The organism is Phenylobacterium sp. 58.2.17, assembly GCF_026411515.1.
Lineage (GTDB): Bacteria > Pseudomonadota > Alphaproteobacteria > Caulobacterales > Caulobacteraceae > Phenylobacterium.
The window spans coordinates 1-51,153 of the sequence record NZ_JAPMTQ010000030.1 but is presented as its reverse complement, the minus strand read 5'-3'; the positions used below and the strand labels follow the sequence as shown (position 1 = coordinate 51,153).

Below are 51,153 nucleotides of genomic sequence, written 5' to 3'. Positions count from 1 at the left end.
GACGCCGCGTCCGGGCCGGCGTTCTGCGCCGCCGCCGGCGTCCTGCAGCGCGCCGCCTTCGGCCCCCGCGAGGCGGTCTCGTCCAAGGCTCTGGCCAGCGCCAAGCTGCGCCGCGAACCGCTAGATCCCCGCGCCAATCCGGTGGCCAAGGCCGCCGCCTGGCTGCGGGAAAATCTCTAGGCGGATCGATTCAAGCTTCGCCATGAGGGTGAATCGTGCTGCGGCCATGCTCGCTCAGGCTGCAAAGTCGAGTTCGTAGAATAGTTTAGCGCACGGCGTTCGATAAACGCCCGAAGCTGAGCGCCGGGCCGCGGCGTAGTTAACGCTCAAGCCTTACGCAGCAAGAAATATTGTTGTGGATGCGCCTTCACGCGCCTCCGACTCGCCTTATGCAGTTAACCGCCAATTAACGATGGTGGGCGCTTCCTTAACGCCAGCCGTCGCGGGAACCGGGCGGGCGGGTCGCCTTCAGTTCCCTTGACCACGGTACGGAGGACACAGGGTCCCAATGGCTATCGCACTTTCCGCGCCGCGCGCGACCGAACTGAAGCCGCGGATCGTTGTGTTCGGCGTCGGGGGCGCCGGGGGCAACGCGGTCAACAACATGATCGAAGCCCATCTCGAGGGCGTCGAATTCGTCGTCGCCAACACCGATGCGCAGCAGCTGGCCTTCGCCAAGACCGACCGCCGCATCCAGCTTGGCGTGCAGGTCACGCAGGGCCTCGGCGCCGGGGCGCACCCGGAAGTCGGGATGAGCGCGGCCGAGGAGTCGATCCCGGAGATCGGCGAGCACCTCGACGGCGCCCACATGATCTTCATCACCGCCGGCATGGGCGGCGGCACCGGCACCGGCGCGGCCCCGATCATCGCCAAGTGCGCCCGTGAGCGCGGCATCCTGACCGTCGGTGTGGTGACCAAGCCCTTCCACTTCGAAGGTCGCCACCGCATGCGTCTGGCCGACGCCGGCATCGGCGAGCTGCAGCGCTATGTCGACACCCTGATCGTCATCCCGAACCAGAACCTGTTCCGCGTCGCCAACGAGCGGACCACCTTCGCCGAAGCCTTCGGCATGGCCGACCAGGTCCTGCACTCGGGCGTGCGCTCGATCACCGACCTTATGGTGCTGCCGGGCCTGATCAACCTCGACTTCGCCGACGTCCGAACGGTCATGACCGAGATGGGCAAGGCGATGATGGGCACCGGCGAGGCGACCGGCGAAGACCGCGCCCTGATGGCCGCCCAGAACGCCATCGCCAACCCGCTGCTGGACGAAGTCTCGCTGAAGGGCGCGAAGGCGGTGCTGGTCAACGTGACCGGCGGCCTGGACATGACCCTGCTGGAAGTCGACGAGGCGGCCAACGCCATCTCCGAGCAGGTCGACGCAGAAGCCAACATCATCTTCGGGGCGGCCTTCGATCCGACCCTGGAGGGCATGATCCGCGTCTCGGTGGTCGCCACTGGCATGGACGGCGCGTCGATGGCGGCCATCGAGCCGAAGGTGGAGCGCAAGCCGCTGACCGCGCCGCCGCTGCGGGCCGAGACCGTGCGTCCGGCCCCGGTGACCGAGCCGGTGATGCGCGCGACCCCAACCTATGAACGCCCCGCGCCGCCGAGCTTCGCCGACCGTCCCACGCCGCGCTATCCGGAACCGGCCGCCTATGTGCCGCCGGCCCCGACCGTGACGCCGGTCGCCGCGACGCCTGCGCCCGCGCCGATCCCGGCGCCGGAGCCGGTCAAGGCGGTGTTCGAGGAAGAGCAGGGCGACCTCTACAGCGCCCCGGTCCCGGCCCCCGCGCCGGCCCCGGTCGTCGCCGCCGCGCCCGAGCCGCAGATCGCCCGCCCGATGACCAAGATCGTCGATCCGGCGGTCGAGGAATTCGAGGAAGAGCCGCTGTTCACGGAACCGGCCTACGAGGAGCGTCGCCCGCAACGCGGCGGCTTCCTCAGCCTGTTCGGCAGCCGTCCGCGCTACGAGCAGCCGGCCCCGCAGCCGACGCGCCAGCAGGCGCCGGTGAGCCGCGGCGGCGCGCAGCCGGCCGAGCAGCCGGCCCAGGAAGCGCAGTTCGACAACCAGGAAGACCTGGAGATCCCGTCCTTCCTGCGCCGCCTGGCCAACTAGGCCGGTCTACAAGATCGATGAAACGGCCGGGCGTCCGCCCGGCCGTTTTTCGTTTCAGGCCCTCGCGACCTCCCAGGTGCGACCGATGAAGGACAGGCCGAGCTTGGCGGCCACACGCTGCGAGGCGAGGTTTGTCATCGCGGTGCTGTAGAACAAGGTCAGCTCTCGCAGCTCGGGCAGGACGCTCCAGCCGGCGACAGCCTGTCCGGCCAGACCGCGGCCGCGGAAGGCGGGGAGGGTGACGAGACCCAGCTCAGCGCCGCGTGAGCCCCGCCGGGCGGTGAAGGCAAGCGCTGCGACGTCGCCATCCTCGACCACCAGGCAATAGGGCGGCCAAAGGTCGGCGACCTGCCGGAAGTTCAGGTCAAGCAGGCCGCTCGGCATGCCGTCGCGCTCGAACCGAGCCTCAAGGTTCTCGGCCTCAGCCGACCCGGAGGCGATCGTCCGCGCGGCTCCCGGCGTCTGCGTCCCCTGCGGCAGAAGGTAGCTGAGGCCGCCGGAAGGTGTCCCTGCGCGAGGGAGCAGCGCCAGGCAGCGGTTGAGGCTGGGGGGAGGGAGAGTCTCGCTCCCAGGCGTTTCGTCGCGCGTCAGCCGGTTCAGCTGGTCGAGGAGCTGGGGCGCGACTGTTTCGTCGACCCAGATGCGTCCGCCGGCCATGTACAGCAGCGGGCCGGGCGCATTGTCGGGCGGCGCCTCGCTGGCGATGCGGCCGTCCTTGAGGGTGAAGCGGGTCTCGGTCTCGAGTTCTAGGAGGCGCCTGGCGTGCGCAGGCATGACCGCGCGCTGCGGCGCAGTCGGTTGGGGATCAGACATGATGGTCTCGTCACAGGGCGCTTGCGCCCGGAAGGCCGTCTCGGCCGGAAGCGTGACGGGAGGGCTAGCGACAGCGCCCCAGGTGCGTCACGGGTGATGGATGTGCGCTGGAATGGGTCATCGCGGGTCTCCATCGTTCGCCGACGTCTTGCGAGGAGCCTAGCGGCCCTCCAAATCGGCTGTCAACGAAGCCGCGCCGGGACATCGGGACCGCCCGCTTGCGCCTTGAATCCTAAGGCTTTCTTAACCGTCCCAAATCGAAACATTGCGAAACAGGAAGTGTTTTGCTGCGGCGCGGCATAGCCCTTACCTGACAGGTGGGGCGTTATGCGGCCATCTGGCCGTGTGCCCGAACGAGGAAGGCGGCGAGTTTTGCGCGCACAAGAGTTTCAGCACACCCTGCAGGGTCCGGCGATCTTCGCCGGCGTCGGCGTCCACACCGGCGCCTACACGCGTGTCGCCGTTCGTCCCGCGCCGACCAATTCGGGCATCGTCTTCGTCCGCACCGACGTCACCGACCGTGACAACCGCGTCCCGGCCACCGGCGAGGCGGTGACCAAGACCCAGCTGGGCACCGTGATCGAGAACGCCGCCGGCGTGTCGGTGTCGACCATCGAGCACCTGATGGCGGCCCTGGTCATGCTGGGCGTCGACAATGCGGTGGTCGAACTCGACGGCCCCGAAATGCCGATCATGGACGGCTCCTCGCTGCCGTTCGTGCAGATCCTCGACCGCGCCGGCCGCCGTCAGCAGGATGCGCTGCGCGCCTATATCGAAATCCTCGAGCCGATCGAGTTCGTCGACGGCGACAAGCGCGCCAGCCTGACCCCGTCGGACCAGTTCGAGGTCGCCTTCGAGATCCGTTTCCCGTCCGCCGCCATCGGCCGTCAGGCCGTGGACATGGCCATGGACGAGCGGGCGTTCCGCGATGAGCTGGCCGACTGCCGCACGTTCGGCTTCCTGCACGAGGTCGAGTACCTGCGCTCGATCGGCCTGGCCCGCGGCGGCTCGATGGAGAACGCGGTGGTCATCGAGGGCGACCGCATCCTCAACCCGGAAGGCCTGCGCCGTCCGGACGAGTTCGTGCGCCACAAGGCGCTGGACGCCATCGGCGACCTCTATGTGCTGGGCGCGCCGATCCTCGGCCGCTTCGAAGGCGTGTTGGCTGGTCACAGCCTCAACAACCAGCTGGTCCGCGCCCTGCTGGCCGCGCCGCAATCGTGGCGTTACCGCACCCTGGCGCCGGAACTGGCCCAGGCGGTCTGAGCGACTCTCGCAGTTTCGCTTGCGAACCGGAAGCGTTGCGAGATCGTTGTTCCTCGTTTGTTCCAAATGAGGAATGCATGAGCTACGATCGACTTGCCTTTGAGACGACGCCGAATCGAACGGCGGGGCCACCCAACGGCGCAGTAACATGATGCGCCTTCCACGTGCGCTGGTTTTGACCCCGCTCGCCGCTAGCTTCGTCGCATTGCAGAGGCAGCTATGGAGTTGGGACTTGGGCGAGCCTAGCGGCCTCGCACGGCGGCTTCGCGACGTCGTTGATTGGGGCGGTATGGGTTTTCCCCATTCCATGATCTACCCACTGGCAGCACTCCAAGTTTCTGCCGCCCTGACTTTCTTTGCTGTCCTACTCGTCGATGTGGCGGTGATCTGGGGCGCGAGGAGCGTGCTTCCAGTTCAATTGAGCGCAACGACCACCGCCACCCTATGGGGCGCGTGGCTTCTGCTTTCAGTCCTTACCGTCTCTTTGACGCCCTTCCCTTTGGCATGGATTTGGACCTGATCGTGGGGGCGGAGATGGCTTAGCGGTGTCATTGCGCTCCGCCGCATTTGCGCCCTGCATTCCATGCTGTAGAAGCGGGGACTCGCGGCGCGGGGGCGCGCGTCGGTCCTTTTGAGGTGAAGGTGTCCTTGCTTCGCAATTCCCGGACTCGCACGGCTCTTATTGTCGGTTGCGCTGCTCTCGCCCTGGCCTCTTGCGCAGGCAAGAAGGAAAAGCCTCGCCTGGCGTATGAGGAGCGGCCCGTGGAGCTGCTCTACGCCACCGGCGCGGACCGGCTGGACCGCGGCCTGTGGAATCAGGCGGTCCAGTACTTCGGTGAAGTCGAGCGTCAGCACCCCTATTCGGAGTGGTCGCGCCGCGCGATCCTGATGACCGCCTACGCCCACTATCAGGGCAACGACTACGCCGAGGCGATCGGCGACGCCGACCGCTTCATCTCGCTCTATCCGGGCAATCCGGCCGCCGCCTATGCGCATTATCTGAAAGCCATCTGCTATTTCGAGCAGATCGTCGACGTGGGCCGTGACCAGGCGGCCACCGGTCAGGCGCTGGCCAATCTGAGCGAGGTGGTCCAGCGCTACCCGCGCACCGAATACGCGGCCGACGCGCGTCTGAAGATCGACATGGTCAACGACCAGCTCGCCGGCAAGGAAATGACCATCGGCCGCTGGTACCTGCGTCAGGGCGACACCCTGGCGGCGATCGGCCGCTTCAAGACGGTCATCGAGCGCTACCAGACCACCAGCCACACGCCCGAGGCGCTCTACCGCCTGGTCGAGGCCTATCTGACCCTGGGCCTGGCTGAAGAAGCCAAGCGCAACGGCGCGGTGCTCGGCTACAACTATCCGGGCGACGTCTGGTACCGCGACGCGTACAAGCTGCTGACCGACAGGGGGTTGCGCCCGGCGGTGGAACCGGCGCAGTCGAAGAAGCCGAGCCTGGTCTCGCGCCTGCCGTTCGTGAAAGACAAGGACGCGACCATCAAGCCGCCGGCTGCCGACGCCGTGCCGGCGGAGGTCCCGGCCGCCGAGACGCCGCCTGCCCTCGAAACCCCGCCGACCGCGGCGAACGAGACCGTGTCGCCGGCAGAACCCGCCAAGCGCCGTGGGCTGCTCTCGCGCATCCCGGGCCTGGGCGGCGACAATTAGAACCTAAAGCGAACTTAAGCGTCTTCCGAACCGGCTGATTCCGAGCGATCTTGCGGCCATGCTGATCGGACTTTGGATCCGCGACGTCGTGCTCATCGAGGCCCTGGACCTGTCCATCGGCCCGGGGCTGACGGCGCTGACTGGTGAAACAGGGGCGGGCAAGTCGATCATCCTCGACAGCCTGGGCTTGGCCGTCGGCGCGCGCGCCGACGCCGGACTGGTGCGCCAGGGCGCGACCCAGGCGGCGGTGTCGGCTGTGTTCGCGCCGGCGCCCGACCACCCGGTCTGGGACGTTCTGGAAGACAAGGGCATCTCCTACGATCGCAGCGAGGATCTGGTGCTGCGCCGGACGCTCAGCGCCGACGGCCGCAGCCGCGCATTCGTCAACGATCAGGCGACCAGCGCCACGGTGCTGCGCGAACTGGGCGAAATCCTGCTGGAGGTGCACGGCCAACACGAGACCGTCGGCCTGCTCGACGCGCGCAAGCATCGCCCGCTGCTGGACGCCTATGGATCGCTGGGCGCGCTCGGCGCCGGTGTCGCCCGCGCCTGGTCCGACTGGCGCAGCGCGCGGTCGCGCGCCGAGGAGCTGCGGGAGATCGTCGCCCGCTCGGCCGAGGAATCCGAGGAACTGACCCTGCGCCTGGCCGAACTGGATCGGCTGGACCCGCGCGAGGGCGAGGAGCCGGCGCTGGCCGAAGAGCGCGCCATTCTCGGCGCCTCCGAAAAGGCGCTCAGCGACATCACCGAGGCGCGCGCCGCCTTCGAAGGGCTCGGCCCGCGGCTGGCCCAGGCCGTCCGCGCGATCGAGCACGCCCGCACCCGGGCGATCGCCGCCGGCGCGGCCGAGGATTCGGCCGCCGTCGCCCGCCTGACCGCCGCCAGCGCGGCCATCGACCGCGTGTTCAGCGAAGCCCAGGAAGCTGAGGCCGCCGTCGACGCGGCGGCCGACTCCTTCGACTTCCGCCCCGACCAGCTGGAAAAGACCGAGGAGCGGCTGTTCGAGCTGCGCGGCATGGCCCGCAAGCTGCAGGTCAGCGTCGAGGAGCTGCCGCTGCTGCGTGTGCGCTTCGCCGAGCGGCTGCAGGCCATGGAGTCGTCGGAGGACGATCTGAAGGCCGCCGAGGCGGCCGTGGCCGCGGCCCGCGCCGCCTATATGGCCGAGGCGGTCAAGCTGAGCGAGGCGCGCAGTGCGGCTGGCGAGCGGCTGGCGGTGGCGGTGATGGGCGAGCTTGGCCCGCTGAAGCTGGACAAGGCCCGCTTCCGCGTCGCCGTCGAGCCGCTGGGCGAAGATCGGGCCGGGCCGGGGGGGCTGGACCGAGTGGCCTTCGAGGTCGCGACCAATCCTGGGGCGCCGTTCGGCGACCTCGGCGCCATCGCCTCCGGCGGCGAACTGGCGCGTTTCGCCCTGGCGCTGAAGGCCTCGCTGGCCGGTCGGGCCGAGGGCCCCCAGCCGCTGATGATCTTCGACGAGGTCGACCAGGGCGTCGGCGGGGCGGTGGCCGACGCCGTCGGCCTGCGGCTGCGACGGCTCGCCGCCGATGCGCAGGTGCTGGTCGTCACCCACAGCCCGCAGGTGGCCGCGCGCGGCGACGCCCACTGGCGCATTTCCAAGAGCGGTGACGCTGATCGTATTCGCACCGCCGTCGAGACCCTGTCCCTCGCCGACCGCGAGGAGGAGATCGCCCGTATGCTGGCCGGCGCCCAGATCACCGACGCGGCCCGCGCCGCGGCCAGGGCCCTGATGGATGCCTGACGCTCCGAAATCTCCCACCGACCTGACCGAGGCCGAGGCCGTCGAGGAACTGACCGCGCTCGCGGACGAGCTCGCGCGCCACGATATCGCCTATCACCAGCAGGACGCGCCGACGATCTCGGACGCCGAGTACGACGAGCTCAAGCGCCGCAACAGCGCGCTGGAGGCGGCGTTCCCGCACCTGATCCGCGAGAATTCGCCCTCGACCCGGGTCGGAGCGGCGCGGGCCGAGCAGTTCTCGCCGGTCGAGCACGGCGTGCCGATGCTCAGCCTCGACAACGCGTTCTCGAACGAGGACGCGCTGGAGTTCGACGCCCGTATCCGCCGGTTCCTGCGCCTGTCGGGCTCTGAGGAAGTCGGCTACACCGCCGAGCCGAAGATCGACGGCCTGTCGGCCTCGCTGCGCTACGAGAAGGGCGTCTTCGTCCAGGGCGCGACGCGCGGCGACGGGCGGGTCGGCGAGGACGTCACCGAGAACCTGCGCACCATCACCGACATTCCCAAGCGCCTGGCCGGCGAGGGGTGGCCTGACGTCATCGAGATCCGCGGCGAGGTCTATCTCGGCCACGAGGAATTCGCCGCGCTCAACGCCGCCAACGAGGCCGCTGGCCTGAAGACCTACGCCAACCCGCGCAACTCGGCGGCCGGATCATTGCGTCAGATCGATCCGAAGATCACCGCGACGCGGCCGCTGAAGTTCTTCGCCTATGCCTGGGGACTGCTCAGCGAGCCGTTCGCCCAGACCCAGTGGGAGGCGCTGGCCAAGTTGAAGGCCTGGGGCTTCCAAACCACTCCGGAAAGCCGCCGCGTGGTCAGCGGCCAGGGCCTGCTCGACGCCTATGGGGCCATGGAGGCCGTGCGGCCCAAGCTCGGCTACGACATCGACGGGGTGGTCTACAAGGTCGACCGTCTGGATTGGCAGCAGCGCCTGGGTTTCATCACCCGCACGCCGCGGTGGGCGATCGCCCGCAAGTTCCCGGCCCAGCAGGCGCGCACCATCCTCGAGGCCATCGACATCCAGGTCGGTCGCACTGGGGCGATCACGCCGGTGGCGCGGTTGCACCCGGTGACGGTCGGCGGCGTGGTGGTGGTCAACGCCACCCTGCACAACGCCGACGAGATCGCCCGCAAGGACGTGCGCATCGGCGACACCGTGATCCTGCAGCGGGCCGGCGACGTGATTCCGCAGATCCTTGGCTATGTGCCCGAGGAGCGGCCGGCCGACGCTGTCCCGTACGAGTTCCCCACCGTCTGCCCGTGCGACCTGAAGACGCCGATCGTCAAGGAGACCACGGCCGCCGGGGCCGAGACCGTGGTGCGGCGCTGCTCGGGTGAGTTCGCCTGTCCGTTCCAGCGGATCGAACACCTGCGCCATTTCGTGTCGCGCCGCGCCTACGACATCGAGGGGCTGGGCGAGAAGCAGCTGACCGCCTTCTTCGAGCGCGGCTGGGTCAAGGAGCCGGCCGACATCTTCCGGCTGGCGCGCGACGAAGAGAAGCTGGCCGAACTGCGGGTCACCGAGGGCTATGGCGAGACCTCGATCAACAACCTGGTCGCGGCCATCAACGCCAAGCGGCGGATCCCTCTGGACCGTTTCATCTTCGGGCTCGGCATTCGCCATGTCGGCGAGACCACCTCGCTGGCCCTGGCCCGCCACTTCGAGACCTACGACCACTTCGTCCAGATCGCGCAGGCGGCGGCAGGGCAGGTCGGCGGCGCGAACTATGCCGCCCTGGTGGATCTCGACGGCCTCGGGCCGACCGGGGTGCGGGCGCTGCTCGACTTCGGCGGCGCGCAGCAGGCGCTGCTGCTGCCCGACGAGACCTCGCTCGACAAGCGCCTGCAACTGGCCGTGCCGAAGCTGAATTCCCGTGCCCGCGCCGCGGTGATCGAGCGGTTCGGCGACTGGGAGACGATCGTGCAGGTCGCGCGGGACGCCGCGCAGGAGGAGCCGGGCGAAGAGTTCCGCGAACTCTCGGGCGTCGATGCGGTCGGTCCGGTCGCCGCGCGGATGATCGCCCAGTTCTTCGCCGAGCCGCACAACCGCGCCAAGGTCGAGGCCCTGCGCGCTCAGCTCGACGAGGTGATGGCCGCCGAGCGGCCGAAAACCGACACCGCCGTCGCCGGCAAGACCATCGTCTTCACCGGGGCGCTGGAGAAGATGACCCGCGACGAAGCCAAGGCCCAGGCCGAAGGGCTGGGGGCGAAGGTTTCGGGTTCGGTGTCGAAGAAGACCGACCTGGTGGTGGCTGGCCCCGGCGCGGGCTCGAAGCTGAAGACGGCGAGCGAGCTCGGCATCCAGGTGATGACTGAGGACGAGTGGCTGGCCTTGGTCGCCGGGTAGGCGTCGGCCGGACTTGCCGCGGGGAGGCGCAGTCCCCAACCTTGGGTAAGGCACAAGGAGGATCGTTGTGGCGTCGCACTGGCTCGTGAAGTCCGAACCGGACACCTATTCCTATGCCGACCTCGAGCGGGACGGGCGCACGACCTGGGACGGGGTGCGCAACTTCGCGGCCGCCTCGCATCTGAAATCGATGAAGGTCGGCGACCAAGTGTTCTTCTACCACTCCCAGGCGGGCAAGGACGTGGTGGCGATCGCCCAGGTCGCCAAGGAGGCTTTCCCCGACGCCAGCGATCCGACCGGCAAGTTCGTCGCCGTCGAACTGACCCCCGTGCGCAAGCTGAAGACGTCCGTCACCCTGGCGGACATGAAGGCCAATCCTGCGCTTTCGGAGATGGCCATGCTGCGCCAGGGGCGGCTGTCGGTTTCGCCGGTCAGCGACGCCGAGTGGGCGACGATCCTGAAGATGGCGGGGGAGTAGCCCCCGCTCATCTGGCCGATCCTCAGAGCGGCGCGCAGGCCGCCTCGAGCCAGGCGCGGACTTCAGGCTGCTCGATCCGCGGGCCGACCACCGCCAGCACCCGTGCGTGATAGGCGTCCATCTGGGCGCGCTCTTGCGGCGTCAGCAGCTCGACCACGATCAACCGGCGGTCCATCGGCGCCAAGGTCAGGGTCTCGAACCCCAGCATCTCGCGCTCGCCGCCGGGAATGGCCGACGGCTCGGTGACGAACTGCAGGTTCTCGATCCGGATGCCGTAGGCGCCTTCCTTGTAGTAGCCAGGCTCGTTCGACACGATCATGCCGGGCCGCAGGGCCACGAAGTTGGGCAGCTTGGATATCCGCTGCGGGCCTTCGTGCACGCCGAGGTAAGAGCCGACGCCGTGGCCGGTGCCGTGATCGTAGTCGAGGCCGACCATCCACAGCGGCGCACGGGCCAGGGCGTCCAGGGCCGAGCCTGTGGTGCCGGCCGGGAAGCGGATCGCCGCCAGGGCCAGGTGGCCCTTCAGCACCAGGGTGAAGCGTTCACGCATCTCCTGGTTGGGCTCGCCGATGGCGACCGTGCGGGTGATGTCGGTGGTGCCGTCGAGGTACTGCGCGCCGGAATCGACCAGCAGCAGCGAGCCCGGCTGGGCCTGCTTGTTGAGCCGCGTGGTCGGCCGATAGTGCACGATGGCGCCGTTCGACGCTGCGCCGGCGATGGTGTCGAACGACAGGTCCTTCAGCGCGCCGGTGTCCTGGCGGAAGCCTTCCAGCCGGGTGACCACCTCGACCTCGTCGATCGTGCGGCTCTGCCCCTCGGTGGCCACCCAGTGCAGGAAACGGGTCACGGCGACGCCGTCGCGGGCGTGGGCTTCGCGCGCGCCGGCGATCTCCACCGGGTTCTTGCAGGCCCGCGGGAGGGCGCAGGGGTCCTCGCTGCGCACGACCTCGGCGCCGGCCTGGGCGAGGGTGTCGAAGTACCAGGCCGACGATTGGCCCGGGTCGACCAGCACGCGCTTGCCCTTGAGCTCGCCGAGAGCGGCGGGCAGGTCGTCGGGCGTCTCCAGGCGCACCTCGTTACCCAGCCAGGCGCGCAGCTCGGGCGAGACCTTGACCGGATCGAGGAACAGCCGCGCCGTGCCGTCCTGGTTCAGGATCGCCTGGCCGAGCGGCAGGGGCGAGCGGATGACGTCGCCGCCGCGCACGTTGAACAGCCAGGCGATGGACGACGGCGCGGTCAGCACCGTGGCGTCGGCGTTCTTGCCTGCCAGGACCTGGCCGATGCGGTTGCGCTTGGCCGAGGATTCCTCGCCCGCATGCTCCAGCGCATGCGGGATGACCGGCGCGGTCGGCTGGGCCGGGCGCGCGGCGCCCCAGGCCTCGTCCAGCGGATTGGCGGCGACCGGCTTCAGCTCCGCACCGGCCTTGGCCGCGGCGGCCTTCAGGCGCTCCAAGGCGTCGGGCGAGTGCAGGCGCGGGTCGTAGCCAATCAGCTGGCCCTTGGCGGTCGCGGTCTCAAGATAGGCCGGCACGCCGCCTTCCACGAGATCGCGGATTTCGAAGGTCGCGGCGTCCACCTGGTCGCGGACCTGCAGGGTGTAGCGGCCGTCGACGAAGATCGCGGCCTTGTCGGCCAGGATCACCGCGGCCCCGGCCGAGCCGGTGAAGCCGGTCGCCCAGCCGAGCCGATCATTGGCCTCGGGCAGGTATTCGTTCTGGTGTTCGTCCTCGTGGGGCACCAGGAAACCATCCAGGCCTTGCGCCTTCATCGCCGCGCGGATCAGGGGGACGTGCTTCGGGCCGAAGGACGGATCGGTGGTTTCATCAAAGGTCTGACGCATGGCGCGAACTTAGTCCCGCGGCAGCCCCTGCGCCACCCTAGGCGGCGGGTTTGCGCAGGACCAAGAGACAGCCTAGCGCGCCCAGGCAGGCGATGATCAACACCCACAGCGACATCTGCGGAGAGCGTTCCATTCCGAGGGCGAAGATCAGCGGGGCGACGGCCCCGATCAGCCGGGACGGCACGCTGAGCATTCCCAACCGGCGTCCATAGTTGCGGCTGCCGAACAGCACGAGCGGCAGGGTGCCGCGCACGATCGTGAAGAGGCCGTTGCCCGCGCCGTAGAGCGCGGCGAACGGTGCGGCGGCCAGCGGTCCCAGCAGCAACAGCAGCGCCGCTCCGGCCGGGAACATCGACACGGCGACCCGGGCTGAGACCAGCGGGTGGATGCGCCGGACCAGGAAGAACTCGCCCAGCCGGGCCGCCACCTGGGCCGGGCCGACCAACATCCCGGCGGCGATGGCGGCCGTGGCGCTAGCCCCCAGTCCGATCAGCAGGGGCGGCAGGTGCGCGGCCATCACCGAGCCGACCCCGGCCATCACCGCCAGCGCCGTGGCCAGCAACGCCATCTTCAGCGCGGCCCCAGGCTCGGGCGTGTCCACGTCTCCCGGAGCGGCATGGGCGGCGCTCGCCGGCTCCATCGGGCGCGGCAGGGTCCAGTGCAGGGGCAGGGCGATCAGCAGGTTGGTCGCCGCCCAGAACAGGGCGGTGGCGCGCCAGCCGTAGGCGCCCTCCATCCAGGCCGACAGCGGCCAGGCGATGGTGCTGGCGAAGCCGGCGATCAGCGTCACTCCGGTGATCGAACGCCGGGCGTCCTGGCCGAACCAGCCGACCAGCCCGGCGAAGGCGATGTCGTAGAGGGCCAGCGCCATCCCCGCGCCGAGCACCAGCCAGGCCAACGCCAGCTGAACGCCGTCCTGCGCCGCCGCCATGCCGATGAGGGCCAGAGTCAGCACCAGACTGCCCAGGGCCAGCGGCCGCCGCGCGCCATGCCGATCTACAGCCCTACCGGCCGCTGGTCCGAGCAGGGCCGAGATCAGCAGGCCGCCGGAGTAGGCGCCGAATACAAAGGCTGTGGAGACGCCCAGCGAGCTCGCCTGGGCCTTGGCCAGGGTGGCGGGCAGATAGCTGGTGCAGCCGTAGCCAATCAGCTGCGTCACGCCCAAGGTCCAGACCGCGCGGCGGGGAGTGATGGCTGGCGCCTGCATGTCCGGCCTCCTTGATCCTGACGCCTAAGGGGAGTCGGCCGGTGCGGCGGTTCAAATAATTTACCCGGATATAATTGACTCGAACCGCTTGGTCGGGCCATTGGGTCTGTATGGACAAGAGCAGCCGCCGTGACGCCGTACGCCAGTACAAGGAACGCAAGGTCCCGGTGGGGATCTTTGCGCTGCGCAGCCTGTCGACCGGCGAGACCTTCGTCGGCGCCTCGCGCAATCTCGACGGCCAGCGCAACTCCTCGCTGTTCTCGTTGCGCCTGGGCAGCCATCGCAACAAGGCCATGCAGGGCGCCTACAACGCCGCCGGCGGCGAGGCCGGATTCGAGTTCGTCATCCTCGAACAGTTGCAGGACGAGGACCTCGGCCCGATCGGCCGCGACACCTGGCTGAAGGAACGCGAACGCCACTGGCGCGCCGAGCTTTCCGCCCAGTCGGCGATCTAGACGCGGGACAGGCCGTGGCGCATAACGCCGCTATGCATCGCGCCTGCGCCCTCTCGAATTCGAACGGTCCCCCCGGGGCCGTGCGTCTTCGCGTGGGTTAGACTTCCCAGCGAACGAACGCCGACCCCGCCGCAGACGGCCGGGGTCGATGGCGATGCAAGCGATCTCCTGCCGAGCGGACCAACCCTCGAAAGGAACGCCTCATGGATCCGACACCCCCCTATAGCCTCCGCACCGAACGCCTGCTGCTGCGCGAATTCACCCCGGACGATCTCGACGACGTCCATGCCTACGCCTGCGACGACGCGACCGTCCGCTACATGGACTGGGGTCCCAACACTCTGGAGCAGACCAGGGTCTTCCTGGGTGAGGAGATCGAACGCGCGCAGGCGAGCCCGCGCACCCACATCGGCCTGGCGGTGCAGCACCTCGACAGCGGAACCGTGATCGGTTCGATCCGGCTTGGGCTCTGGCCGCACCACAACGCCGATATCGGCTACAGCTTCGGCAGCCCCTGGTGGCGGCGGGGCTACGGCTACGAGGCCGCGCATGCCCTGGCCGCGCACGCGTTCGAGGCGCTCGGCGTGCACCGACTGTGGGCGACCTGCGACACCCGCAACGCCGGCTCCTACGCCATCATGGACAAGCTCGGCATGCGCCGTGAGGGCACGATCCGCCAGAACCAGCCGTCACGCGACGGCGGTTGGCGCGACACCTATCTCTACGCCGTCCTGGCGTCGGAATGGCGCGCGCGCGCCGCCTAGCCCGGCCGTCAGGCCCGGCGCAGGACCAGCGTCGCCCAGGCGTCGCGGTGAATGCGCCGGTGCAGACGGAAGCCCTTGGACAGGTAGGCTGCCAACACTCGGCGTTCCTGGGTGCGCAGCAGGCCCGAGAGGATCGCAAAGCCGCCCGGCTTCAGCGCTGTCTTGATGTCCTGCGAGAGGGCCACCAGCGGCGGCGCCAGAATGTTGGCGAACACCAGGTCGTACGGCGCGGCCTGCGCCACTAGCCGGTGGCCGAGACCCGAGGCGTGGACGAAGCGGGCGGTCGACTTGTTGAGCTTGGCGTTCTCGTTGGAAATCCGCACCGACGGCCCGTCGATGTCGGTGCCGACCGCAAGTTTGCTGCCGGTCAGGGCTGCCGCGATGGCCAGCACGCCGGTGCCGGCGCCGACGTCCAGCACCTTGTCGAAGCGGCGCGACTTGATCAGGTCGTTGTAGGCGATCAGGCAGCCGACGGTGGTGCCGTGGTGGCCCGTGCCGAAGGCCGCGCCGGCTTCGATGCGCAGGTTCACAGCGTTGGTCGGGGCGCGGCCCTTGTCGTGGGCGCCGAACACGAAGAACCGGCCCGCACGCACCGGCGGCAGGCCCGACAGCGCCATGGCCAGCCAGTCGGCGTCGGCGAGCTTCTCGACCACCGTCTTCATGTCGGGGAATTCGGCCAGGGCGGCGACCAGGCCGTCGGCTTCTTCGGTCGTGGTCGGGAAGGCGTCGATCCGCCAGACGTTACGGTCCTCGTCCTCTTCCAGGATCGAATAGGTCGCCCCTTCCAGCAGCGGATTGGCGTCGATCGCTTCGGCGGCGGCTTCGGCCACGGCGCGCGGGCCGCGGGAGATGATCTGAACGGCGTCTTGGCTCATGCGCGCCGTTTAGAGGCTGGGCGCGCGAAAGGCGAGGGGGCATGGGCGGGTTTCAGTTCCGCGCCGCGCCGTGCCATCATGTCGCATCCAGTGACGAGGTTTCGCCCATGAGCAAGTACAGCCCCCTCTCGGACTTTCTCGCCCAACGCGCCGAGGACGACTGGCGCGCGAGCTTCGCCGAGGTCGAGATGGTGCTGGGCGCCTCCTTGCCGAAGGCGGCCAAGCAGCCGGCCTGGTGGATCGGAACCGACAAGCCGCACCAGAAGGCCTGGCTCGACCACGGCTGGCGCGTCTCGGCGGTCGGCGAAGGCATGGTCTCGCTCAAGCGCGCCGTCGCCCACGAGGTGCAGCCGCCGGCGCTGAAAGCGGCGGCCGAGAACGCCTCGACCCAGGCGCATGTGCGCCAGACGGCCGGCATCGCCGCGATCGTCGGCGGGGCGATCGCGGTCGTGGCCGGCCTGGGCGTGCTGTCGGCGAAGCTGCTGAGGGCCCGCGCGCGGAGCTAGGCGGCTCCGACGCCGGCCTTCTGGGTCGCCCGCTCGATCAGGTCGGCGACCGACTTCCAAAGTCCCCGGGGCAGGTTGTGGCCCATCCCGGGGATGATGTGCAGTTCCGCGCCCGGAATCGTCGCGGCGGTGTCCTCGCCCCCCTGCACCTGCACCAGCGGATCGTCGGCGCCATGGATCACTACGGTCGGGGCTGTGATGGTCGCGAGCGCCTTGCGCCGGTCGCCGCTGGCGACGATGGCGGCCATCTGGCGCGAAACACCGACCGGATAGAAGGCGCGCTGATAGTCGGCGAGAAGTTGCGCGCGTTGTTCGACGTCGGCGACCGGATAGCCGGGGCTGCCGATCACCTTGGCGCTGGCCATGCCGTAGTCGAGGAAGGCCTCGAGATCGGCCTTGGGGTCTGGCGCGACGCCGGTCAGGCGCTTGGACGCCTCGGCTGTGGCCGGCGGCACGGCCGGATTGCCGGTCGTCGACATGATCGAGGTCAGGGTCAGCACCCGCTGCGGATGCTCGGCGGCGACCATCTGGGCGATCATTCCGCCCATCGAGGCGCCGACCACATGCGCCCGCTTGATCCCCAGGGCGTCCAGCAGGCCGACCGCGTCGGCCGCCATGTCCGACACCAGGTAGGGCGCGTTCGGCTTTTCGCCCTTCATCAGCGAGGCGTAGAGCCCCGGCATGTCGGCCGGGCCGAGGTCGTCGAACCTGTGCGACAGGCCGCAGTCGCGGTTATCATAGGCGACGACCCGATGACCGTTCGCGGTCAGCAGCTCGATGAAGCCGACCGGCCAGCGGGTCATCTGCGCGCCCAGACCCATGATCAGCAGGATGACGTCGCCGTCGGCCGGACCATGGTCCTCGTAATAGAGCGCAATCCCGTTGGCGGTGATCGTCGGCATGAAGGGGCCCTCCCAGGCGCGTTGTTGGGAGCAACCTGAAGCAGGGCAGGGGCGGCGGCAAGGCCGCCCGCGCCTCAGGCCTTCTCGACGAAGCTGTCGATGACCTTCTTGTCGCCGGCCTTGTCGAAGGCGACCGTCAGCTTGTTGCCGTCCACCGACTTTACCTGCCCGTAGCCGAACTTCTGGTGGAACACCCGCTGGCCGCGCTTGAAGTCGCTGGCGGCCGAGGATTCGGAGACCACCAGCCGGCCTTCGCCCTCGATCACCGCGCCGCGGCCGGGATGGCTGCCGTGGAAGTTCCGTTCTTGGGCGCGCTTCCAGCCGGGGCTGGAATAGCCCGCGCCGAAGGTCGGGCTCGCGTCCCAGCGGCTGCCGTGCTGCTGTTGCATGCCGGGCCCGCCGCCGTAGTAGCCGGTCTCGGAGCTGGCCTCGACGTTCTCCAGCGGCAGTTCGTCGACGAAGCGGCTGGGCAGCTGGCTGGTCCAGCGGCCGTAGACCTGGCGGTTTGCGACAAAGGAAATCCGCGCTTCCTCACGGGCGCGGGTAATGCCGACATAGGCTAGCCGCCGTTCCTCCTCGAGGCCCTTCTCGCCCTTCTCGTCCATGCTGCGCTGGGATGGGAACACCCCTTCCTCCCAGCCCGGCAGGAAGACCAGCGGGAACTCCAGCCCCTTGGCCGAGTGCAGGGTCATGATCTGGACGGCGTCGGCCTGCGGGCCGCGGTCCATGTCCATCACCAGCGACACGTGTTCCAGGTAGCTCTCGAGCGTGTCGAAGGCCTGCATCGACTGGACCAGTTCCTTCAGGTTCTCCAGCCGGGTCTGGGCGGTCGGCGTCTTGTCCAGGCGCAGGGCGTCGGTATAGCCGCTCTCCTCCAGCACCTGCTCGGTCAGGCGCGAATGATGGATGGCCTGGGCCTGGCCGCGCCAGCGGTCGAGGTCGCGCAGGAAGTTCGACAGCGCCGTGCGCGTGCGCGCCGCCAGCTCGTCGGTCTGCACCGCCTCGCGCGCGGCCTGCATGACCGGCACGCCGTTCACGCGGGCGATCTGCAGCAGCTTCCGGACCGTGGTGTCGCCGATGCCGCGCTTGGGCACGTTGACGATCCGTTCGAAGGCCAGGTCGTCGTCCGGCGACTGGATGAGTCTGAGGTACGCGTGGGCGTCGCGGATTTCCGCCCGCTCGAAGAACCGCGGGCCGCCGACCACCGTGTAGGGGATCTGCAGCATCACGAAGCGCTCTTCGAAGGCCCGCATCTGGAACGAGGCGCGCACGAGGATGGCGATGTCGCGATAGTTGCGCGGGTCCTTCTCGGTCCCGCCCTTCTTGGCCCGCTCGATCTCCTCGGCGATCAGCCGGCTCTCGGCCTCGCCGTCCCAGACCCCACGCACCACGACCTTCTCGCCGCCGTTCTGCTCGGTCCACAGCGTCTTTCCGAGCCGGCCCTTGTTGGCCCGGATCAGCCCGGAGGCGGCCGCCAGGATGTGGCTGGTCGAGCGGTAGTTGCGCTCCAGCCGGATCACCGTGGCGCCAGGGAAGTCGCGCTCGAACCGCAGGATGTTGTCCACCTCGGCCCCGCGCCAGCCATAGATCGACTGGTCGTCGTCGCCGACGCAGCAGACGTTCTGCCGCTTTTGGGCCAGCAACCGCAGCCACAGGTACTGGGCGACGTTGGTGTCCTGATACTCGTCGACCAGCACGTACTTGAAGCGCTCGTGGAAGTCGGCGAGCACGTCCGGATTGGCCATGAAGATGGTCAGGTTGTGCAGCAGCAGATCGCCGAAGTCGCAGGCGTTCAGCACCCGCATCCGCTCCTGGTAGAGGCTGTACAGCTTCGCCCCCTTGCCGTTGGCGAACTCCATGCCTTCGCCGGCCGGCAGGCGGTCGGGCGTCCAGCCGCGGTTCTTCCAGTGGTCGATCATTCCGGCCAGGGCCTTGGGCGTCCAGCGCTTGGCGTCGACGTTCTCGGCCTCCAGCACCTGCTTGATCAGCCGTTCCTGGTCGTCGGTGTCCAGAATGGTGAAGTTCGACTTCAGGCCGACCAGCTCGGCGTTGCGGCGCAGGATCTGGGCGGCGACGGAGTGGAAGGTGCCCAGCCAGCGCAGGCCCTCGGCGGACGGGCCGATGATGTGGGTGATGCGCTCGCGCATCTCCTTGGCCGCCTTGTTGGTGAAGGTGACGACCAGCAGTTCCCACGGCTTGGCCCGGCCAGTGGCCAGGATGTGCGCCAGCCGCGTGGTCAGCACCCGCGTCTTGCCGGTGCCCGCGCCGGCCAGCACCAGCACTGGCCCCTCGGTCGCCTCGACCGCGGCGCGCTGCTCGGGGTTCAGGCCGTTCAGGTAGTCGGGACCGCGCACCCGAGCCAAGTCGCTGACACGGGGGACGGGCAGGGCGTCGTCGAACGGGTTGTCGAATGATTCAGGCGAGGACATTGGAACATATGTAGCACACGGCGCGCGCGGCTTAAGCCCGGAACCGCTGTCGCCAGCGTTCGTTCTCCACCCCGACCATGAGAGCCAGGGAGGTGACCATGGCCGATCGATCGGGCTCAAGTACGCTGGTGTGGCTGGCGATCCTGATCGGGGCGCTGGTCCTGGGAATCGGGGTCATCGGCTATGCAGTCATCAGCCGCCAGGCCGATGCCGAACTGCCCAGGTCGATCGATGTGGACATCAACGTCCCGCGGCCGCCATCCTTGCCCGACGCGCCGAGGATTCCCGACGCGCCGCTGCCAACCCCGAAATAGACCGTGAGCGACGACGACTTGCCACCGCCCCGCCGCAAACCCATTCCGCTGTTCCTGTGGGCCGTGATTGGCTTCCTGCTGGTTCTGGGTTTCATGTTCGCCATGCGGGCGCTCAGTCCGCATGCGGAGGGCGTGAGCGCGCCGGCGCCCGACCTAGTCCTGCCCGACAGCGCCAAGCCGGCATCGTCGCCGGACGCCCGCCCCGTCACCTAGCCCGGGCGTAGGCGAGGGCGGCGACCCGGCAAGCGGAGGCTAGCGGCCGCTCGCCCCGGCTTTCATCGATCTGGGCGATCAGCACGGCCAGGGTGACGCCGCGCGCCGAGGCCATCTCGTCCATTACCGCCCAGAACTCCGGCTCCAGCGCCATCGAGGTCGCGTGCCCGGACAGCAGGATCGAACGTTTCTTCAAGGAAGCCATGGGAGGAGTTGTGGCCCAGGCGCCACGTTGCATCCAAGCATTCCTTTGTTATCTTGCAAAAAGATGACGCGTGCGTCATTTTCGATCCAAACGTTGTTCGCATTGAAGGCTTTCGCCATGGCTATGACCGCCGACGCTCTCGACGCCCCCGCCTACCGCGAGGCCCCGCCGGCGAACGCACGGCTGCCGAAGCCCAGGCTGCAATGGGGCGCGGCCCTGAAGGCCCTGCAGCGGCTGCTGAACGACAAGGAAGACACCGGCCAGGTGTTCGAGATCATGCGCGCGCTCAACGGCACCTCGACCGCCGCGTGCTACCGGCGCCTGCTGACCACCACCCAAGGCGGCCGCATCGCCTATGAGAGACAGGAGTTCGCCGATCGTCTGATGGACGACGCCTGGCTCGACTCGCTGCCGGCCGGCAGCGTCGGCGCGGCCTATCGCGAGTTCATCCGCTCTGAACAATTGTCGGCCGAGGGACTGGCCGAGGTCAGCCGCATCGAGGGCAGCGAGGTCGACATCCAGCATCCCTACGCCTGGATGGGGCGCCGGACCCGCGACGTGCACGACATCTGGCACATCCTGTCGGGATACCATCGCGACGGCCTGGGCGAGGCGTGCCTGGTCGCGTTCTCCTATGCCCAGACCAAGGGGCTGGGCTGGGCGCTGATTGCGCTGGGCGCGGCCTCGCGCTCGCGGGGCGCGAACTATCCGTACAACAAGGCGATCTGGCAGGGCTACAAGCGCGGTAAGGCCGCCGCCTGGCTGCTGGGCGAGGACTACGAGCGCCTGATGGCCGAGCCGCTGGACGCCGCCCGCAAGCGTCTCGGCATCACCCCGGCGACGATCTACGAATCCATCCCGGTCGAGGCCCGCAACGACGCGGTGCCGGCCCGGATGTAACAGGTCCAGCGCGCCGATCCGGGGGGACGGCGCGCCGGCGGCGCTGGGGACAGCGCCGGGCGGGTGGGGGAGTGTCGAGCCTTCCCCACCCACGCCCTTGGTCTATTCAGGTTTGTCGAGCTTCGCGCCGTCAAGGGCTTGCTCAGACTTCTGCAACTCGGCGCTGGTCAGATCCTTGTCGGCCTTGGTGCGGCCGAACCTGACGCGGTTCTCCCGCGCCTGCTCGCGTGCGCGGGCGCGGTCACGCGCCTTGCGGGCCTTGTTCAGGTTCACGACGTTGCTCATCGGTCCTCCCGGCTCCCGGCCCTGAAGTGCTGCGCCCGCCGACGATACGCCCTCAGGCGTGTGGTGTCAGGTTGGGGCTGTTCATGTCTCGCCGCCGCCCATACTTGATAACGGCGTTCTTTTCTGGGCTCCTATTCGGAGCTAAGGCGTTGATCTCGGCTAGGATCGGATGACGCCGTGGCGGCCAGCTTTCGCGAGAGACTGATAGAGCGGGTGCGGGGGTGGCCGGTCCTGACTTGGCCCGCGATCGTGGCGGCGGTCGGGCTCGTCGCCACCTTGGCCGGGACCTATATGATGGAGCAGGGGCGGCAAGCGCGCGAGAGCTTGCGTTTCGACGCCATCGTCGACCAGGCCAACGAGGCCGTCGCCAATCGTCTGGACACCTACATGGCCGTGCTGCGGGCCGGGGCCGGGCTGTTCGCGGCCAGCGAGGACGTCAGCGCCGCCGAGTTTCGCGCCTTCGCCCGACGAGTCGAACTGACGCGCCGTTATCCGGGCATCCAGGGCATCGGCTACACCGTACGGGCGCCGGCCGGTGGCGAAGCGGGGTTGGCCGCCTACATGCGCGCGGAGGGGGTGCCGGACGCGCCCCTGCGTCCCTCGGCGGAAGGCGAGCTTTACGCCATCGTCTATTTGGAACCGATGGATTTCGTGAACCGGCGCGCGCTCGGCTTCAACATGTACGCCTTCCCGGTGCGCCGAGAGGCGATGGACCGCGCCCGCGACACCGGCCTGCCGGCCCTCTCGGGCAAGGTAGAGGCGGTCGAGGAGATTGAGGCCAATCGCCAGGCCGGCTTCCTGATCTACGAACCTGTCTATCACGGCGGAGAGGTCCCAAGCACAGTCGCCGCCCGGCGCGAGCTTCTGATGGGCTTCGTCTACGCCCCGTTCCAGGCCGGCGACCTGTTGGCCAGCGTCCTGCCGGCGGCCAAGAGCGCCGGACTCGACTACGCGGTTTATGACGGCGCGCCGTCGGTCGCCACCCTGCTTAACCAGTCGCCGGACGCGGCGGCCCAGCGCGGCGGCCTGGTCGCGACCCGGACGCTCGACATCGCCGGGCGGACCTGGACCATCATCTATCGCGCGCGCACCGACTATGACCACGGGGCCGACCGCTGGGTGACGCTGGCCTTCATCGTCGGCGGGCTGCTGGCGACCACGCTGGTCAGCCTGGCGACCTGGCGGCAGGTGAAGGCGCGGCTGGCCGCCGAGCGCGAGATCGTGGCGCGCATCGCCGCCGAGGCCCGCCAGAAGCTGCTGCTCGACGAGCTGAATCATCGGGTGAAGAACACCCTGGCCACGGTGCAGTCGATCGCCGCCCAGAGCCTGCGGCACGGCGCCGACGTGAACAGCGTGCGCAAGAGCTTCGAGGCCCGGCTGATCGCGCTCTCCCAGGCCCATAACCTGCTGACGCGCGACAACTGGACCGGCGTCAGTCTCGCCGAACTCATCGCCAGCGAGCTCAGTCCGTATGATGGCGACCACGGGGAACGGGTGATCGTCACCGGCGAGGCGGTCTGGTTGCCGCCCAACACCGCCGTCGCCCTCGGCATGGCGTTCCACGAGCTGGCGACCAATGCCGTGAAGTATGGAGCGCTCTCCAACCATGACGGCCGCGTGCAGGTCACCTGGACGCTGGCGCCGGGGTCCGGTCCGCGCCAGATCCGGATCGTCTGGCGCGAAAGCGGCGGCCCGCCCGTGACGCCGCCGGACCGTCGGGGATTCGGCACCCGGGTCATCGTCGGCGGGCTGGCGCACCAGCTCGACGGCGTGGTCGACCTCGATTTTGCGCGCGACGGCGTCGTCTGCACGATCGTCTTCACCCTGCCGGCCGCCGGCGCGGAGGAGGACATCCTCGACCTCGGGTCTGCGGCGTAGGGCGCGGTCGGCTTTATCTCCTGCCAAGCTGAAACCGGGCGGCCGCCGGCCCGTTCCTGTGCGATCCCAAATCACCCCAGATCAGGAGAGCGCCATGCATCCCGGCATTCGCGAACACATGGAAGTCATCGGCTCGGACGGCGGCCACATTGGCCGAGTCGACCATCTGGTCGGCGACGACATCGAACTCGCCAAGCTCGACCTCGGCTCAGGCCTCAAGCACCACCTCATCCCGCTCTCGTGGGTGGACGATGTGGTCGACGAGAAGGTCCGCCTGAACCTGACGAAGGATGCGGCAAAGGCGGCCTGGCGCGAGAAGCATTAGAGCCTTGCCTCAGACGAAGACGGCCCGGAGCGATCCGGGCCGTTTTCTTTTCCCCCGCTCAGCTGAGGATCCAGCCGGCGGGCAGGGACGAGAGCTGCACGTTGTCGAGAACGAACTGGTTCCCGTGGCCGAGGTCGATGACCGTGTCCTCGTCCACCTGCGCCAGGGTGTAGGCGGCGCCGGGCTGCAGTTGCACCCGGTCGCCGTCGGCGGCGCGGAAATCGGTGACGTGATCGACGCCGCTGGTGAAGGAAAAGACGTCCGCCCCCAGACCGCCGGAGAGGGTGTCGTTCCCCAGATCGCCGGACAGGACATCCGCGCCGTCTCCGCCGTCCAGCTGGTCGTCGTCCTTGCCGCCCAGGAGCACGTCGTTTCCGGCCCCGCCTACAATGGTGTCGGCGCCGGTATTGCCCAGCACGGTGTCGTTTCCGAGATCGCCGAACAGCAAGTCGCCGCCAACGCCCCCCTCCAGCTGGTCGTGATCCTGGCCGCCCAGCATCACGTCATCGCCCATCCCGCCGATGAGGCTGTCAGCGCCGGTGTTGCCGTTCAGGGTGTCATTCCCGTCGCCCCCGGCGATGCTGTCGTCGCCACGATCACCAAAGGCCAGGTCGTTCCCGCGGCCGGCGTCCAGGCGATCGTCGCCCTGGCCGCCATAGATCAGGTCCTGGCCGACGCCGCCCACGATGCTGTCGTCGCCGGCGTTGCCCTGCAGCGTGTCCCCGGCGTCACCCCCGTAGACCGTGTCCGCTCCCGCGCCCCCGGCGTAGGTGTGCGGGAGATGGTCGAACCCGCCGCCGCGCAGATCCAGGCGATCGTCGCCGGTCCCTCCCAAAGTCGGCGGAGGAGTGGGCGGCTCGGGCTGGGAAGGGAGCTGGGCGATGGTGGCGGCGGTTCCCGTCGCGCCGCCTGCGATCGCATTGCCCGCCGCGTCGGTGATGCCCGTGCCCGAGCTCTTGAGATCGAGCCGGATCGTGCCGTCGCCGGAGACGCCGTTCAGGGTCACCGTGTAGGTTGTTCCCGAGCCGCTGACGGAGGCGATGGCGGCGTTCGCCGTTCCCGTCCTGGTGATGGAAAGGTCGTTGGCGTCGAAGCCGGTGACGGCCTCCGTGAAGGTGAGCGTCTGGGTCAGGGTCGTGGCGTTGGTCGGGCCGACCGTGTTGGGGACAATGCTGGCGACGGTGGGCGCCGTGTGGTCGAGGGTGATGGCCGCCCCCGCCGTGTACCCGCCGGTGATCGCATTGCCCGCCTTGTCTTGGATTCCAGTGCCAAAGCCCTTGAGGTCGAGCCGGATCGTGCCGTCGCCGGTGACCGACGTGAGCGTTACCGTGTAAGTCGTTCCCGAGCCGCTGATGGAGGTGGGAGCGGCGTTCGCCGTCCCAGTCGTGTCGACGTTGAAATCGCCGATGTCGACGCCCGTGACGGCCTCCGAAAAGGTCACGGTCAGGTCCATGGTGGTGGCGCTCGGCGCGGGGGTTCCGACCACCGCGATGCTCTGGCTGGCCGGCGCTGTGGTGTCGATGGTTAGCACCCGTCCCCCCGAAAGGGCGCTGGCGCCGCCGCCGATGGCTTGGGTCGCCTTGAGCGTATGGGTTCCCTCCGAGAGGGCGGAGCTGGTGATGCTCCAATTTCCGGAGCCGTCGGCGGTCCCCGTTCCGAGGAGCGTGGTCCCGTCGCTGTCGTAGAGCTTGATGGTGGCGTTCGCCGCTGCGGTTCCCGTGACCGTCGGGGTGGTGTCGTTGGTGGTGTCGTCACCCAGGGCCCCGCTGTCGCTGCCGGAGGCCAGCGCCGGGGTCGACGGCGCGGCCGGAGGGGGGCGCGTAGTGGCGACGATGATCGCGTGAGAGAAGCCGGCGGCGTCCATCCCGTCTACGCCCTGAATGGCGCTCACGTCGTCGCCGGTGCTGGGGTCGGTGTAGACGAATTCGACGATGTCGCCTGCCAATAGCGGCAAGTTGAGGCCCAGGGTGACCGTCTTGGCGGCGCCGTCGACGGTGAGGCTGGTGACCGTAGCGCCCGTGCCGTTAATCTGAACGCCGAAGAAGCCTGGCAGCGGCGGATTGCCGACGTCGAGGGCGACATCGAAATACAAAGTGACGAACTGCTCGCCGATGTAACCGACGGCGTTCGAATAGCTGGGCTGGCTCACAGTGTATGCTCGTTATGATGGGTAAAATTCCGCCAGCGCCTACTAGAAGGCGAGGCGGGTGTCGCTTAGACGCTCCGACCGATTAATTGATTGTTGATTGGGCCCGACCCGTGCGCGGGGCCTGCGGTCAGAGCTTCGCCCGAACTCTTCAGGCGGGCTTCAGGTCGGCCAGGGTCAGGGCCGCGAAGACCGGGATGTCGAGGCCTTCGATGGCGGGCGGGCGATCGGCGCGCCAGACTGCGCACACCACCGCCACCGTGATCGCGCCGGCTTCGTCCAGCCGGGCCTTGGCGTCGCGGACGGCGCCGCCGGTGGAGATCACGTCCTCGACGATGACCACGCGTTTGCCGGTGAGGTCGCCGCCCTCCACCGCCAGGCAGGTGCCGTAGGTCTTGGCCTGCTTGCGCACGAAGGCGGCGGGCATGCCGCTGGCCAGCGACATCGCCGTAGCGATCGGCACGCCGCCCAGTTCGACTCCGGCCAGCACTTCGGCGTCGCTTGGGACGAGCGGGACCATGGCGGCGGCGATCCGCGACAGCAGCCGCGGATCGGCCTCGAACCGGTACTTGTCGAAATACTCGCTCGCGGTCGCGCCCGAGCGCAGGACGAAGGTCCCGGTCAGGCGCGCCACGGCGTCGACGTCCGCCGCAAGCGCGCGGCGTGCGGCGGCGTCCATCACTTCACGTTGGCGCAGAAGCGCTGGATGCGGGTGCAGGCGTCTTCCAGCACCGCGTTCGAGGTCGCGTAGCTGATGCGGAAGAACGGCGAGAGGCCGAAGGCAGCGCCGAACACCACCGAGACGCCTTCCTGCTCCAGCAGTTCAACGGCGAAGTCCTGGTCGCTGTTGATCACCTTGCCACTGGGGGAGGTCTTGCCCAGCAGCTTCTCGACCGACGGATAGACGTAGAACGCGCCTTCCGGGGTCGGGCAGGCGATGCCGTTGGCCTGGTTCAGCATCGAGACCACCAGGTCGCGGCGGGCCTCGAACAGCTTGGCGTTCGGCTTGATGAACTCCTGCGTGCCGTTCAGCGCCTCGACCGCCGCCCATTGCGAGATAGAGGCCGGGTTCGAGGTCGTCTGGCTCATCACCTTGGCCATCGACTTGATCAGCGCCTCGGGGCCGGCCGCATAGCCGATCCGCCAGCCGGTCATGGCGTAGGCCTTGCTGACCCCGTTCATGGTCAGGGTGCGGTCATAGAGCGCCGGCTCGACCTGGGCGATGGTCCAGAACTGGAAGTCGCCGAACACCAGGTGCTCGTACATGTCGTCGGTCAGAATCCACACGTGCGGATGGCGCAGCAGCACGTCGGCGATGCCGCGCAGCTCCTCCTTGGTGTAGGCCGCGCCCGACGGGTTCGACGGCGAGTTCAGGAACACCCACTTGGTCTTCGGCGTGATCGCCGCTTCCAGGTCGGCGGGCTGCAGCTTGAAACCGGTGGCGTCCGAAGTCGCCACGGCCTTGGGCGTGCCGCCGGCCAGCAGCACGATGTCCCAGTAGCTGACCCAGTACGGCGTCGGGATGATCACCTCGTCGCCGGGGTTCAGCGTCGAGAGCATGGCGTTCCAGATCACCGGCTTGCCGCCGGGCGAGACGTTCACCTGGCTGGTCTTGTAGGTGAGGCCGTTCTCGCGCTGGAACTTGGCGACGATGGCTTCCTTCAGCTCGGGAATGCCGTCGACGTTGGTGTACTTGGTCTTGCCCTCGCGGATCGCCTTGATGGCGGCTTCCTTGATGTTGTCGGGCGTGTCGAAATCGGGCTCGCCCGCCGCCAGCGAAATCACGTCGCGGCCCTGCGCTTTCAGTTCCCGGGCTTTCGCATCCGCCGCCAGGGTGGCGGACGGCTTAACGCGGGCGAGCGCGGAGGATTCGAGCGACATGGCGGGCAGACTCCCGGAGCAGGTTGAATGGAACGCGGGCGGTTTAGCCGAAGGCCGCGCAAAGGCAAAGCGGGCAAGCGGGCAGCGATGCCGATTCCGACCCTGTTGCCGCACGGCGCTGCTAAGCTTCACCGAGCACGGAGGGGCGAGATGAACGAGGCGGTGAACCTGCGCCGGGCCGAACCGGCCGACGCCGAGGCGATAGGGCTTCTGACCCGTGAGGCCTATGCGAAGTGGGTTCCGCTGATCGGGCGCGAGCCGCTGCCGATGACCGTCGATTACGCGCAGGCGTTAGCTACGCATCGTTTCCACCTGCTGCATGTCGGCCAGGACTTGGCGGCGCTGATCGAGACGGTCGTGGACGGCGAGCAGCTGCTGGTCGTCAACGTCGCCGTGCGGCCCGCTTTCCAGGGCCGCGGCTTCGGCGTCCGGCTGATGGCGCTCGCCGAGCAGATCGCCACGGACGCCGGGCTGGCGGGCGTGCGGCTCTACACCAACCAGCTTTTTGCGGCGAACATCGTCCTCTATGCGTCGCTCGGCTACCGGATCGACCGGGAAGAGGCGCTGAACGGCGGCGTGGCTGTGCACATGTCCAAGCGGATCGAGCATCCGCAGGCGATCGCCGCGGCCGTCGCCTGTGTCGAAGCCTTCACCGAGCGCTTCAACGCCCGCGACCCGGCGGGCATGGACGGCCTGCTGCACTTTCCGCACGTCATTCTCGACGGAGAACGATTGGTCGTCTGGAAGACGCCGGGCCAGCTGCCGGCCGACTTCTTCGAGGGGTTGGCGGCCCGCGGCTGGCGCCGCAGCACCTATCAGGACAAGCGCGCGGTGCTCTCCAGTCCGACCAAGGTGCATCTACTGATCGAGTATTCACGTGACGGGGAGGGCGGGGCGGTGCTCAGCCGCCACGCCAACCTCTGGATCGTCACCTTCGAGAACGGCCGCTGGGGGATCCGGCAGCGCTCGTACTAGCTTCCGCGGCCGTGACGGGGAGCCACAGCCGCGGAAGCCGGATCAGCTCGCGCGGGCGGCCTTCGCTGCCGCGACCATGTTGACCAGCGCGGCGCGGGTCTCGGGCCATTTGCGGGTCTTCAGGCCGCAGTCGGGATTGACCCACAGCTGGCCGGACGACAGCCGCGCGCGGGCGGCGGTCAGCAACTCGCCCATCTCGGCGACGGCCGGCACCCGCGGGGAGTGGATGTCGTAGACCCCCGGGCCGATCTCGGCCGGGTAGGCGTAGCCGGCGAAGGCGTCGAGCAGCTCCATCTGCGAGCGTGCGGTCTCGATCGAGATCACGTCAGCATCCATCGCCCCGATCGCAGCGATGATGTCGTTGAACTCAGAGTAGCACATGTGCGTGTGGATCTGGGTGTGGTCGGCGACCCCGCACGCGGCTAGCCGGAAGCATTCCACCGCCCAGCCGAGGTAGTGGTCCCAATCGGCGCGGCGCAGCGGCAGGCCTTCCCGAAGGGCCGCCTCATCGATCTGGATGATGCTGGCTCCTGCCGCCTCCAGGTCCAGCACCTCGTCGCGGATCGCCAGCGCGATCTGCCGGCAGGCCAGCTCGCGCGTGACGTCGTCGCGCACGAACGACCAGTTGAGGATCGTCACCGGTCCGGTCAGCATCCCCTTCATGGGCCGCTGCGTCAGGCTTTGCGCATAACGCCACCACTCCACCGTCATCGGCGCCGGCCGCGAGACGTCTCCATAGAGGATCGGCGGCCGCACGCAGCGTGATCCATAGGACTGCACCCAGCCGTGCCGGGTGAATGCGAAGCCGTTCAGTTGCTCGCCGAAATACTGGACCATGTCGTTGCGCTCGAATTCGCCGTGAACCAGCACGTCCAGGCCGATCTCTTCCTGCCAGCGTACTGTCCGGGCCGTCTCCTCGCGCAGGAAGGCTGCATAGTCGGCGTCGCTCAGATCGCCCTTGTCGTGCGCGGCGCGCGCCTTGCGCACCTCGTCGGTCTGCGGAAACGAGCCGATGGTCGTGGTCGGGAAGGCCGGCAGGTCGAGGCGCGGGATCTGCACCGCCTGGCGACGACTGAAGCTCGAGGCCCGTTGCGCCATGGCCGGGGTCGTCGCCGCCAGCCGCCGGGCGACCCCCGCATCGTGGATTTTCGCCGACACCGCCCGCGCCCTGGCCGCCGCGCTCGAGGCGGCCAGGGCGCCGGCGACGCCGCCGCGGCCCTTGTTCAGGGCTTGGGCGAGCACGACCAGTTCCTCGATCTTCTGAACCGCGAAGGCCAGCCAGGAGCGGACGTCCTCATCGAGCGCCCTTTCCTGGGCCAGGTCGATGGGCGTGTGCAGCAGCGAGCAGGACGGCGCCAGCACCACGTCGCGATCCGTGGCCAGCAGCGGTTCGAGCCGATCCAGCAGCCGCTCGAGGTCGGCGCGCCAGACATTGCGCCCATCGATGACGCCGAGCGAGAGCACCATGCCCGTCGGAGCATTGGCCAGCACGCGTTCGAACTGCTCGGGCGCGCGGATGAGATCGACATGCAGGCCGGCGACCGGCAGGGCGAGCGCCGTCTCCAGATTGTCGTCCAGGCCGCCGTAATAGGTGGTCAGCATCAGTTTCACCCCCGGCGCGGTGCGCGCCAGCAGGCGATAGGCTCGGTGCAGGGCCTTGCGGTCGGCGTCGGTGAGGTCTGTGACCAGGCATGGCTCGTCGATCTGCACCCACCAGGCGCCGGCCTGTTCCAACCGGTTGAGAACGGTCGCGTAGACCGGCAGCAGATCGTCCAGCAGCTCGAGCGGATGGAAGCCCTCGACCTTGCTCTTGGCCAATTTCAGGAAGGTGACCGGGCCCAGCAGCACCGGCCGCGTGATGATCCCCAGCGCCTTGGCCTCGATGAACTCGTCGATCGCCTTGGTGGAGGCGAGCTCGAAGGTCTGGCCCGGTACGACCTCCGGCGACAGGTAGTGGTAGTTGGTGTCGAACCACTTGGTCATCTCGGCCGCCGGCGCGTCGATCGCGTGGCGGTGGCCGTGGCCGCAATCGGTCGCCTCGGCCTCGCCCTGGGCGCCCCGTGCCATGGCGAAGTAGGTGTCCAGCTCCACCGGGCCGCCGCTCCAGCCGTAGACGGGCGGGATCGCACCGACCATGGCGCTGGTGTCGAGCACGTGATCGTAGAGTGAGAAGTCATTGCTCGGCACGTGATCGACGCCCAGCTCCGCCTGGCGCCGCCAAGTCCTGGCGCGCAGCTCCGCGGCCAGCGCCAGCAGTTCGGCGCGATCGGACTTGCCCGACCAATAGCGTTCGAGGGCGGTCTTCAGCTCGCGGCGGGGACCGATACGGGGAAATCCAAGGGTGGCGACGGTGACGGACATAGCCTCTGCCATTCTGTTGTGGCGAGGCGTGGCCGGTCGCGAGCATGCACGCGCCGGCGAGGGAGCGTCGACGCGACAGGCTTGCGGCCTGACCGGACACCCCGCCGGAGGACGTTATCTGTCGGGGCAGGTCTCCTGGCTCACGGGTCGACGCTTCGGTCCGGCCTTCCCAGCGCAGAATGACGCCAGTGACACGCAGATGGACTTCGGCTCGCCGCTCACAGTTGCGGGGGCAGCTCCGGCATGGACGCCGCGCCAGGCGCGACGCCGTCACCGGATTCCCTCTTAGCTCGGGAGCGCGAGCGCCCCAGAGAACCACGACCCGAGCATTCAGCGCCGTTCTAGGCTCTTCGTCAAGATGGATATAAAGATATCCTTATATTGTTATGTCATGGCTGCGAGTGCTTGCCTGCTGGCGAGTGTTGCGACAACACTTGCAATTGCAGGGCGTGGGAAATCGCATTGCGAGGCGCGGCGGGGGCGCGCCTGGCTGGAGAACAGCTGTGCTCAATTCCGTATTGTCTGTTTTGCCGGGCCTGTTGGCGGCCGCGGCCCTGGTGCTTGTCCCGGCGGCGGCCAACGCCTGCACGCGCGTGGTGTACCTCGGCGCGAACAATGATGTGATCACCGCCCGGTCGATGGACTGGAAGGTCGACGTCCAGACCAACCTCTACGCCTTCCCGCGCGGCATGAGCCATGACGGTCAGGCGGGACCCAACTCCATCAAATGGACCTCGAGGTACGGCAGCGTCGTCGCCACCGGCTACGACGTCTCCACGACCGACGGCATGAACGAGGCTGGCCTGGCGGTGAACCTGCTCTGGCTGGTGGAGTCGGAGTACCCAGCCTTCGGCAAGGGTTCGAAGCCTGGCCTGACCATCGCCGCCTGGGGCCAGTATGTGCTCGACAACTTCGCCACCGTCGCAGAGGCGGTCGCTGCGCTGGAAAAGGAACCGTTCACCGTCATCACCGACAAGGTGCCTGGCGAGGATCGGCTGACGACGCTGCACCTGTCGATGTCGGACGCCAGCGGCGACAGCGCCATCGTCGAGTACATCGGCGGAAAGCAGGTGATCCACCACGACCGCAAGTACCAGGTGATGACCAACTCGCCGACCTTCGACGAGCAACTGGTGCTCAACGCCTACTGGCGGCAGATCGGCGGCACGGTGATGCTGCCCGGGACCAATCGCGCCTCCGACCGCTTCGCCCGCGCCTCGTTCTACGTGAACGCCATACCCAAGAGCGAAGACCCAGTGGTGGCGTTGGCCAGCATGTTCAGCGTGATCCGCAACGCCTCGGTGCCGTACGGCATCACGACGCCGGACCAGCCGAACATCTCCTCGACCCGCTGGCGCACCGTCGCCGACCACAAGCGCAAGCTATACTTCTTCGAATCCGCCCTGACGCCCAACACCTTCTGGGTGGATCTGAACAAGCTCGATTTCTCCCGTGAGACCGGCAAGGTGAAGCGGCTCGATCTCGGCAAGGATCAGCGCAACGTCTATGCGGGCGAGGTCTCGGCCCAGTTCAAGGAAGCGCCGCCGTTCGAGTTCCTGGGGCTGTAGCGTCTAGAATTCCATGCTTAGGTCTATGACCGGCGCTCCAGCCGCGCTTGTTGTTCCGGCCGCTGTACCTTGCGGTCGAAACGCCACGGCTGGCCCGCACGCGCCTCCACGCGGCGGGCCACAACGGTGGTGGGATCGGATCCACGCGGATCGATGACCGACACGAACTCCGCCACAACGGTCTCGCGGGTCAGTCGGAGGGCGATGAACCCGATCGCCAGATGGTCGCACCAGGCGATGTCGCGGTTGGCGGCGGCCAGCCGCTCGCCCAGCGGCGCCTGCCCCATGGCCAGCACCGAGCCGAGCGACGGGCCCGTGATCGTGGTGGCGGCGACTTCCAGCGCGACCTGGCCCTGGGCGTCATGCAGTCCGTTGGCGAACGCCATGTGGCTGTCGCCCGAAAGCACCACGGCCTGCGCGCCAGTCCGGCGAATGATGTCGTAGACCCGCTGACGCTCGGCGCCGTAGCCGCTCCACGCGTCGAGGTTCAGCAGCGGCAGCTTCAGCCGGGTCATCTCGAAGAAGCCCTTGAGCGGGCCGCCGGCCGGGGCGAAGTCCGACATGTCCGGATAGTCGTAGTCGCCCATGATCGTCGCGCTGCCGAGCAGCACCCACGGGCGACCGGCGGCGACAGAATCTTCGACTTCACGCGCCAGCCAGTCGAGTTGCTGGGCACCCAGCATCGCGCGTTCCGGCGCGGCGATCTTGCGGCGGAAGCCCGCGAGGTCGGGGACCTTCGATCCGTCCGGCCCTGTGGTGAACTCCAGGTCGCGCTGGATGCTGAGCTGCTGCTCGCGGGCCTTCAGTCGGCTCTCGGGCACGATCAGGGTGGCGAGGTCGCCGAACGCGGCCGCCCTTTGAACCCCGTAGGGCTCGGCGAGATCTGGGTCGCGGATCGGCATCCATTCGTAATAGGCGCGCACCGCGGCGATCTTGCGGATCTCCCAGTCGCCCTGGCGCTCGGCCGCGTGGCCCTGGGCCCCGCCGGTCCAATCGTCGTTGGCGATCTCGTGATCGTCCCAGGTGCAGATCCAGGGCGCGCGGGCGTGGGCGGCCTGCAGGTCGGCGTCGGTCCGCGCCTGGGCGAAGCGGCGGCGATAGTCGCTCAGCGTCAGGGTGTCGTGCGGCGGATCGGCGGGGCGCAGCGTCGCCATGCCCGGATAGTTCGACGCCCCGTACTCGTAGATGTAGTCGCCGACGAACAGCACCGCGTCGAGCCGCGGCCGCTCGGCGATGGCGCGATACCCGTGGAAGCGGCCCATCGTGTACATGGCGCAGCAGGCGACCACGAGGTCCAACTGCTCGAGCCGGCCCGTCGGCAGCGTCCGGGTCCGGCCGATGGGCGAGAGCGCGCCGGCGGCTTCGAACTGGTACCAGTAGTCCGTTCCCGGCTGCAGGCCCGCCGGCTCCACCTTGACTGTGAAGTCGCGCTCGGCCCGGGCCGTGAAATCGCCCTGCACCACGACGTCGGCCATCTGCGGGTCGCGCGCCAGCCGCCAGCGGCCGGCCGCTTCGCCGACGCCGGTTAGCCGCGTCCACAGCAGTACGCTGGCGGCGGTGGGCTCTCCGCTGGCGACGCCGTGCTGGAAGGGAGAGGGCGCAGCGCTCGCTGGCGCGGCGCTCGCTGCGCCTAGCGCCAATCCGCTCCCGATCAACGCGCGACGGTCGAGGGTCATGCGTGCTCTCCGAATGCAAAGGGGCCCGCCGGACGCGTCCTGTCCGGCGGGCCAGTGCTGGGGCCCGAATGGGGCGCGGGCCCCGGGGGGATCAGTAGCGCCAGCTCATCCGCACGCCGTAGGTGCGCGGCGGGTGCGGGCTGGCGGTGGCCGCCGAGATGAAGGCGTTGCGGGTCTCTTCGAAATAGCTGTCGAGGGCGTTGTTCACCCACAGCCCGACCGAGTAGCGGCCGTCGATCGGTCGCGCGGTCAGGTTGGCGTTTACCAGCCAGTAGTCGCCGATCACCGAATTCGACGTCGTGCTGAACAGCGCGCTGCGATAGTTGTAGTTGGTCTCGGCCTCGAACTGCCACGGACCGACGTCCATCACGTAGCTGATCGCGCCCTTGTAGTCGGCGCGCGGGAAGGGCAGGCGCTCGCCCGAGCGGTCACTGTAGACGATGGTGTTGTACTGGCCGGTGACCGGGTCGCGCGCCGCTTCGGTAGCCGCCGAGTTGACGAAGTAGAACTCGTCGTACTCGCCGTACTTGTAGCCGAGAGACTGGTTGATGGTCAGGCGCTCGGTCGGCCGCCAGGTCAGGTCCAGCTCGCCGCCCCAGATGTGCGACTTCGGAATGTTGATCATCCGGCCGACCCGGCCGGTCTGGGTGTAGAGGATGCCCTGCAGCTGCTGGTCGCGGTAGTCGTAGTAGAAGGCCGACAGGTTGACCCGCAGCCTGCGGTCGAAGAACTCCGACTTCACCCCGGCCTCATAGGCGTAGAGCGTCTCGGGGGTGAACGGTTCGAGCTGTTGGGGCAGGCCGCTGTTGTAGGTGGTGAAGCCGCCGGACTTTACGCCGCGGGCGGCGCTGGCGAACAGTAGGACATCGTCGCTGGCCTTGTATTCCAGGCCGATCTTGCCGGACCATTCGCCCATCGACTGCTCGGCGTTGGTCGAGGCCAGGCGGTTGGGGACCGGGGCCAGGACCTGGGTCAGGAAGTCCTTCAGCTCGCGGGTCTCGTCCTCGTAGCGCAGACCCGCCGACAGCGTCAGGCGTTCGGTCAGGTCGTAGTCGACATTGCCGAACACGCCGGTGGTCTGGACCTCCTGCGTGTAGCTGGTGCTCATCCAGTTACGCAGGGCCGAGGCTTCCGAGAAGTCCGAATAGAAGCCGCCGTCCACCGTCTCGGTGGAATGGTAGAGGCCTGCCAGCCAGCGAAAGCGGCCCTCCGCCGGCGACACCAGGCGCACTTCCTGCGACAGCGTCTCGATGTCGTTGAAGAAGAACGTCCCGGCCTCGTTCGAGGCGGTGGCGTCCCAGTCGTTGAACTCGCGCCGCTCAAGGGTCTCGTAGGCGGCGACGGCGGTCAGCGCCGCCCAGCCGAAGTCGTGGCGCAGGCGGACGTTGGCGCCCCAGCCCTCGTTGTCGCGGAACGGCTTGGCGTTCGGCGAGACCCCGATCAGGTTGGCGAAATAGGGGCTGATGCCCCAGCCGGTGATGCGGTGCTCAGTGTCGATCGGATAGAGCCGGCCGATCGGCGGATAGTTGTGCGACTGGAACGGGCGGGTGACGAGGCGCAGGCCCAGGCCGTCCGACTGGTCGCGATTGTAGCGCAGCGAGCCGTCGATCTGGGTGGCGTCGGTCGGCTGCCAGTCGAGGCGCAGGCGCACCGCCCAGCGGTCCTTGTCGCCCAGCTCCTCCAGCGTGTCGCGGTGGTACTGCCAGGCGCCGCCCTGGTCGACGGTGGCGGCCAGGCGCGCCGACAGCGTGTCGGTGAGCGGACCGGAGACGAAGCCATCGGCGTGGAAGGCGTTGTAACGGCCGTACGAGGCGTTGATCCCGGCGTCGAACGCCTTGGTCGGGGCGTTGGTGATGACGCTGACCGCGCCGCCGGTGGTGTTGCGGCCGTAGAGGATGCCCTGCGGCCCGCGCAGCACCTCGATGCGGGCCACGTCGAACAACGCGCCCTGGGTCATCGACCCGTAGGGATAGGCGACCTCGTCGATATAGACTCCGACGGTCGAGGTGTTGTTGGCCGCATAGTCGGTCATGCCGACGCCGCGGATGCGGAACTGCGGCTGTCCGCCGCCGAGCTGGCTGGTGACCTCCAGGTTCGGCACGCTGTTCTCGAGATCGTTGACCGTCTCGATGTTGCGGCGTTCCAGCTCGTCGCCGCTGAGGACGGTGAGCGCCGTGGCCACCTTCTGCTCGGATTCCGCCCGCCGCCGGGCGGTGACGATCAACTCGTCGACTTGGGCCGCGTCATCGGCGGCGGCCGGCATGGCGGCGGCGCTGGCGCCGGCCAGCAGAACAGCGGCGAGCGCCGCCTTGGACTTGAAGTTCATGGAAATCCCCGCCCCGAACTGGGTTAGTCGAAAAAGCAGTCGTTCGATGCGGGGTGGCTATAGTGTCTGCTTGCGATGCTTTGATGACGCGCAGTGTTATGTGAGTTGAAAAAAACGCTTGTTCGGCTGTTCAGGCGCGGGATGCGATGGCCAGCGCCGCGGCCTGCAGCTGCACTTGAGGAGCTTCGCTCGCGGGCGGTGCGATGGCGTTCAGCAGCGCACGGCCCTTGATCCAGATGGCGAAATGCGCGGCGCTCATCCGGGTCAGCGCGAACTGCGGCGGCCAGATCGCCTCGCGGCGGGCGAACGTCCCGCCGCCTTCCGGCCCGCGCAGCAGTGCAGCCAGGTCCTGGAGCGCCGGATCGCGCCGAGCAAGCAGGCAGATTTGGGCGATCAGCCGGGCGTATTTCACGTAGAAGCCGGCGGCAGCGGGTTCGTCGGGCGGGGCGAGCTTCAAGGTCGCGGCCATTAGCTCCGACCACGCCGCGAGATCCGCCGGCCGGCTGCGGTCGAGCGGTCGGCGCCAGTCGAGATAGGCGGGGATCTCGCGAAACACGCTGTGCCAGATGGCCTGGGTCAGGAAAGTCCGCATGTCTCCGAAATGGTAGAGGATGGTCGAGGTCGACGCCTTCGCGAGCTGGGTGACCGAGCGGTTGGTCACCGCCCCGACGCCGCCCTCCATGATCAGGTCGGCGGCGGTGTCGAGCAGCCGCAGCTTCATCGATCCGGCTTCCAGACCCGGCGGCTCCGGCGGCGTCAGACCGGCCTCGATCCAGTCGAGCACCGGCGTCGGCGGCGACGGCGCATCCAGCGCCCGCGCCATCAGCCCGTCGAGCGCTTCGCCCAGGAGCAGGTCGTAGTCGGCGCGCCCGACCAGCGCGCTGGCGTAGAGCCCCTCCATGGCAAGGTAGGGCGCCAGCACTGGGGCCAGACGTGCGAACGCCGGTGCGCGCTCCAGAAGTTCAGCCCAGGCCCGCTCGTGCAACTGCGCCCAGGCCCGCAGCTGCGGGTCGGCGGCGGCGCAGGCCTCGTGGTCGGTCAGGTACTCCTCCCACACGCGGACGAAGCGCGCCTCGGGGGCGGCGCGGCGCAGAAGATAACCCATCGCCAGGACACGCAGGGTCGAGCGTTCGAGCGGCGCGTTCCGGGTCTGCGTCAGGAAGCGTGCATGGAACTCGGCGTCTGCCTGCAGTCCGGCTTCGGCGACTGCGGCAAGCAGGCCGGCCTTGGTCTGGAACAGATTGACGATGACCGTCGTGCTCTTGCCGATGGTCTGGGCGAGGTCGCGGATCGACAGCGCCGCCAATCCCTGGTCGGCGATGATCCCCATGGCTGCGGCGATGGCCTGGACGCGCAGCGCGTCCCGTCCGTCGCCGCCCTCGGGCCGAATGTCCGCCGTGTCCGCCATCGAGCCCTTGATGGCCTGCCCCGGCTCCGCCGTCGAGAGGCGACGAATTGTGTCGTTCGACGTTGTCGTCAGGGCGCGGCCAACGTCGGCCGCCCTCCGAGGAGACGCCCCATGAAACTTGTCACCAGTCTCAGCTTCCAGGGCCAGTGCCGGGCCGCCTTCGACTTCTACGCCAAGGTCCTTGGCGGCAAGGTCACCGCAGCCTTTCCCTATGGCGAGGGGCCGCCCGACATGCCGGTCGACCCCAAACACAAGGACTGGCTGATGCACTGCTGGCTGGAGGCCGACGATCAGGCGCTGATGGGCGCGGATATGGCCCCCGAGTTCGCGCCGAACATCGACAAGCCCAAGAACGGCTTCGACGTCACCTTCCACAGCGAGGACGCGGGCGAAGCGCGCCGTGTGTTCGACGCCCTCTCGCAGGGCGGCAAGGTCACCATGCCGTTCGCCGAGACCTTCTGGTCCCCCGGCTACGGCGCGGTGGTCGATCAGTTCGGCATCCCCTGGATGGTCAACACCATCCCGGGCGCTGACTGGAAGCCGGCCGCCGCGGGCTAGTCGCCCAGCAGGTGTAGCGCCACCTCACGCCGGTGCGCGCGGCGACGGTGCTCGAATAGGTAGACACCCTGCCAGGTCCCGAGCGCCGGCGTCCCGCCGATCACCGGGATGGAAAGCTGCACTCCGGTCAGGGCCGTGCGGATGTGGGCCGGCATGTCGTCGGGCCCTTCGTCGTCATGGGCGTAGCGGCCCGGCGCCTCGGGCGCGATGGCCTCGAAAAAGGTCTCCAGGTCGCTGCGCACTTCGCGGGCGGCGTTCTCCTGGATCAGCAGCGAGGCTGAGGTGTGGCGGCAGAAGATCGTCAGCAGCCCGGTTCCCAGCGCCTGGCGCTCGGTCCAGCACCGAATCTCGGCGGTGATCTCGTGCAGGCCGCGCCCGCGGGTCTGGACGCTGAGGATGTCGGCCGCCTGACGCATGGGGCCAGCCTAGCGACCGGGCGGCGCCGGGGCGAGGCCTCCTTGACCACGCCGCCCGAACAGGCGACGGGAGAGCGATGCGCCGCATCATCCGCTTCCTCACCGAAATGGACGCCAAGGCTTGGCGCACGCTCGCCGTGTCCTTCGTGCTGTTCGGCGGCGTCGGCGTGGTGTTCCTGTTCGGCGCCCAGGTGCTGGGCTTTGACGGCGAGGCGACGGTCGAGCGCTGGCTGGGTCTGGCTTCCGACGGGCCCTGGGCGCTGCCGGTGGCGGTGGCGGCCTTCGCGATCCTCGCCTTCGTGGGCGTACCGCAGTTCGTGCTGATCGCCGCTGCGGTGGTCGCCTTCGGCGCCTGGACGGGCTTCGCCTACAGCTGGATCGGCACCATGGTCTCGGCCTTGGTAGGCTTCTTTCTCGGGCGCACGGCGGGGGCGCGCAGCCTTCAGTTGCTGTCGAGCCAGGGTGTGCAGCGGTTCATGGATCTGGTCGGCCGCAACGGCTTCCTGGCCAGCCTGATCGTGCGGCTGGTGCCCTCAGCGCCGTTCATCGTCGTCAACATGGCGGCCGGCGTGACCCCGATGCGGATGCGCGACTTCGCGTTCGGCACCGCCATCGGCATCGTGCCGAAGATCGTGCTGACCGCCTTCGCCGGCAACTCCATCGTCCAGGTGCTGAAGGGGGAGGGCGGCGCCCACCTGCTGTGGCTCGCGCTGATCGTCGTCGCCTGGATCGCCATCGGCTGGTTCGCCCGCAACTGGCTGAAATCGCGCGAGGACGCGATCAGCGGCCCCATGAAGGACGACTGATGCTCAGGCTCTTCTATTCCACCGGCTCCTGCGCGCTCGCCTCGCACATCGCCCTGGAGGAGGCCGGCGCCGAGTACGAGGCGATCCGCATGGATCTGCGCGCCGGCGACCAGCACAAGCCCGAGTTCCTGGAGCTCAATCCCAAGGGCCGGGTGCCGGCGCTCGTCACGAATATGGGCGTGCTGACCGAAAACCTGTCGATCCTGGCCTTCATCGCCCAGTCGTTCCCGGACGCGCAACTGGCGCCGAACGACCCGTTCGGCTTCGGCCAGGTGCAGGCGTTCAACGGCTATCTCGCCTCGACCGTGCACGTGGCCCATGCGCATGGGCCGCGCGCCTCGCGCTGGGCCGACGATCCGGCCGCCCAGGCCGCGATGCGCGAGAAGGTGGCCGACAACATGGCCACCTGCTTCCAGCTGATCGAGGATGAGATGTTCGTCGGTCCCTGGGTGATGGGCGAGCAGTACACGGTCTGCGACCCCTATCTGTTCACCCTCGCCAGCTGGCTGGACGACGACGGCGTCGACCCCTCGCAGTTCCCGAAGATCAGCGAGCATATGGTCAGGATGATCGCCCGCCCGGCCGTCTGGAAGGCGCTGGCGATGGAAAACGCCTGAGGCGCCCAGGGGAAGGTTATTGCGCGCATACGTCTCAGGCGTTGATTTTGCGCAATAGTCTTGCGGCTTGATCCCCCTTTGGGTACACACGGCGCCATGCGCACGCAGCTGAACAGCCTGCTTCTTCTTGACCTGGGGCTTAGCCGCCCCTGGGCGACCCTTTAGGCTGCGCGACTCCGCGGCCGGGCGCTCAGGGGACAATTCACCCGTCGCCCGCCCCTACAGAATACCCGCGAAGAGAGTTCGCAAATGACCAACGTATCCGACGCCGCCGCCCGCGATTCTCGTGATCGCGTGATTGTCTTCGACACCACCATGCGTGACGGCGAGCAGTCGCCCGGCGCCTCCATGTCGCTGGAGGAAAAGCTGGAACTGGCGAAGATCCTCGAGGACATGCGGGTCGACGTGATCGAGGCCGGTTTCCCGATCGCCTCCAATGGCGACTTCGAAGCGGTTCGCGAGATTTCGAAGATCGTTACCGAGAGCACCATCTGCGGCCTGGCCCGCGCTGGCATGGTTGACATCGAGCGATGCGCCGAGGCGATCCGCCCGGCTAAGCGTGGCCGTATCCACACCTTCCTGTCGACCAGCCCCAGCCACCGCGACCACATCCTGAAGGCCAGCCAGGAAGACATCCTGGAGATGATCACCAAGTCGGTCGGCCACGCCCGCAATCTGTGCGGCGACGTCGAATGGTCGGCCCAGGACGCCACCCGAACCGAGCAGGAGTTCCTGCGCCGCTGCGTCGAGGCCGCGATTAAGGCCGGCGCCAAGACGATCAACATCCCCGACACCGTCGGCTACACCTATCCATCGGAATATGCGGACATTTTCCGTGACCTGATCGAGCACGTGCCCGGCGCGGACACGGTGATCTTCTCGACCCACTGCCACAACGACCTGGGCCTGGCCGTCGCCAACAGCCTGGCCGGCGTGCAGGGCGGAGCGCGTCAGGTCGAGGTCGCGATCAACGGCATCGGCGAGCGCGCCGGCAACGCGGCGCTGGAAGAGGTCGTCATGGCCCTCAAGGTCCGAGGCGACGCCCTGCCGTTCCACACCGGCATTGAAACCCAGCACATCACCCGCGCCAGCCGCTACGTCTCGGCGATTACCGGCTTCCCGGTGCAGTTCAACAAGGCGATCGTCGGCAAGAACGCCTTCGCCCACGAGAGCGGCATCCACCAGGACGGGATGCTGAAGGATCGCGGCACCTACGAGATCATGAGCCCCGAGACGGTCGGGCAGGGCGCCTCGAACCTGGTGATGGGCAAGCACGCCGGGCGCGCCGGTTTCCGCGAGAAGCTGAAGGAACTGGGCTACGAACTGGGCCAGAACGCCCTGAACGAAGCCTTCCAACGCTTCAAGGACCTGGCCGACAAGAAGAAGCACGTCTTCGACGACGATATCATCGCCCTGGTCGACGACGCCCTGGCCTCCGGCGCCGACCGCATCCAGGTTAAGCACCTGCGCGTGATCGCCGGCACCGACGGGCCGCAGGAAGCCACGTTGACCGTGACGGTGGACGGCGAGGAGCGCGCGGCGACGGCCACCGGCGACGGTCCGGTCGACGCGGTGTTCAACGCCATCCACGAGGTCGTGCCGCACACTGCGATCCTGCGCCTGTTCCAGGTGCACGCGGTGACCGAGGGCACCGACGCCCAGGCCCAGGTCTCGGTGCGTCTTGAGGAGGACGGCCGCATCGCGACCGGTCAGGCCGCCGACACCGACACCCTGACCGCCTCGGCCAAGGCCTATGTCAACGCGCTCAACAACCTCTTCGCCCGCAAGGAAAAGAGCGCGCCCGACGCGATCGCCTCGGGCTTCTGAGCCACCGCTCGTTCCCGCGAAGGCGGGAATCCATTCAGCGTTCCAAGGTTGCCATGCAGCTTGGGTCCCCGCCTGCGCGGGGATGAGCGGATCATTGAGACATGCTCTGGATTTTCCTGACGGCGGCGGCCGCGCCGCTGCAGGTCGCGCGCAACGCCTTGCAGCGCGGCCTGGTGGGCGACGCCGGCCCCTGGGGCGCGACCCTGGTGCGCTTCCTGTTCGGCCTGCCGTTCGCCCTGATCATCTTCGCCGTGGTCGCCCTGGCCACGCCGGAAGCCGATCCCCGCTTCTCCTGGCGCTTCGCCGCGGCGGTCAGCGCCGGGGCGGCCGGCCAGGTGGCGGCGACTGCGGCCCTGCTGGTCGCCATGCGCCGCTCCGGCTTCGCCGTGGCGACCTTCATGCAGCAATCGTCCCTACCGCTGGCGGCGCTGATGGGCGTCCTGGTCGGCGACCATCTCAGCACCCATGCCTGGATCGGCGTGGCGGCCACCACCGCGGGGCTGGCGGTGCTCTCCTGGCCCAAGGCCGGGGCTGAGAAGGGCGCGGCGCAGGGCGCGCTGTTCGGTCTGGCCTCGGGCCTGGCCTTCGGCGTGACCCTCAACGCCTATCGTCAGGCCGGCGTGGCGCTCGATCCGGCCCATCCGCTGTTCGCTGCCACGGCGTCCGTCTGTGTCGCCCAGACCCTGCAGTCGATCGGCCTGCTGATCTTCCTCGGGGCCACCCGCCCGCAGGCGTTGCGCGCCGTGCTGACGTCGTGGCGTCAGTCGCTGGGCGCCGGCTTCTTCGGGGCGGCGGCCTCGGCCTGCTGGTTCGCGGCTCTGGCCATGGCGCCGGCCGGCGCGGTGCGCGCCGTCGGCGTGATCGAGGCGCCCATCGCCGCGGCGGCCGGCCGTCGCCTGTTCAAGGAAAAGCTCACCGTCCGCCAGATGCTGGGCGGCGCGGCCACCGCCGCCGGCGTGGTGATGACCGCCCTGGGCTGAGCTTGGCTGTAAGACGTTTGGTTCCGCTCACCGAGTCGCGTTATGTAGTGTGACTTCATAACGAAGCGGGATGGATCTGTTGCGATGTCTTCGCCGACCTTCGCATGAGGCCCTGAGATGAGCGTCAACGGCTCCTTGGACGCAGCCCTGTTCCTTCGCCGCGGCGCCAGCCGCGTCGGGGCCGAGCGCATCGCCCTGCTCGAGGCGGTGGTCGAACTCGGCTCGATCAGCGCGGCGGCCAAGCGGCTGGGCCTCAGCTACAAGGGCGCCTGGGACGGGGTGCAGGCGCTCAACAACCTGTTCGACGCGCCGCTCATCGCCGCCCAACCTGGCGGCCGTTCGGGCGGGGCGGCCCAGGTCACCGATCGCGGCCTGGCCGTGATCGCCGCCTTCCACAAGGTCGAGGCCGAGCTGGCCGCCGCACTGGCGCGCATCGAGGCCGGCCTCAGCGGCGACGATCTCGAGGGCCTTTTCTGGAGTCTCGGCATGAAGACCAGCGCACGCAACGCGCTGCGCGGGGTGGTCAGCGACATCACTCCCGGCGCGGTGAACTCCGAAGTCACGCTCAAGGTCGCCGACGGGGTCGAGATCGTCTCGGTCGTCACCCGTCAGAGCGTGGAGGACCTGGGCCTAGCGGTCGGCAAGCCCGCCATCGCCCTGATCAAGTCCAGCTTCGTCCTCCTGGCCAAGGGGGAGGGGCTGGTGACCTCCGCGCGCAACCAGCTGCGCACCGAGGTTCTGCGGCGCGAGGACGGCGCGGTCAGCAGCGAGATCAGCCTGGCGCTGGCCGACGGCAAGACCCTGGTCGCCACCATCACCCGCGAGAGCGCCGAGATCATGCAATTGGCGGCGGGCGACGCGGTCACCGCCCTGGTCAAGGCCCCGCACGTCATCCTGGCCGTCGAATAGGAGGCGCCGATGCGCACGCTTTCCCTTATCACCGTGCTCGCCGCCCTCTCGCTGGCGGGGCCCGCCCTGGCCCAAAGCGTGGCCCTCAAGGGGGCCGACGGGCAGAACGCAAGTCTGTCGGCGGCTGATCTCGCCGCCTTGCCGCAGGTCAAGCTGACCGTCACCCATCACGGCAAGACCTCGACCTTCGAAGGCGCGCCGCTCGCCGACGTCGTCGCCCGGGTTGGCGCGGCCAGCGGCAAGGCCGTGCGCGGACCCGAACTGGCCACCGTCATCCGCGTCACCGCCAAGGACGGCTATCAGGTGGTGTTCGGCCTGGCCGAGACCGATCCCGCCACCCGCAAGGGCAAGATCATCCTGGCCGGCCGCGACGCCTCCGGCCCGCTTAAGGAGGACGGTCCGTTCCGCATCGTCGTCGAGGACGATCTACGGCCCGCCCGCTCGGCCCGCATGGTCGAGACCATCGAGGTCATCCGCCTCGCCAACGCCGCGCCGGTCGCCGGCGAGCACAAGCATTAGGAGCTCGCAGTCATGAAGCTGCTTCGTTGGGTCGCGTCGCTGCTGGTCGCGTCCCTGATGGCGACCGCGGCCCACGCCGCCCCGGTCACCGTCTTCGCCGCCGCCTCGCTGAAGAACGCCCTCGACGAGGTTGGGGCCGAGTACGAGAAGACCGGCGGTGAGGCGCGATTCTCCTACGCCGCCTCTTCAGCGATCGCCCGCCAGATCGAGCAGGGCGCGCCGGCGGACGTCTATGTCTCGGCCGACAGCGACTGGATGAACTACCTGGCCGAGCGCAAGCTGATCGTCGCGGCCAGCCGCCGCGACCTGCTGACCAACCGCCTGGCCCTGATCGCGCCGGCCGACTCCAAGGTGGCGCTCAAGGTCGGCAAGGGCATGCCGCTGGCCAAGGCGCTGGGCTCGGGGCGGCTGGCGGTCGCCGGCCCCGACGTGCCGGCCGGCAAGTACGCGAAGGCCTCGCTGACCGCCCTCGGGGCCTGGGATAGCGTCTCGGGCAAGCTGGTCCAGGCCGAGAACGTCCGCGCCGCCCTGCAGTTCGTCGCTCGCGGCGAAACCCCGCTGGGGATCGTCTACGACACCGACGCCAAGGTGGAGCGGAAGGTCCGCATTGTCGGCCTGTTCCCGGACGGCTCGCACCCGAAGATCGTCTATCCGGCCGCCGTGGTCGCCAGTTCGAAGAATCCTGATGCGGCCAAGTTCCTGGCCTTCATGCGCACGCCCAAGGCCGCGGCGGTGTTCCGCAAGTACGGCTTTACGGTCCTGCCTGGACGCTAGCGCGCCTTGCGGCGCGCCAGCCACATCGGGAAAAGGGCCGCGATCACGCCCGCGACGTTGGAGACCAGGTCCTTCCATTGAAAGGTGCCCGACACCACGCCCAGGATCTGGGACAGCTCCAGTCCGGCGCCCAGCGCCAGGTAGACGCCGCCGATCTTCCACGGCTTGATCTTCGGCAGCGCCAGGATCGACAGCACCGTCAGCAGATAGCCGTAGATGATGTGCATCACCGCATCGGCTGGCGGCGCCCACTTCTTGGCGTTGTAGTTCGGGTCCAGGGCGCCGACGACGCACACCGCCAGCACGACGAGCAGGGCCCCGCGGCCGGCCCAGGTGATCACTTTCTGCATGCCCCAGACTTAGGGCGTTTCGCGTCCTGCGCCTATTGGGCCGCGAAGAACGCTTCCGGCCCGTCCACCTCGATCAGCTTGCCCTTGCGGATTTCTAGGAAGCGGTTAGCGGCGCTGCGCGTGAAGTAGCGGTCGTGCGAGACGAAGAGGCAGGCGGTCTCGCCGCCCTCCAGCTGCGCCTCCAGCTCCTCCTGACCCTCGATGTCGAGATGGTTGGTCGGTTCGTCCAGCAGGTAGAGGTTGGGCCGCGCCAGCTTCATGCGCAGGAACACCAGCCGCGCCCGCTCTCCGTAGCTCAGGTCGCCGATCGGACCCTTGATCCGCACATAGGGAAAGCCGGCCTTGGCCAGCAGGGCGTTGGCGTCGCGGTCGGTCGCGCTCTCGGCCGAGGCCACATAGTCCAGCAGGCTGGTCTTCAGCGGCAGGTCAGCCATCTTCTGGTCGAAGTAGACCAGCCGGCTCTGCGGATTGAAGCTGATCGGCGCCTGGCCGTCATAATGCTCCAGCTCCGGATCGAAGGCCCGCGCGAGGGCCGACAGCAGCATCGACTTGCCCGCGCCGTTGACGCCCAGCAGTGCAATCCGGTCGCCGCGCGCCACGTTCAGCCGCTCGATCGAGAACAGCTTGCGCCCGCCGTCGGGCGTGGTCACCACATAGTCGCGGATGCGCAGCGCCACCTTGGCGTCCATGTCGCCGTCGTGCAGTTCCAGCCGCCGCTCGCGGGCCGAATAGGCGCTGGTGCGGTCCGCCTCGATCCGCTCGATGCGCTTCTCGGTCGCCTTGGCGCGCTTGTCGAACTTGTCGTTCTTCACGCCCCAGATCCGATAGCGGGCCGCAACCTTCTGAAGGCGTTCGATTTCCTTGCTTTCCAGCTGGCGGCGCACGGCGTCGGCGGCGTCCCGTTGCAGCAACGCCTCGCGCGCCTCCACGAACGGGGTCTTGAAGCTGTGCGCCCCGTCCGAGCGCAGGAACAGCGTCCGCGTCGTCATGCGCTGTAGGAACTCCCGGTCGTGACTGACGATCAGCATCGGCAGCCGCTGATCCTGGTCCAGCCATGTCTCCAGCGTGTTGATGTTCGAGAGGTCCAGGTGGTTGGTCGGCTCGTCGAGGATCAGCAGGTCGGGTTCGGCCAGCCGCGCCGCCGCCGCGATCAGCAGCAGCCGCTGCCAGCCGCCGCTGAGCGAGCCGAACGCCTGCTGGGCGGTCTCGTAGGTGACGCTGATCTCGTCCAGCAGGACGTCGACCTTCCAATCCTCGGACCCGTCGGCGGCCGGCAGGGCGGCTTCTAGCACCTCGCGGACGGACTTGGTTCCCAGGCCGGGCGGCGTCTCCTGCGGCACGTAGCCGATCTTCAGGCCGCGCGAGCGGACGATCTGGCCGTCGATCAGTTCCAGCTCGCCCAGCAGGCACTTCAGCAAGGTCGACTTGCCGGCGCCGTTTTCTCCGACCAGGGCCGTGCGCGCGTCGTCGAGCTGAAAGCTGACGCCTTCGAAGACCTTGCTGGATCCGTAGAAGAAGCTGGCGCCTTCGACGCCCAGGACGGCCTGGCGAGATGACATCTTCGTGCACACGATGTTCGGCCGTCAGGGCCGGTAGACGAAACGGCCTTTGTAGACCTGGGGTTGCCGCTTGGCTGTAGCGCGCGGGAAACAGTCCACGGGTTCGTCCACAGCAGAGTCGTCAATGTCGCCGACTCGACGGAACAATCTGGAACGCTGACTGATTTGAGGCCCCAAATGCACAGTAGCGGGCGGCGACATGTACGATGTCGGGGGAACTCCGGTGGGTGAGACGGGACTGTCCGGTCGAGCGGCCGCCGCCGAGGTCCTGCTCCGGCGCGCCTTCCACACCTGGGAGGGCCTGCTCGAGCGGCTGCCGATCGGCGTCTATGTCTGCGACCGCAAGGGCGCGGTGATCCAGTTCAACAGCCGGGCGGTCGAGATGTGGGGCGGCAAGCCGCCGCCGCCAGGAGGCCGGGCGCCGTTCGAACGCTCCTTCCATCCCGACGGCAGCCCGATGTCGGCCGAGCAATCGCCGGTCGCCGTGGCGCTGGCGACCGGGGCCCCGATCAAGGACCGCGAGGTGGTCATTCTCCACCTCGACGGCCGGCGCAGCCATCTGCTGGCCAATGTCGAGCCGCTGTTCGACGAGGCCGGGCGGCTGATGGGGGCGGTCAACAGTCTCCAGGATGTCACCGAGCTGCGCCAGGCGCGCGAGATGCTGCGCAATCGCCAAGCCTGGACCCAACGGGTGGTCGAGACTTCGCCGATCGCGACCTACCAGACCGATTCCGAAGGCCGCATCCTCAGCTACAATCACGCCGCCGTGAGCCTCTGGGGACGCGAGCCCAGGCTTGGCCACGACCGCTGGTGTGGCTCGTTCAGGCTGTTCGAGCCCGACGGCGCGCCGATGGCGCCCGAACGTTGCCCAATGGCGATCGCTCTGCGCGAGCGTCGGCAGATCGCCGGGGCCGAGGTGATCTTCGAGCGGCCCGACGGCAGTCGCGGCGCCTTGCTGGCCTATCCGACCCCGCTCAGCGGCGGCGACGGCGAACTGGTCGGGGCGATTAACATGCTGGTCGACATCACTGAGCGCAAACGGGCCGAGGATCTGCAGAAGACCCTGCTCGACGAGCTGAACCATCGGGTGAAGAACACCCTGGCCACGGTGCAGTCTCTGGCCGCCCACAGCTTCCACGACGTCGGCGACCCGGCCGGCATGCGCCAGGCGTTCGAGGCGCGGCTGATGGCGCTGTCGGGCGCCCACAACCGGTTGGCCGAGCGGCGGTGGGAGACCGCCGACCTCGGCGACATCGTCGCCGGGGTGCTGGCGCCCTACGGCCCGGATGTCGCCATCTGCGAAGGGCCCTCGGTCCAGCTCTCGACCCGCGCCTCGGTGACCTTCGCCATGGCCCTGCACGAGCTGGCGACCAACGCCGCGCGGCACGGGGCGTTGTCATCGCCGCAGGGCCGTCTGCTGGTGCACTGGACGCGGGTAGGGGACTTCCTGTTCCTGGAATGGCGCGAGACCGACGGCCCGCCGCCGCCCTCGCACCCCCTGCGCCGGGGCTTTGGCCTGCGCTTCATCAAGGGCGCGGTCGAGCGCGAGCTGAGCGGCCAGGTCGAGGTCGACTTCCAGGAGGCCGGATTGCGCTGCCGTATTTCCGCCCCGATTTCAGCGACGGTTTGAACCCATCCCCCACCGTTGGACGGCTCCTTCGGGCGCGTCCCCCTGTACACGTGCGACGCGAAATCACAGACCTCTCATTAAGCCTTGAATTCAGCCCACTTGCAGGGCACACGGACCTTCTGTCCTGCAAGCGGAGGCTGGCGTCGCCTGGCGTTTCGAGTTTCGAAACGAAGCGTCGGCAGCCTGGGCTTCGCACACCCCCAATTCTGCTCCCCACCCTCCAGGGCCCTGCATGATCTCGTCCCTCTTCGGCGCCATTTCGAACGACATCGCCATCGATCTCGGCACCGCCAACACGCTCATCTACATGAAGGGCAAGGGTATCGTCCTCAACGAGCCCTCCGTCGTGGCCCTGCGTAACGTCGGCGGCCGCAAGGTCGTCCATGCGGTCGGCATCGAGGCCAAGCAGATGCTGGGCCGTACGCCCGGGCACATGGAAGCGATCCGTCCGATGCGCGACGGCGTCATCGCCGACTTCGAAGTCGCTGAGGAGATGATCAAGTACTTCATCCGCAAGGTTCACAACCGCAAGGGCTTCGTGAACCCGAAGGTGATCGTGTGCGTGCCGTCGGGCGCCACCGCGGTCGAGCGCCGCGCCATCAACGACTCCTGCCTGAACGCCGGCGGCCGTCGCGTCGGCCTGATCGACGAGCCGATGGCCGCGGCGATCGGCGCCGGCCTGCCGATCCACGAGCCGACCGGCTCGATGGTCGTCGACATCGGCGGCGGCACCACCGAGGTGGCCGTGCTGTCGCTGTCGGGCATCGTCTATTCGCGTTCGGTCCGCGTCGGCGGCGACAAGATGGACGAGGCGATCATCAGCTACATGCGCCGCAACCATAACCTTCTGATCGGCGAAACCACCGCCGAGCGCATCAAGAAGGAAATCGGCACCGCCCGTGCGCCGGCCGACGGCGAGGGCCTGTCGATCGAGGTCAAGGGCCGCGACCTGATGCAGGGCGTGCCGCGCGAAGTGCGCATCAGCGAAAAGCAGGCCTCGGACTCGCTGGCCGAACCGGTCGGTCAGATCGTCGACGCCGTGAAGATGGCGCTGGAAGCCACTCCGCCGGAACTGGCCTCCGACATCGCCGACAAGGGCATCATGCTCACCGGCGGCGGCGCGCTGCTGCGCGGCCTGGACGCCGAAATCCGCGACCATACCGGCCTGCCGGTGACTGTCGCCGATGACCCGCTGTCGTGTGTCGCGCTCGGCTGCGGCAAGGTGCTCGAACATCCGAAGTGGATGAAGGGCGTCCTGGAGTCCACCCTGGCGTAGTATTGCCGAGTCGCGGTCTGGGGGAGGGCTCCTGGACTGCGCCTCTAGGGCGAGCAGGTTCAGGTGGCGCTTCGCGAGAACCCGTTTGGCGAACTGAAGGTGCCCTTGGCCTGGACGGCCGGGGTCGCGCTGGTCGTCGCCATGGTCGTTGCGCTGGTCCTGCTGCTGTCGGACCGCCGCGAGACCTTCCAGACCGAAGCCTATGGCGCTTCCCGCAAGGTCAGCGATGCGATCGCTGCGCCGGTGACCGGGGTGCTGGCGACGCCCGGCGAATGGATCGGCAATGGCGTCGACGGCGTCCGAGGCTACTTCTTCGCGGTTTCCGAGAACCGCCGACTGAAGGAAGAACTGCGCGAGGCGCGTGAGTGGCAGGTCGCCGCTCTGGCCCTGCGCGACACCAACGACCGCTACAAGGCCCTGCTGGGCCTGAAGACCGACCCGCCGATCCCGATGGTCGCCGCTCGCACGGTCAGCGAGGCGAGGGGGCCGTTTTCCAACACCCGACTGGCCAACGCCGGCAAGGAAAAGGGCATCAGGCCGGGGAATCCGGTGATGAGCGAAAACGGCCTGGTCGGCCGTGTCATCGGCGTGACCGACGGCGCCAGCCGTATCCTGCTGCTCACCGACATCGCCTCGCGCACGCCGGTGATGATCGACCGCACCAACGCCCGCGCCATCCTGGCGGGCGACGGCGGCCCCAATCCGCGGCTCGAGTACCTGCGCGGCCAGGACCCGGTGAAGCAGGGGGATCGCATCGTGACCTCGGGCGACGGCGGGGTGCTGCCGCGCGGTCTGCCGGTCGGCGTCGCGGTCAAGGGCCTGGACGGCCGCTGGCGCGCGGTGCTGGCCTCCGACGCCGCGCCGGTCGACTTCGTGCAGGTGATGCAGTTCCAGGACTTCTCGCAGCTGGCCGCCGCGGCGGCCGCCGAGCTGAACCGCATGCCCGTGCCGCCGCCGACCAACCCGCCGCCGGTCGTCGGCGTGACCTCAGCGACTGTCTCTTATACACATCTGACGCTGCCGACGAACCGGAAGGTGTGTAGATCTCG

44 protein-coding genes, 2 pseudogenes and 1 riboswitch are annotated in these 51,153 nt (G+C 68.6%); of the genes and pseudogenes, 28 read left to right on the top strand and 18 right to left on the bottom strand.

Going from position 1 to position 51,153, the window contains the following annotated elements; translation table 11 throughout:
- Positions 1 to 180 (top strand): annotated as a pseudogene (locus OUA97_RS16620) (cell division protein FtsA); the annotation flags it as partial.
- 328 nt (positions 181 to 508) lie between these two features.
- Positions 509 to 2,119, top strand: coding sequence for a cell division protein FtsZ (ftsZ, locus tag OUA97_RS16615; protein ID WP_267233145.1), 1,611 nt, complete (start codon positions 509 to 511; stop codon positions 2,117 to 2,119).
- A gap of 54 nt (positions 2,120 to 2,173) precedes the next feature.
- Here ftsZ and OUA97_RS16610 read toward each other — a convergent pair whose 3' ends face one another.
- Positions 2,174 to 2,932, bottom strand: a complete 759-nt coding sequence (locus OUA97_RS16610) for a GNAT family N-acetyltransferase (protein ID WP_267233143.1) — start codon at positions 2,930 to 2,932, stop codon at positions 2,174 to 2,176.
- Between the two features lie 327 nt (positions 2,933 to 3,259).
- Here OUA97_RS16610 and lpxC point away from each other — a divergent pair, with 327 nt between their 5' ends.
- From lpxC to OUA97_RS16585, 5 genes and pseudogenes are all read left to right on the top strand, one after another.
- On the top strand, positions 3,260 to 4,198 hold the full coding sequence (gene lpxC / locus OUA97_RS16605) for a UDP-3-O-acyl-N-acetylglucosamine deacetylase (RefSeq protein ID WP_416362439.1): 939 nt from the start codon (positions 3,260 to 3,262) through the stop codon (positions 4,196 to 4,198).
- A gap of 636 nt (positions 4,199 to 4,834) precedes the next feature.
- A pseudogene (locus OUA97_RS16600) lies at positions 4,835 to 5,710 on the top strand (outer membrane protein assembly factor BamD); the annotation flags it as partial.
- A 214-nt stretch (positions 5,711 to 5,924) separates the two neighbouring features.
- Positions 5,925 to 7,622 carry a DNA repair protein RecN gene (gene recN, locus OUA97_RS16595; RefSeq protein ID WP_267233141.1) on the top strand — a complete coding sequence of 566 codons (1,698 nt, stop codon included), beginning with the start codon at positions 5,925 to 5,927 and terminating at the stop codon, positions 7,620 to 7,622.
- Complete coding sequence (gene ligA / locus OUA97_RS16590; protein ID WP_267233140.1) at positions 7,615 to 9,966, top strand: NAD-dependent DNA ligase LigA; 2,352 nt, start codon at positions 7,615 to 7,617, stop codon at positions 9,964 to 9,966. Before recN ends, ligA begins: the two co-directional genes overlap by 8 nt.
- Positions 9,967 to 10,033: 67 nt before the next feature.
- A complete protein-coding gene (locus OUA97_RS16585; protein ID WP_267233139.1) occupies positions 10,034 to 10,444 on the top strand; it encodes an EVE domain-containing protein in 411 nt (136 codons plus the stop codon).
- 22 nt (positions 10,445 to 10,466) lie between these two features.
- Here OUA97_RS16585 and OUA97_RS16580 read toward each other — a convergent pair whose 3' ends face one another.
- Together OUA97_RS16580 and OUA97_RS16575 are read right to left on the bottom strand one after the other, a co-directional pair.
- Positions 10,467 to 12,284 (bottom strand): aminopeptidase P family protein, encoded by a 1,818-nt coding sequence (locus tag OUA97_RS16580; RefSeq protein ID WP_267233138.1) that lies wholly within the window; start codon positions 12,282 to 12,284, stop codon positions 10,467 to 10,469.
- Between the two features lie 37 nt (positions 12,285 to 12,321).
- A complete protein-coding gene (locus tag OUA97_RS16575; protein WP_267233137.1) occupies positions 12,322 to 13,491 on the bottom strand; it encodes an MFS transporter in 1,170 nt (389 codons plus the stop codon).
- Positions 13,492 to 13,601: 110 nt separating this feature from the next.
- On the opposite strand from OUA97_RS16575, the gene OUA97_RS16570 reads away from it, so the two are divergent.
- Positions 13,602 to 13,946: a GIY-YIG nuclease family protein gene (locus tag OUA97_RS16570; RefSeq protein ID WP_267233136.1), complete on the top strand. Its 345-nt coding sequence runs from the start codon at positions 13,602 to 13,604 to the stop codon at positions 13,944 to 13,946.
- 203 nt (positions 13,947 to 14,149) lie between these two features.
- Positions 14,150 to 14,710 carry a GNAT family N-acetyltransferase gene (locus OUA97_RS16565; RefSeq protein ID WP_267233135.1) on the top strand — a complete coding sequence of 187 codons (561 nt, stop codon included), beginning with the start codon at positions 14,150 to 14,152 and terminating at the stop codon, positions 14,708 to 14,710.
- A gap of 8 nt (positions 14,711 to 14,718) precedes the next feature.
- Here the strand turns inward: OUA97_RS16565 and OUA97_RS16560 are convergent, their stop codons facing one another.
- Positions 14,719 to 15,585, bottom strand: a complete 867-nt coding sequence (locus OUA97_RS16560) for a 50S ribosomal protein L11 methyltransferase (RefSeq protein WP_267233134.1) — start codon at positions 15,583 to 15,585, stop codon at positions 14,719 to 14,721.
- Positions 15,586 to 15,692: 107 nt separating this feature from the next.
- Between OUA97_RS16560 and OUA97_RS16555 the strand changes: the two genes are divergently transcribed.
- On the top strand, positions 15,693 to 16,091 hold the full coding sequence (locus OUA97_RS16555; protein ID WP_267233133.1) for a hypothetical protein: 399 nt from the start codon (positions 15,693 to 15,695) through the stop codon (positions 16,089 to 16,091).
- Here the strand turns inward: OUA97_RS16555 and OUA97_RS16550 are convergent.
- Together OUA97_RS16550 and OUA97_RS16545 are read right to left on the bottom strand one after the other, a co-directional pair.
- Positions 16,088 to 16,993 carry an alpha/beta fold hydrolase gene (locus OUA97_RS16550; RefSeq protein WP_267233132.1) on the bottom strand — a complete coding sequence of 302 codons (906 nt, stop codon included), beginning with the start codon at positions 16,991 to 16,993 and terminating at the stop codon, positions 16,088 to 16,090. The genes OUA97_RS16555 and OUA97_RS16550 overlap by 4 nt on opposite strands.
- A 74-nt stretch (positions 16,994 to 17,067) precedes the next feature.
- A complete protein-coding gene (locus OUA97_RS16545) occupies positions 17,068 to 19,422 on the bottom strand; it encodes a DUF3553 domain-containing protein (RefSeq protein WP_267233131.1) in 2,355 nt (784 codons plus the stop codon).
- Between the two features lie 98 nt (positions 19,423 to 19,520).
- On the opposite strand from OUA97_RS16545, the gene OUA97_RS16540 reads away from it, so the two are divergent.
- Positions 19,521 to 19,736 carry a hypothetical protein gene (locus OUA97_RS16540; protein WP_267233130.1) on the top strand — a complete coding sequence of 72 codons (216 nt, stop codon included), beginning with the start codon at positions 19,521 to 19,523 and terminating at the stop codon, positions 19,734 to 19,736.
- Between the two features lie 3 nt (positions 19,737 to 19,739).
- On the top strand, positions 19,740 to 19,949 hold the full coding sequence (locus OUA97_RS16535; protein WP_267233129.1) for a hypothetical protein: 210 nt from the start codon (positions 19,740 to 19,742) through the stop codon (positions 19,947 to 19,949).
- Here OUA97_RS16535 and OUA97_RS16530 read toward each other — a convergent pair.
- Positions 19,942 to 20,154 (bottom strand): ribbon-helix-helix domain-containing protein, encoded by a 213-nt coding sequence (locus OUA97_RS16530; protein WP_267233128.1) that lies wholly within the window; start codon positions 20,152 to 20,154, stop codon positions 19,942 to 19,944. The two genes, OUA97_RS16535 and OUA97_RS16530, sit on opposite strands and share 8 nt — an antisense overlap.
- Positions 20,155 to 20,271: 117 nt before the next feature.
- On the opposite strand from OUA97_RS16530, the gene OUA97_RS16525 reads away from it, so the two are divergent.
- Positions 20,272 to 21,054: a Coq4 family protein gene (locus OUA97_RS16525; RefSeq protein ID WP_267233127.1), complete on the top strand. Its 783-nt coding sequence runs from the start codon at positions 20,272 to 20,274 to the stop codon at positions 21,052 to 21,054.
- A gap of 102 nt (positions 21,055 to 21,156) precedes the next feature.
- Here OUA97_RS16525 and OUA97_RS16520 read toward each other — a convergent pair whose 3' ends face one another.
- Entirely contained in the window at positions 21,157 to 21,327 is a 171-nt protein-coding gene (locus OUA97_RS16520) for a DUF4169 family protein (RefSeq protein WP_267233126.1), read from the bottom strand.
- 189 nt (positions 21,328 to 21,516) lie between these two features.
- Here OUA97_RS16520 and OUA97_RS16515 point away from each other — a divergent pair, with 189 nt between their 5' ends.
- Together OUA97_RS16515 and OUA97_RS16510 are read left to right on the top strand one after the other, a co-directional pair.
- Positions 21,517 to 23,217, top strand: coding sequence for a CHASE domain-containing protein (locus OUA97_RS16515; RefSeq protein ID WP_267233125.1), 1,701 nt, complete (start codon positions 21,517 to 21,519; stop codon positions 23,215 to 23,217).
- 94 nt (positions 23,218 to 23,311) lie between these two features.
- Positions 23,312 to 23,542: a DUF2171 domain-containing protein gene (locus tag OUA97_RS16510; protein WP_267233124.1), complete on the top strand. Its 231-nt coding sequence runs from the start codon at positions 23,312 to 23,314 to the stop codon at positions 23,540 to 23,542.
- Between the two features lie 58 nt (positions 23,543 to 23,600).
- Here OUA97_RS16510 and OUA97_RS16505 read toward each other — a convergent pair whose 3' ends face one another.
- The 3 genes from OUA97_RS16505 to OUA97_RS16495 form a co-directional block, all read right to left on the bottom strand.
- The gene (locus OUA97_RS16505; protein ID WP_267233123.1) at positions 23,601 to 25,691 is read right to left on the bottom strand and encodes an Ig-like domain-containing protein; all 2,091 of its coding nucleotides are present in this window, start codon (positions 25,689 to 25,691) and stop codon (positions 23,601 to 23,603) included.
- A 148-nt stretch (positions 25,692 to 25,839) separates the two neighbouring features.
- Positions 25,840 to 26,367, bottom strand: coding sequence for an orotate phosphoribosyltransferase (gene pyrE / locus OUA97_RS16500; protein WP_267233122.1), 528 nt, complete (start codon positions 26,365 to 26,367; stop codon positions 25,840 to 25,842).
- Positions 26,367 to 27,569 carry a pyridoxal phosphate-dependent aminotransferase gene (locus tag OUA97_RS16495; protein WP_267233121.1) on the bottom strand — a complete coding sequence of 401 codons (1,203 nt, stop codon included), beginning with the start codon at positions 27,567 to 27,569 and terminating at the stop codon, positions 26,367 to 26,369. Before OUA97_RS16495 ends, pyrE begins: the two co-directional genes overlap by 1 nt.
- A 150-nt stretch (positions 27,570 to 27,719) precedes the next feature.
- Between OUA97_RS16495 and OUA97_RS16490 the strand changes: the two genes are divergently transcribed.
- Positions 27,720 to 28,544 carry a GNAT family N-acetyltransferase gene (locus tag OUA97_RS16490; protein WP_267233120.1) on the top strand — a complete coding sequence of 275 codons (825 nt, stop codon included), beginning with the start codon at positions 27,720 to 27,722 and terminating at the stop codon, positions 28,542 to 28,544.
- 42 nt (positions 28,545 to 28,586) lie between these two features.
- Here the strand turns inward: OUA97_RS16490 and metE are convergent, their stop codons facing one another.
- Positions 28,587 to 30,905, bottom strand: coding sequence for a 5-methyltetrahydropteroyltriglutamate--homocysteine S-methyltransferase (gene metE / locus OUA97_RS16485; protein ID WP_267233119.1), 2,319 nt, complete (start codon positions 30,903 to 30,905; stop codon positions 28,587 to 28,589).
- 107 nt (positions 30,906 to 31,012) lie between these two features.
- Positions 31,013 to 31,240: riboswitch (cobalamin riboswitch) on the bottom strand.
- Positions 31,241 to 31,408: 168 nt separating this feature from the next.
- Between metE and OUA97_RS16480 the strand changes: the two genes are divergently transcribed.
- Positions 31,409 to 32,473, top strand: a complete 1,065-nt coding sequence (locus OUA97_RS16480) for a linear amide C-N hydrolase (protein WP_267233118.1) — start codon at positions 31,409 to 31,411, stop codon at positions 32,471 to 32,473.
- Positions 32,474 to 32,496: 23 nt separating this feature from the next.
- Here OUA97_RS16480 and OUA97_RS16475 read toward each other — a convergent pair whose 3' ends face one another.
- The 3 genes from OUA97_RS16475 to OUA97_RS16465 form a co-directional block, all read right to left on the bottom strand.
- Complete coding sequence (locus tag OUA97_RS16475; RefSeq protein ID WP_267233117.1) at positions 32,497 to 34,149, bottom strand: alkaline phosphatase D family protein; 1,653 nt, start codon at positions 34,147 to 34,149, stop codon at positions 32,497 to 32,499.
- A gap of 91 nt (positions 34,150 to 34,240) precedes the next feature.
- Complete coding sequence (locus OUA97_RS16470) at positions 34,241 to 36,475, bottom strand: TonB-dependent receptor (RefSeq protein ID WP_267233116.1); 2,235 nt, start codon at positions 36,473 to 36,475, stop codon at positions 34,241 to 34,243.
- 130 nt (positions 36,476 to 36,605) lie between these two features.
- Positions 36,606 to 37,883: a TetR family transcriptional regulator gene (locus tag OUA97_RS16465; protein WP_267233115.1), complete on the bottom strand. Its 1,278-nt coding sequence runs from the start codon at positions 37,881 to 37,883 to the stop codon at positions 36,606 to 36,608.
- Between the two features lie 111 nt (positions 37,884 to 37,994).
- On the opposite strand from OUA97_RS16465, the gene OUA97_RS16460 reads away from it, so the two are divergent.
- Positions 37,995 to 38,441, top strand: a complete 447-nt coding sequence (locus OUA97_RS16460; protein ID WP_267233114.1) for a VOC family protein — start codon at positions 37,995 to 37,997, stop codon at positions 38,439 to 38,441.
- Here OUA97_RS16460 and OUA97_RS16455 read toward each other — a convergent pair.
- Positions 38,438 to 38,857 carry a secondary thiamine-phosphate synthase enzyme YjbQ gene (locus OUA97_RS16455; protein WP_267233113.1) on the bottom strand — a complete coding sequence of 140 codons (420 nt, stop codon included), beginning with the start codon at positions 38,855 to 38,857 and terminating at the stop codon, positions 38,438 to 38,440. The genes OUA97_RS16460 and OUA97_RS16455 overlap by 4 nt on opposite strands.
- A gap of 77 nt (positions 38,858 to 38,934) precedes the next feature.
- Between OUA97_RS16455 and OUA97_RS16450 the strand changes: the two genes are divergently transcribed.
- The 7 genes from OUA97_RS16450 (at position 38,935) to modA (ending at position 45,289) form a co-directional block, all read left to right on the top strand.
- Positions 38,935 to 39,663, top strand: coding sequence for a TVP38/TMEM64 family protein (locus tag OUA97_RS16450; protein WP_267233112.1), 729 nt, complete (start codon positions 38,935 to 38,937; stop codon positions 39,661 to 39,663).
- Positions 39,663 to 40,280 carry a glutathione S-transferase family protein gene (locus OUA97_RS16445; protein ID WP_267233111.1) on the top strand — a complete coding sequence of 206 codons (618 nt, stop codon included), beginning with the start codon at positions 39,663 to 39,665 and terminating at the stop codon, positions 40,278 to 40,280. Before OUA97_RS16450 ends, OUA97_RS16445 begins: the two co-directional genes overlap by 1 nt.
- 249 nt (positions 40,281 to 40,529) lie before the next feature.
- The gene (locus tag OUA97_RS16440) at positions 40,530 to 42,107 is read left to right on the top strand and encodes a 2-isopropylmalate synthase (protein WP_267233110.1); all 1,578 of its coding nucleotides are present in this window, start codon (positions 40,530 to 40,532) and stop codon (positions 42,105 to 42,107) included.
- 101 nt (positions 42,108 to 42,208) lie between these two features.
- On the top strand, positions 42,209 to 43,087 hold the full coding sequence (locus OUA97_RS16435) for an EamA family transporter (RefSeq protein ID WP_267233109.1): 879 nt from the start codon (positions 42,209 to 42,211) through the stop codon (positions 43,085 to 43,087).
- A gap of 117 nt (positions 43,088 to 43,204) precedes the next feature.
- The gene (locus OUA97_RS16430; RefSeq protein ID WP_267233108.1) at positions 43,205 to 43,996 is read left to right on the top strand and encodes a TOBE domain-containing protein; all 792 of its coding nucleotides are present in this window, start codon (positions 43,205 to 43,207) and stop codon (positions 43,994 to 43,996) included.
- Between the two features lie 9 nt (positions 43,997 to 44,005).
- Positions 44,006 to 44,515, top strand: a complete 510-nt coding sequence (locus tag OUA97_RS16425) for a molybdopterin-binding oxidoreductase (RefSeq protein WP_267233107.1) — start codon at positions 44,006 to 44,008, stop codon at positions 44,513 to 44,515.
- A gap of 12 nt (positions 44,516 to 44,527) precedes the next feature.
- Positions 44,528 to 45,289, top strand: a complete 762-nt coding sequence (gene modA, locus OUA97_RS16420; RefSeq protein ID WP_267233106.1) for a molybdate ABC transporter substrate-binding protein — start codon at positions 44,528 to 44,530, stop codon at positions 45,287 to 45,289.
- Here the strand turns inward: modA and OUA97_RS16415 are convergent.
- Together OUA97_RS16415 and OUA97_RS16410 are read right to left on the bottom strand one after the other, a co-directional pair.
- A complete protein-coding gene (locus OUA97_RS16415) occupies positions 45,286 to 45,639 on the bottom strand; it encodes a hypothetical protein (RefSeq protein ID WP_267233105.1) in 354 nt (117 codons plus the stop codon). The two genes, modA and OUA97_RS16415, sit on opposite strands and share 4 nt — an antisense overlap.
- Positions 45,640 to 45,671: 32 nt before the next feature.
- Positions 45,672 to 47,198 carry an ABC-F family ATP-binding cassette domain-containing protein gene (locus OUA97_RS16410; RefSeq protein WP_267233104.1) on the bottom strand — a complete coding sequence of 509 codons (1,527 nt, stop codon included), beginning with the start codon at positions 47,196 to 47,198 and terminating at the stop codon, positions 45,672 to 45,674.
- Positions 47,199 to 47,397: 199 nt separating this feature from the next.
- Between OUA97_RS16410 and OUA97_RS16405 the strand changes: the two genes are divergently transcribed.
- From OUA97_RS16405 to mreC, 3 genes are all read left to right on the top strand, one after another.
- Complete coding sequence (locus OUA97_RS16405; protein WP_267233103.1) at positions 47,398 to 48,828, top strand: sensor histidine kinase; 1,431 nt, start codon at positions 47,398 to 47,400, stop codon at positions 48,826 to 48,828.
- 232 nt (positions 48,829 to 49,060) lie between these two features.
- Positions 49,061 to 50,104 carry a rod shape-determining protein gene (locus tag OUA97_RS16400; RefSeq protein ID WP_056020526.1) on the top strand — a complete coding sequence of 348 codons (1,044 nt, stop codon included), beginning with the start codon at positions 49,061 to 49,063 and terminating at the stop codon, positions 50,102 to 50,104.
- 63 nt (positions 50,105 to 50,167) lie between these two features.
- Positions 50,168 to 51,153, top strand: a 986-nt coding sequence (mreC, locus tag OUA97_RS16395; protein ID WP_267233102.1) for a rod shape-determining protein MreC, incomplete at its 3' end; no start/stop codon positions are given.

What these genes read in the sequence shown, in the direction of transcription:
- ftsZ (WP_267233145.1), top strand. Translation starts at nt 509, where the DNA reads ATGGCTATCGCACTTTCCGCGCCGCGCGCGACCGAACTGAAGCCGCGG.
- OUA97_RS16610 (WP_267233143.1), bottom strand. Translation starts at nt 2,932, where the DNA reads ATGTCTGATCCCCAACCGACTGCGCCGCAGCGCGCGGTCATGCCTGCG.
- lpxC (WP_416362439.1), top strand. Translation starts at nt 3,260, where the DNA reads ATGCGGCCATCTGGCCGTGTGCCCGAACGAGGAAGGCGGCGAGTTTTG.
- recN (WP_267233141.1), top strand. Translation starts at nt 5,925, where the DNA reads ATGCTGATCGGACTTTGGATCCGCGACGTCGTGCTCATCGAGGCCCTG.
- ligA (WP_267233140.1), top strand. Translation starts at nt 7,615, where the DNA reads ATGCCTGACGCTCCGAAATCTCCCACCGACCTGACCGAGGCCGAGGCC.
- OUA97_RS16580 (WP_267233138.1), bottom strand. Translation starts at nt 12,284, where the DNA reads ATGCGTCAGACCTTTGATGAAACCACCGATCCGTCCTTCGGCCCGAAG.
- OUA97_RS16575 (WP_267233137.1), bottom strand. Translation starts at nt 13,491, where the DNA reads ATGCAGGCGCCAGCCATCACTCCCCGCCGCGCGGTCTGGACCTTGGGC.
- OUA97_RS16570 (WP_267233136.1), top strand. Translation starts at nt 13,602, where the DNA reads ATGGACAAGAGCAGCCGCCGTGACGCCGTACGCCAGTACAAGGAACGC.
- OUA97_RS16565 (WP_267233135.1), top strand. Translation starts at nt 14,150, where the DNA reads ATGGATCCGACACCCCCCTATAGCCTCCGCACCGAACGCCTGCTGCTG.
- OUA97_RS16560 (WP_267233134.1), bottom strand. Translation starts at nt 15,585, where the DNA reads ATGAGCCAAGACGCCGTTCAGATCATCTCCCGCGGCCCGCGCGCCGTG.
- OUA97_RS16555 (WP_267233133.1), top strand. Translation starts at nt 15,693, where the DNA reads ATGAGCAAGTACAGCCCCCTCTCGGACTTTCTCGCCCAACGCGCCGAG.
- OUA97_RS16550 (WP_267233132.1), bottom strand. Translation starts at nt 16,993, where the DNA reads ATGCCGACGATCACCGCCAACGGGATTGCGCTCTATTACGAGGACCAT.
- OUA97_RS16545 (WP_267233131.1), bottom strand. Translation starts at nt 19,422, where the DNA reads ATGTCCTCGCCTGAATCATTCGACAACCCGTTCGACGACGCCCTGCCC.
- OUA97_RS16540 (WP_267233130.1), top strand. Translation starts at nt 19,521, where the DNA reads ATGGCCGATCGATCGGGCTCAAGTACGCTGGTGTGGCTGGCGATCCTG.
- OUA97_RS16530 (WP_267233128.1), bottom strand. Translation starts at nt 20,154, where the DNA reads ATGGCTTCCTTGAAGAAACGTTCGATCCTGCTGTCCGGGCACGCGACC.
- OUA97_RS16525 (WP_267233127.1), top strand. Translation starts at nt 20,272, where the DNA reads ATGGCTATGACCGCCGACGCTCTCGACGCCCCCGCCTACCGCGAGGCC.
- OUA97_RS16510 (WP_267233124.1), top strand. Translation starts at nt 23,312, where the DNA reads ATGCATCCCGGCATTCGCGAACACATGGAAGTCATCGGCTCGGACGGC.
- pyrE (WP_267233122.1), bottom strand. Translation starts at nt 26,367, where the DNA reads ATGGACGCCGCCGCACGCCGCGCGCTTGCGGCGGACGTCGACGCCGTG.
- OUA97_RS16495 (WP_267233121.1), bottom strand. Translation starts at nt 27,569, where the DNA reads ATGTCGCTCGAATCCTCCGCGCTCGCCCGCGTTAAGCCGTCCGCCACC.
- OUA97_RS16490 (WP_267233120.1), top strand. Translation starts at nt 27,720, where the DNA reads ATGAACGAGGCGGTGAACCTGCGCCGGGCCGAACCGGCCGACGCCGAG.
- metE (WP_267233119.1), bottom strand. Translation starts at nt 30,905, where the DNA reads ATGTCCGTCACCGTCGCCACCCTTGGATTTCCCCGTATCGGTCCCCGC.
- OUA97_RS16475 (WP_267233117.1), bottom strand. Translation starts at nt 34,149, where the DNA reads ATGACCCTCGACCGTCGCGCGTTGATCGGGAGCGGATTGGCGCTAGGC.
- OUA97_RS16470 (WP_267233116.1), bottom strand. Translation starts at nt 36,475, where the DNA reads ATGAACTTCAAGTCCAAGGCGGCGCTCGCCGCTGTTCTGCTGGCCGGC.
- OUA97_RS16465 (WP_267233115.1), bottom strand. Translation starts at nt 37,883, where the DNA reads ATGGCGGACACGGCGGACATTCGGCCCGAGGGCGGCGACGGACGGGAC.
- OUA97_RS16460 (WP_267233114.1), top strand. Translation starts at nt 37,995, where the DNA reads ATGAAACTTGTCACCAGTCTCAGCTTCCAGGGCCAGTGCCGGGCCGCC.
- OUA97_RS16455 (WP_267233113.1), bottom strand. Translation starts at nt 38,857, where the DNA reads ATGCGTCAGGCGGCCGACATCCTCAGCGTCCAGACCCGCGGGCGCGGC.
- OUA97_RS16450 (WP_267233112.1), top strand. Translation starts at nt 38,935, where the DNA reads ATGCGCCGCATCATCCGCTTCCTCACCGAAATGGACGCCAAGGCTTGG.
- OUA97_RS16445 (WP_267233111.1), top strand. Translation starts at nt 39,663, where the DNA reads ATGCTCAGGCTCTTCTATTCCACCGGCTCCTGCGCGCTCGCCTCGCAC.
- OUA97_RS16440 (WP_267233110.1), top strand. Translation starts at nt 40,530, where the DNA reads ATGACCAACGTATCCGACGCCGCCGCCCGCGATTCTCGTGATCGCGTG.
- OUA97_RS16435 (WP_267233109.1), top strand. Translation starts at nt 42,209, where the DNA reads ATGCTCTGGATTTTCCTGACGGCGGCGGCCGCGCCGCTGCAGGTCGCG.
- OUA97_RS16430 (WP_267233108.1), top strand. Translation starts at nt 43,205, where the DNA reads ATGAGCGTCAACGGCTCCTTGGACGCAGCCCTGTTCCTTCGCCGCGGC.
- OUA97_RS16425 (WP_267233107.1), top strand. Translation starts at nt 44,006, where the DNA reads ATGCGCACGCTTTCCCTTATCACCGTGCTCGCCGCCCTCTCGCTGGCG.
- modA (WP_267233106.1), top strand. Translation starts at nt 44,528, where the DNA reads ATGAAGCTGCTTCGTTGGGTCGCGTCGCTGCTGGTCGCGTCCCTGATG.
- OUA97_RS16415 (WP_267233105.1), bottom strand. Translation starts at nt 45,639, where the DNA reads ATGCAGAAAGTGATCACCTGGGCCGGCCGCGGGGCCCTGCTCGTCGTG.
- OUA97_RS16410 (WP_267233104.1), bottom strand. Translation starts at nt 47,198, where the DNA reads ATGTCATCTCGCCAGGCCGTCCTGGGCGTCGAAGGCGCCAGCTTCTTC.
- OUA97_RS16405 (WP_267233103.1), top strand. Translation starts at nt 47,398, where the DNA reads ATGTACGATGTCGGGGGAACTCCGGTGGGTGAGACGGGACTGTCCGGT.
- OUA97_RS16400 (WP_056020526.1), top strand. Translation starts at nt 49,061, where the DNA reads ATGATCTCGTCCCTCTTCGGCGCCATTTCGAACGACATCGCCATCGAT.